Source organism: Phaeovulum sp., assembly GCF_030684035.1.
In the GTDB taxonomy this organism is placed as follows: domain Bacteria; phylum Pseudomonadota; class Alphaproteobacteria; order Rhodobacterales; family Rhodobacteraceae; genus UBA6213.
Genome location: NZ_JAUXPI010000037.1, coordinates 1 through 51,728 on the forward strand (window position 1 = coordinate 1; position 51,728 = coordinate 51,728).

The window sequence follows — 51,728 nt, forward strand, 5'->3', positions numbered from 1 at the left end:
GTGATGCCGGGCGACAACCTGAAGTTCGAGGTCGAGCTGATCCAGCCGATCGCGATGGAAGAAAAACTCCGCTTCGCCATCCGCGAAGGCGGCCGCACCGTCGGCGCCGGCGTGGTCTCGAAGATCATCAAGTAATGTGCGGTTCGACGCAGGCGGGGCATGAGGCCCTGTCTGCCTCTCAACCTTAAGCCCGCAAGAGGCATGACAATGACTGGTCAAAATATCAGAATCCGGCTCAAGGCCTTCGATTTCCGCGTGCTGGATGCCAGCACCGCCGAGATTGTGAACACGGCCAAGCGCACGGGTGCCACGGTGCGCGGCCCGATTCCGCTGCCCAACAAGATCGAGAAATTCTGCGTTCTGCGCGGACCCCATATCGACAAGAAGTCGCGCGACCAGTGGGAGATTCGCACCCACAAGCGGCTTCTGGACATCGTCGACCCCACCCCGCAGACCGTGGACGCGCTGATGAAGCTCGACCTCGCTGCCGGTGTGGATGTCGAGATCAAGGTTTGAGGGGGGCGTGGCAATGTTGCGTTCTGGTGTAATCGCCAAGAAGCTGGGCATGACCCGGCTGTTCCTTGAGGACGGCAGGCAGGTTCCTGTGACCGTCCTTCAACTCGACAACCTGCAAGTGGTCGCGCAGCGCACCACCGAGCGTGACGGCTATACCGCCGTTCAGCTGGGTGCGGGCGTCGCCAAGGCCAAGCGCACCACCGCGGCGATGCGCGGCCATTTCGCGAAAGCGAACGTGGCACCCAAGCGCAAGATCGCGGAGTTCCGGGTGAGCCCGGAGAACCTGATCGAAGTCGGGGCCGAGATTTCCGCCGAGCACTATGCCGCAGGGCAGTTCGTGGACATCGCCGGTACCTCGATCGGCAAAGGTTTTCAGGGTGCGATGAAGCGGCACAACTTTGGTGGCTTGCGCGCCTCGCACGGGGTTTCGGTTTCGCACCGCTCGCACGGCTCGATCGGCCAGTGCCAGGACCCCGGCAAGGTGTTCAAGGGCAAGAAGATGGCTGGCCACATGGGTGCGGTGCGTGTGACCACGCAAAACATCCAGGTGGTGCGCACCGATGCCGACCGTGGCCTGATCATGGTCAAGGGTTCGGTTCCGGGCAACAAGGGCGGCTGGGTCACGATCAAGGACGCGGTGAAGAAACCGCTGCCGAAGGACCTGCCGCTGCCCGCCGCTTTGAAGGTGGCGGCGTCGGTCGAAGCCCAATCGACCGAAGGGGGTGAAGCATGAAACTCGATGTGATCAAGCTTGACGGCGGCAAGGCCGGCACGATCGATCTGGATGAGGCCCTGTTCGGGCTGGAGCCGCGCGCCGACATTCTGCACCGTGTCGTGCGTTGGCAGCGCGCGCGCGCGCAGGCTGGCACCCATTCGGTGCTGACCCGCGCCGAAGTGTCCTATTCGACCAAGAAGATCTATCGCCAGAAAGGCACCGGCGGCGCACGCCACGGGTCCAAGAAAGCCCCGATCTTCCGCCACGGCGGTGTTGTGAAGGGCCCGATCCCGCGCAGCCACGCACATGATCTGAACAAGAAGTTCCGTGCGCTTGGCCTCAAGCATGCGCTTTCGGCGAAAGCCGGTTCGGGCAACCTGATGGTGATCGACTCGATCGAGATGGCCGAAGGCAAGACCGCGGTGCTGGCGAAAGCCGCGCGCGAGCTTGGCTGGAAGCGCGTGCTGATCATCGACGGTGCCGAAGTCAACGAAAACTTCGCCCGCGCGGCGCGCAACATCGAAGGTATCGATGTGCTGCCGTCGATGGGTGCCAATGTCTACGACATCCTGCTGCGCGATCAACTGGTGATCACCAAGGCCGGTGTCGAAGCCCTGGAGGCTCGTCTGAAATGACCGCGAAACCCGAACATTACGACGTGATCCGCAAGCCGGTCATCACCGAAAAGGCTACCGCCGCATCAGAGCATGGCGCGGTGGTGTTTCAGGTGGCGATCGACGCCACCAAGCCGGTCATCAAGGAGGCCGTCGAGGCGCTCTTTGGGGTGAAGGTGAAGGCGGTCAATACCGTTGTCACCAAAGGCAAGGTGAAGAAATTCCGTGGCCGCCCCGGCGTGCGGAACGACGTGAAAAAGGCCTATGTGACCCTTGAAGAGGGGAACACTATCGACGTCTCTACGGGGCTTTGATAGAAGGCGACGAATCTCGCGGCCCCGGGTTCCGGGGCCGCGGATCATTTTGACGACGGGCACCCCTGCCCATACGGAAACGGACCCTTTGGTCCAAAGCAACGGAAGACAGAAAGCATGGCACTCAAGTCGTATAATCCGACTACGCCAGGCCAGCGCGGGCTGGTTCTGATCGACCGTTCGGAGCTTTGGAAAGGTCGCCCGGTCAAGACACTCACGCAGGGTCTTACCAAGACGGGCGGCCGGAACAATACCGGGCGGATCACGATGTGGCACAAGGGTGGCGGCGCCAAGCGCCTCTACCGGATCGTCGATTTCAAGCGCACCAAGTTCGACATGGCCGCTGTTGTCGAGCGGATCGAGTATGACCCGAACCGTACCGCCTTCATCGCACTGGTGAAATACGAAGACGGCGAGCAGACCTATATCCTCGCGCCGCAGCGCCTGGCTGTGGGCGACAGCGTTATCGCCGGTGCCAAGACCGACGTGAAACCCGGCAACGCGATGCCGTTTTCGGGGATGCCGATCGGCACCATCGTGCACAACGTCGAGCTGAAGCCCGGCAAGGGTGGCCAGATGGCGCGGGCGGCGGGCACCTATGCCCAGTTCGTCGGCCGTGATGGCGGCTATGCACAGGTCCGGCTTTCATCCGGCGAATTGCGCATGGTTCGTCAGGAATGCATGGCCACGGTGGGCGCGGTGTCGAATGCCGACCACTCGAACCAGAACCTCGGCAAAGCCGGTCGCCGCCGCCACATGGGCATTCGCCCGACGGTGCGCGGCGTTGCAATGAACCCGATCGATCACCCGCATGGCGGCGGCGAAGGCCGCACCTCTGGTGGCCGTCACCCGGTCACCCCGTGGGGCAAGGGCACCAAGGGCACCAAGACCCGCAGCAACAAGGCAACCGACAAATACATCGTCCGTTCGCGCAACGCCAAGAAGGGTCGCTAATCCATGGCACGTTCTGTTTGGAAGGGCCCCTTCGTTGACGCCTACCTGCTGAAGAAAGCAGAAAAGGCGCGCGGCACGGGCAAAGCTGAAGTCATCAAGATCTGGTCGCGCCGCTCGACCATTCTGCCGCAGTTCGTTGGCCTGACTTTTGGCGTTTACAACGGCAGGAAGCACATCCCGGTGAACGTCACCGAGGAAATGATCGGCCAGAAGTTCGGTGAATATTCGCCGACGCGCACCTACTACGGCCATGCCGCCGACAAGAAAGCGAAGAGGAAATAACCGTCATGGGTAAGGAAAAAAATCCGCGCCGCGTGGCGGACAACGAAGCGCTGGCGAAAGCCAAGATGCTGAAGACCTCGCCGCAGAAGCTCAACCTCGTGGCCGAGCTGATCCGTGGCAAAAAAGTCGAGAAGGCTCTGGCCGACCTGACCTTTTCGAAAAAGCGGGTGTCGGACGACGTGAAGAAATGCCTTCAGTCGGCCATCGCCAATGCCGAAAACAACCACGGGCTGGATGTTGACAGCCTGATCGTCGCCGAGGCCTGGGTGGGCAAGAACATCACCCTCAAACGTGGTCGCCCGCGCGCCCGGGGCCGTTTCGGCAAGATCATGAAACCGTTTGCGGAAATTACCATCAAGGTCCGTCAGATCGAGGCCACCACTGCCGGGGAGCAAGCGTAATGGGTCAGAAGGTCAATCCGATCGGCATGCGCCTGCAGGTCAACCGCACCTGGGACAGCCGCTGGTTCGCCGAATCCAAGGACTACGGCAACCTGTTGCTGGAAGACCTGAAGATGCGCGACTTCATCCGTGAAGACGCGAAACTTGCCGGCATCAGCAAGGTCATCATCGAACGCCCGCACAAGAAGTGCCGCGTCACCATTCATGCGGCGCGCCCCGGTGTCATCATCGGCAAGAAAGGTGCAGACATCGAGACGCTGCGCAAGAAGCTGGCGAACCTCACCAAGTCGGAACTGCACCTCAACATCGTTGAAGTGCGCAAGCCCGAGCTTGATGCGCAGCTGGTGGCCGAATCGATCACCCAGCAGCTTGAACGCCGGGTTTCGTTCCGTCGCGCGATGAAGCGCGCGGTGCAGAACGCGATGCGCATGGGTGCGCTTGGTATTCGGGTGAACGTCGGTGGTCGCCTTGGCGGCGCTGAAATCGCGCGGGTGGAGTGGTATCGTGAAGGTCGGGTGCCGCTGCACACGCTGCGCGCCGACATCGACTATGCGCTCAGCGAGGCGGAAACCGCCTATGGCATCATCGGTGTCAAGGTCTGGATCTTCAAAGGCGAGATCATGGAACACGACCCGCAAGCGCATGACCGTCGTGCAAGCGAAGCCCAGGAAGGCCCTGCGCCCCGTGGCCCGCGCCGCGACGCCCGGTGAGGAGAAAATAGATGCTGCAACCTAAACGGACGAAGTTCCGCAAACAGCACAAGGGCCGCATTCACGGCGAAGCCAAAGGCGGCTTCCTCCTGAACTTCGGTTCCTTCGCCCTGAAAGCGACCGAACCCGAGCGCGTCACCGCGCGGCAGATCGAAGCGGCCCGCCGCGCGATCACCCGCCACATGAAACGTCAGGGCCGGGTCTGGATCCGGATATTCCCCGATGTTCCGGTCTCGTCGAAACCCGTCGAAGTGCGGATGGGCAAGGGCAAGGGCGCGACGGACTACTGGGCAGCCAAGGTCAAGCCCGGCCGGATCATGTTCGAGATTGACGGCGTGGTCGAAACCGTGGCAAGGGAGGCTCTCCGTCTTGGGGCCAACAAGCTGCCGGTGATGACCCGCATCGTGGCCCGCGAAGACTGGTAAGATTTTGGCTCGAACCCCCGGCAGCCGCCGGGGGTTTGGGTTTTTCGTTGAAACCCACCAGGCACAGGGTAACCCGCAATGGGGCCCTCTGGTGAAATGGAAAGGTTGCGGCGCATGAACGCCCAGGAACTGAAAGCAAAGACGCCTGACCAGCTCCGCGATGAGCTGCTGGCGCTGAAGAAGGAGGCGTTCAATTTGCGCTTCCGTCAGGCCACCGGCCAACTTGAAGACACCTCGCGCATGCGCCTCGTGCGCCGTGACGTGGCGCGTATCAAGACGGTGCTGAACCAGAAAGCCGCTGAAGCGGCAGCGAACTGAGGAGAGACCCATGCCCAAACGTATCCTGCAAGGCGTCGTCACCTCGGACAAGAACGAGCAGACCATCACGGTTCTGGTCGAACGCCGCTTCAAGCACCCGCTGCTGCTCAAGACCGTGCGCAAATCGAAGAAATACCGCGCGCATGACGCGCTGAACCAGTTCAAGGAAGGCGACACCGTCCGGATTCAGGAATGTGCGCCGATCTCGAAAACGAAACGTTGGACGGTGGTAACTGAAGCGCAAGCCTAAGTCCTCCTTCCAGCTTTGAACGAAACCCTGGGGCCCCCTTGAAACGGGAACGTCCCCACAGGTCGGGAGAAACCAAATGATCCAGATGCAGACCAATCTGGATGTAGCTGACAACTCCGGCGCTCGCCGGGTTCAGTGCATCAAGGTTCTGGGTGGCTCGCATCGCCGCTATGCTTCGGTGGGCGACATCATCGTGGTGTCGGTCAAGGAAGCGATTCCAAAAGGCCGTGTGAAAAAGGGCGACGTGCGCAAGGCCGTCGTCGTGCGCACCGCCAAGGAAGTTCGCCGTGAAGACGGCACCGCCATCCGTTTTGACCGCAATGCCGCCGTCATCCTGAACAACCAGGGCGAACCGGTCGGCACGCGCATCTTCGGGCCGGTGGTGCGCGAGCTGCGCGCCAAGAACTTCATGAAGATCATCTCGCTTGCGCCGGAGGTGCTGTGATGGCTGCCAAGCTGAAAAAAGGCGACAAGGTCGTCGTGCTTACCGGCAAGGACAAGGGTCGTCGGGGCGAAATCTCGTCGGTCAATCCGACCGAGAACAAGGCCGTGGTTGATGGCGTGAACATGGCGATTCGCCACACCCGCCAGACCCAGACCGAACAGGGCGGCCGCGTGCAGAAAGCCATGCCGATCGACCTGTCGAACCTTGCGATTCTGGACAAGAACGGCAAGGCGACCCGCGTCGGTTTCCGCATCGAAGGCGAGAAAAAGGTGCGTTACGCCAAAACCACCGGGGAGGCGATCTGATGCTCGACCAAGCCACCTATACCCCGCGTCTGAAAGCCTATTACAAGGCGACCATTCGCGCCGCGCTGAAAGAGCAGTTCGGCTTCACCAACGTCATGCAGATTCCGCGCCTCGACAAGATCGTGCTGAACATGGGCGTCGGCGAAGCGGTCAAGGACACCAAGAAGGTGAAGCAGGCCGCCGAAGAGCTGACCCTGATCGCTGGCCAGAAGGCGGTGATCACCAAGGCCAAGAAATCGGTTGCCGCCTTCCGCGTCCGCGAGGAAATGCCGCTGGGCTGCAAGGTCACGCTGCGTGGCGACCGGATGTATGAATTCCTCGATCGTCTGATCACGGTTGCCCTGCCCCGCGTCCGCGACTTTCGCGGCATCAAGGGCAGTTCGTTCGACGGCCGCGGCAACTTTGCCATGGGCCTGAAAGAACACATCGTGTTCCCCGAAATCGACTTCGACAAGGTCGATGAGGTTCTGGGGATGGACATCATCATCTGCACCACCGCGAGCAAAGACGCGGAAGCGAAGGCGCTGTTGAAAGCTTTCAACATGCCCTTCAACAGCTGATCGCGGAGGAACAGGAACAATGGCCAAGAAATCCATGATTGAACGCGAGCTGAAGCGCGCCAAACTTGTGAAGCAGCATGCTTCCAAGCGGGCCGCGCTCAAGGCTGTCGTCGAAGACCAGGCCCGCCCGATGGAAGACCGCTTCAAGGCGTCTCTGAAGTTGGCGGCTCTGCCCCGCAATTCATCCGCCACCCGGCTGCACAACCGCTGCCAGCTGACGGGCCGCCCGCATGCGTATTATCGCAAGCTCAAACTTTCGCGGATCATGCTGCGTGACCTGGCCCAGTTCGGCCAGATCCCCGGCATGGTCAAGTCGAGCTGGTAAGGAGATCGCGACATGTCGATGAACGATCCTCTCGGCGATATGCTGACCCGTATCCGCAACGCGCAAATGCGCGGCAAATCCACCGTGGCGACGCCGGCTTCCAAGCTGCGCGCCTGGGTGCTGGATGTGCTGGTGGGCGAAGGCTATATCCGTGGCTATGAAAAAACGACCGGAGCCGATGGCCACCCGGAAATCGTAATCTCGCTGAAGTACTTCGAAGGCACCCCCGTGATCCGCGAACTCAAGCGCGTGTCCAAACCGGGTCGCCGCGTGTATGCCTCCGTCAAGGATATTCCCTCGGTCCGCAATGGCCTTGGGCTGTCCATCGTCTCCACACCCAAGGGTGTGATGTCGGACGCGGCCGCACGCACCGCCAATGTTGGCGGCGAAGTTCTTTGCACCGTGTTCTGAGGAGGGCAAGATGTCTCGGATTGGGAAAAAACCGGTCGGGCTGCCCAACGGCGTCAGCGCCACGGTGAGCGGGCAGACGGTGGAAGTGAAGGGGCCGAAAGGCACCCGGAGCTTTACCGCAACCGACGATGTGACGATCACGCTCGAAGGCAGCGAAATCGTCGTGAAGCCGCGCGGCACCTCAAAGCGTGCGCGCCAGCAGTGGGGCATGGTCCGGTCGATGGTGGAAAACCTGACCATCGGCGTAACCACCGGCTTCAAGAAGGAAATGGAAATCCTGGGCGTGGGTTACCGCGCCGCGATGGCGGGCAACGTGCTCAAGCTGTCGCTGGGTTACAGCCATGAAGTCAACTTCGAGGTTCCGGCGGGCGTAACCGTCGTGACCCCGAAACAAACCGAAATCGTTGTGGAAGGCATTGATCAGCAGCTTGTTGGTCAAGTCGCCGCGAACATCCGCGAGTGGCGCCAGCCCGAGCCCTACAAGGGCAAGGGCATCCGCTACAAGGGCGAGTTCATCTTCCGCAAGGAAGGCAAGAAGAAGTAAAGGGGCGAGAGAAATGGCAAACACCAAACGAGAGCTGTTCCTCAAGCGCCGTCTGCGCGTGCGGAACAAATTGCGGGCGATGGCCAACGGGCGTGCGCGCTTGTCGGTGCATCGTTCGAACAAGAATATCAGCGTGCAGCTGATCGACGATGCGCGTGGCGTCACGCTTGCTGCCGCCTCGACCCTGGAAAAAGACCTGGGTCTGGTGGGCAAGAACACCGTCGAAGCCGCCGCGAAAATCGGCGCGGCAATTGCCGAACGTGCAAAAAAGGCTGGGGTCGAAGAATGCTACTTCGATCGCGGCGGTTTCCTCTTTCACGGCAAGATCAAGGCTTTGGCCGATGCTGCCCGTGAAGGCGGCCTGAAGTTCTGAGGAGTTGAAATATGGCAGAACGTGAAAACCGCCGGGACCGCGCCCCGCGTGAAGAGAACCCCGAATTTGCCGACCGTCTGGTCGCTATCAACCGGGTGTCGAAAACCGTGAAGGGCGGCAAGCGCTTCGGCTTTGCAGCCCTCGTGGTGGTCGGCGACCAGCGCGGTCGCGTCGGCTTCGGCAAGGGCAAGGCGAAAGAAGTGCCCGAGGCGATCCGCAAGGCGACCGAGCAGGCGAAACGCAGCCTTGTGCGCATTTCGCTGCGCGATGGCCGCACGCTGCACCACGATGTCGAGGGCCGTCATGGTGCCGGCAAGGTGGTGATGCGCACCGCCGTTGCAGGTACCGGTATCATCGCCGGTGGCCCGATGCGCGCGGTGTTCGAGATGCTCGGCGTGCAGGATGTGGTCGCCAAGTCGATCGGTTCGCAGAACCCCTACAACATGATCCGCGCCACGATGGACGGTCTTGCCAAGGAATCCAGCCCCCGCCAGATCGCGCAGCGTCGCGGCAAGAAGGTGGCCGAGATCCTGCGCAGGCCCGAAGCCGAAGTCGCGGAAGCATAAGGAGCAATGACAATGGCCAAGAAAACCATCGTCGTGGAGCAATATGCTTCGGCGGCCCGCCGCCCCGACGTGCAGCGCCGTACCCTGATCGGGCTCGGGCTCAACAAGATCCGCCGCACCCGCGAGCTGGAAGATACGCCCTCGGTGCGCGGCATGGTGAACGCCATTCCGCATCTTGTGCGGATCATCGAGACGCGCGGCTGAGGCTTGCATAGCTGAACAAAAGCGCCCCGGTCGCAAGGCCGGGGCGCTTTGCTTTTGTCGGGCAGTTCGGCAGGCATGCACTGCCTGCAAGGCGGGCCTTCCTGATCAGCTCTGGTCGCTGCACCGCAGCAGGACTATCTCGACAGCAACGAGATCGAGCGATCGGAGTAGAACATGCCCGCCGTCCAACGCCAGACCAGCCTGATGCACGAGGTTGCCCGCTTCCTCCAAGGGCTGGGCAACGCGATCAGGAACGTGCTGCCTGCCGAGCCGGTTCCCTACTGGACCGACTATCTGCACCAAGAGCGGAACAAGCACCAATAAGCCCTACGGCAAAGTGATCGAAGCGCCCTGGCCATGATGGCGGGGCGCTTTTTGCTTTTCTTGCCTCGGGTTTGTTGCTGCCCGCGCGGCCCACCCAGCAGCGTGCTTGCATAGCAGCGTGTCAGCGTTTATACGCCCGCGGGTGGCCCTGCACGGGTGCCACGAGAAGCAACAAGAAATGCCGTGTTTGCCCCATCCGTCGCAGGTAGGGCAGTTCCGGCCAAGGAGATGCGACATGAAACTGCATGAACTTTCCGATAACGCCGGCGCAGCGAAAAAGCAAAAGCGTGTGGCGCGTGGTCCCGGCTCGGGCAAGGGCAAAACCGCCGGCCGCGGCATCAAGGGCCAGAAATCGCGTTCTGGCGTGGCGATTGGCGGCTATGAAGGCGGCCAGATGCCGCTTTACCGCCGCCTGCCGAAGCGCGGCTTCAACAAGCCGAACCAGAAGCATTATGCTGTGGTCAACCTCGGGCTGATCCAGAAATTCATCGACGCGGGCAAGCTAGATGCCAAAGCCGAAATCACCGGCGAGGTCATGGTGGCATCCGGCATGGTGCGCCGCGTGCTTGATGGCGTGCGGGTGCTTGCCAAGGGCGAGATCACCTCGGCGGTCAATCTCAACGTCGCGGGCGCATCGAAAGCTGCAATCGAGGCGGTGGAGAAGCTTGGCGGCAAGCTGACCGTGGCGGCGACAGCGGCGGCGGCGGAATAGCAGTTGTAGGCAGCGCTTGCGCCGCTTACATAGCAACCAGTTTTCCAGGCACCGCCGACCGGAGGACGGTTCGGCGGTGCTTTCATGAAAGAGACCGGGCATGGCATCTGCTGCAGAGCAAATGGCGGCGAACCTTAGCTGGGGCGCCTTGGGTAAGGCGACCGAGCTTCGCCAACGTATCTTCTTCACCTTGGGGCTGCTGATCGTTTACCGGCTTGGAACCTATATTCCGGTGCCCGGCATCGATGCGGTGGCGCTGCGCCAGTTCATGGAAGAAGCTGCGTCGGGCATTGGCGGCATCCTGTCGATGTTCACCGGCGGCGCGCTGGGGCGGATGGGCGTATTCGCGCTCGGCATCATGCCCTATATTTCGGCCTCGATCATCGTGCAGCTGCTGACCTCGATGGTGCCCGCGCTTGAGCAACTGAAGAAAGAGGGTGAGGCGGGTCGCAAGAAGATCAACCAATACACCCGCTACGGAACCGTTCTGCTGGCGCTGTTTCAGGCATGGGCACTGGCAGTCAGCCTTGAGGCGGGCGAGCTGGCGCAAGACCCGGGGCTGTTCTTCAAGCTCGCCGTCGTCATCACGCTGGTTGGCGGCACCATGTTCCTGATGTGGCTGGGCGAGCAGATTACAGCGCGCGGCATCGGCAATGGTATCTCGCTGATCATCTTTGTCGGCATCGTGGCCGAAATTCCGCGCGCGCTGGCGCAGTTTTTCAGCCAGGGCCGCTCGGGTGCCGTTTCCACCCCGGTCATTCTGGGCGTGATGGTGATGGTCGTGGTGGTGATCGGCTTTGTGGTGTTCATGGAGCGGGCGCAGCGCAAGATTCACATCCAGTATCCGCGCCGTCAGGTCGGCATGAAGGTCTATGACGGTGGCTCGTCGCATCTGCCGGTCAAGGTCAACCCGGCCGGCGTGATTCCGGCGATTTTCGCCAGCTCTCTGCTGCTGCTGCCGACCACGATCTCGACCTTTTCGGGGGCACAGACAGGGCCGATCATGTCAACGATTCTGGCATATTTTGGCCCCGGCCAGCCGCTTTACCTTTTGTTCTTCACCGCGATGATCGTGTTCTTCACCTATTTCTATACCGCCAACGTTGCCTTCAAATCGGACGACGTGGCCGACAATCTGAAGAACCAGGGCGGTTTCATTCCCGGCATCCGGCCCGGCAAGAAGACCGAGGATTATCTTGACTATGTGGTGGCGCGGATTCTGGTGCTCGGCTCGGCCTATCTGGCTGCGGTCTGCCTGCTGCCCGAAATTCTGCGTTCACAGCTTTCGATACCGTTCTACTTTGGCGGAACCTCGCTGCTGATCGTGGTCAGCGTGACGATGGACACGATCAATCAGGTCCAGTCGCATCTGCTGGCGCATCAATACGAAGGGCTGATCGAGAAATCGCAACTTCGCGGCAAAAAGCGCACCGGCCCGAAAAAACCGCCGTCGCGTCGCTGAGTGCCGGGGGTCAAAATGGTCAACATAATTCTGCTCGGGCCACCCGGCGCGGGCAAGGGTACACAGGCGCGGCTGCTGGTTGAGCGTCGCAACATGGTGCAGCTTTCGACCGGTGACATGCTGCGCGACGCCAAGGCATCGGGCAGCCCGATGGGGCGGCGCGTCGCCGAGGTGATGGACCGGGGCGAACTCGTCTCTGACGAGATCGTGATCGGGCTGATCGGCGAAAAGCTGGCAGCGGGCGGCGGCGGCTACATTTTCGATGGCTTCCCGCGCACCTTGGCGCAGGCCGACGCGCTGGCGCGTCTGTTGGAGCGTGTCGGTCAACGGCTGAGCGCGGTGATCGAGATGCGGGTGGATGATGCGGCGCTGCTGGCGCGCATTACCGGCCGCTACACCTGCGGCAACTGCGGCGAAGTGTACCACGATGTTACGCGACCTACGGCCGTGCCGGGTGTCTGCGATGTCTGCGGTTCAACCGATCTGCGCCGCCGCGCCGACGATACCGAAGAAAGCCTGAAACAGCGGCTGCTGGAATATTACAAGAAAACCTCGCCGCTTGTCGGGTACTACTACGCGACGGGCGATCTGGTCACGGTTGATGGCCTGGGCGAGATCGAGGCGGTCGCTGCCAAGATTGCGGCGGTGCTTGAAGGCCAGGGAGACTGACTGAAGGCCTTGACGCCGCCTGGATAAGCCTTTACTGCACAGCGTCCGGCCGAGGAATCGTTCCAGCTTCGGCACCCGACGGACAAGCGGAGCATCAGCGGCCCGAAGGCGGTGCTTTCGGGCTTTCGGTTGTGAAAAAAGGTTCTGGCATGACGGAACCGCAACAAAAGGAAAACACGTTTGGCACGTATTGCTGGCGTCAACATTCCGACGGGGAAGCGCGTCCCCATCGCATTGACCTATATCACGGGCATTGGCCCCTACATCGCGGAACAGATCTGCGCCTCCGTGGGTATCGACCGCGCCCGCCGCGTCAACCAGCTTTCGGATACTGAAGTACTGGCGATCCGCGAGTACATCGATGCGAATCTGACCGTTGAAGGCGACCTGCGCCGCGAAGTCACCATGAACATCAAGCGGGCGATGGACCTCGGTTCCTACCGCGGCCTGCGCCACCGCCGCAACCTGCCCGTGCGCGGCCAGCGCACCCACACGAACGCTCGCACCCGCAAGGGCCCCGCGAAGGCGATCGCCGGTAAGAAGAAATAAGGGGAGGGTTCGCAGATGGCTCGTGACAAGACCCGCGTGAAGCGGAAAGAGCGCAAGAACATCGCCTCGGGCGTTGCGCATGTGAACTCGTCGTTCAACAACACCAAGATCCTGATCTCCGATGTGCAAGGCAACGCGATTGCCTGGTCGTCGTCGGGCACCATGGGCTTCAAGGGGTCGCGCAAATCGACCCCCTATGCCGCCCAGATGGCTGCCGAAGATGCTGGCAAGAAGGCGCAGGAACACGGCGTGAAAACGCTTGAGGTCGAAGTGCAGGGCCCCGGTTCGGGCCGCGAAAGCGCGCTGCGCGCACTGGCCGCGGTGGGGCTGAACATCACCTCTATTCGTGACGTGACGCCGATTGCGCACAACGGTTGCCGCCCGCCCAAACGTCGTCGGGTGTAACGATATTCTTCCGGCCCCCGCCGCGCGCTTCCCGCGCGGCCGGGGCCATTCGCATTTAACCTCGGGCGTGCCGGACTTAGGGACATGGGTCTGGGACAAGTATGGAGGCGGAACGCATGATCCACAAGAATTGGGCTGAGCTGATCAAGCCGCAGCAACTCATCGTCAAGATCGGCAACGACCCGGCGCGGCAAGCCACGGTGATCGCCGAGCCGCTGGAGCGTGGCTTCGGGCTGACGCTTGGCAACGCGCTGCGCCGGATCCTGATGTCGTCGCTGCAAGGCGCTGCGATCACCTCGATCCAGATCGACAACGTGCTGCACGAGTTTTCGAGCGTGGCGGGCGTGCGCGAGGATGTCACCGATATCGTTTTGAACCTCAAGGGTGTCAGCCTGAAGATGGATGTCGAAGGGCCGAAGCGGCTGTCGATTTCCGCCAAGGGACCCGGCATTGTTACCGCAGGTGACATTTCCGAATCGAGCGGCATCGAAGTGCTCAACAAGGAGCACGTCGTCTGCCACCTTGATGACGGTGCCGACCTGTTCATCGAACTTACGGTGAATACCGGCAAGGGCTATGTGGCGGCCGACAAGAACCGGCCGGAAGATGCGCCAATTGGCCTGATCCCGATCGACGCGATCTATTCGCCGGTGAAAAAGGTCAGCTATGAAGTGCAGCCCACCCGCGAGGGCCAGGTGCTCGACTATGACAAGCTGACCATGAAGGTTGAAACCGATGGCAGCCTGACCCCGGAAGATGCCGTCGCCTATGCCGCGCGCATTCTGCAAGACCAACTGTCGATCTTCGTCAACTTCGATGAACCCGAATCGGCCTCGAAAGCGGACGCCGAGGACGGGCTGGAGTTCAATCCTCTCCTGCTCAAGAAGGTTGACGAGCTGGAGCTGAGCGTGCGTTCGGCCAACTGCCTGAAGAACGACAATATCGTTTATATCGGCGATCTGATCCAGAAGACCGAAGCCGAAATGCTGCGCACCCCGAACTTTGGCCGCAAATCCTTGAACGAGATCAAGGAAGTGCTGTCGGGCATGGGGCTGCACCTCGGCATGGAAGTGGAAGACTGGCCGCCGGAAAACATCGAAGATCTGGCCAAGCGATTCGAAGACCAGTTCTGAGGTTCGCGGGGTCGGGTTACCGGCCCCGCAAAATGCCCGGATCTGCCGGGGAAGACTGGGCGTGAAGCCCCAAGGTGAGCGGCCCATGCGAGGGCTGCCGGACAATGCAAAATAGGTTAGGAGAACCAAAATGAACCACGGAGCCGGCTACCGCCGCCTGAACCGCACCCACGAGCACCGCAAGGCGCTTTTTGCCAACATGGCCGGGTCACTGATCGAGCACGAGCAGATCAAGACTACGCTTCCGAAAGCCAAGGAACTGCGCCCGATCATCGAAAAGCTGATCACGCTTGCCAAACGCGGTGATCTGCATGCCCGCCGCCAGGCGGGCTCGCAGCTCAAGCAAGATCAGTATGTCACCAAGCTGTTTGACATTCTCGGGCCGCGCTACAAGGACCGTGCCGGTGGCTATGTGCGCGTGCTCAAAGCGGGCTTTCGCTATGGCGACATGGCCCCCATGGCGATCATCGAATTTGTGGATCGCGATCCGGCGGCAAAAGGGGCCGCCGACATCGCGCGCAACGAGGCAGAAAACGCCTGAGTCGCGCCGCGCCGAAGTTTTTCTGAAACCCCGCCCTCCAGGCGGGGTTTTTTCTTTCAGGGGTCAGCTTGCGGCGGGGGGTGCAGCGACAGATCGTCGCCCACGCGCGCCAGAAATTCTTCGACAATCTGTGCAAACTCGCTGTCGTCCAGCTTTGTCGTTGCCGCTGCCTCCAGCAAATCCGCACGAAGACGCTCGGGCAGAAGCGCCAGTCGGGCATTGATAACAGCGTCTGGTTCGGTCATTTCGGCACCGCTGCGCGCACTACAACCCACTCACTTTAAGGTTGACGATATTCCTGGCAACTTGTCTAAAAAGACATGACTACTCATTCTGGAATCGATCTGGAACTGCGCAAACTGGGGCGACTTGCCCCACAAGGCTTCTATATCGGTCTGCATATTCGCTTTACCTCGCCGCTGATGTCTTTCCAGACCTACAATCCGACGTGGGTCAACCATTACACGGAAAACGGCTATGTGCTGCGCGACCCGATGACAGCCTGGGGGTTTTCTACCACCGGCACCATCCGCTGGAGCGACAAGCGGCTGATAGACCCGTTCGGACTTTTCAAGGAAGCCGCGACCTACGGCCTGAAATATGGGGTGACGGTCGCCTGTGGGCCGATCCGGTCGCGAACAGTGTGCAGCTTCGCCCGCGATGACCGGGAATTCACCGATGAGGAGATCGCGGTGATTTCGGCCATTGTGCACAAGCTGCACGACATGACCGAACCCCCGGAAAAGCTTACGAGTGCCCAAGTCGAGGCGCTCAAATGTATTGCGGGGGGCGACCGTCACGCTGCGGCGGCCGCAAAGCTGGGAATCTCGGAAAGCGCGCTCAAGGCACGGCTCACCTCTGCTCGGGACCGGCTGATGGCGCGTACGACGGCCGAGGCAATTCAGCGGGCCAAAGATTACCGACTGCTCTGATTACCCGCCTTCCGCAAGGTTACGACTCTACCACAAACCCTTGTAGGAGGCTGCCATGCGAACGACTACACTTTCCTTTGAGAACCTGCACAACCACGGCGAGCTTTTCGCCAATATGCTTCGCGCTCGGCGTGAGCTTTTCATCGTCCACAACAAGTGGAACCTGCCCGAGGCGCTGGGCATGGAATATGACCAGTACGACACACCTGCCAGCCGCTGGGTGGTGGTGCATGACGAACTGGGCAGGGTGTTGGCTGGCAATCGCCTGACCCCCACCACCGCCAAATGCGGCATCTATACCTACATGATCCGCGATGCGCAGCGCGGGCTTCTGGATACGATTCCGGCAGAGCTGCTTTATGACGAAGCACCGGTGTCCGAGACTGTATGGGAAAGCTCGCGCCTGTTCGTGTCGCACCATGTGCCGCTTGCCGAAAGGCGCAAGGTGCATGCCAAGCTGGTGGCCGATCTCGGCTCGGCGGCGCGGCAGGTGGGTGCGAAAACCTGCCTCACCCTGCTGAATGCGAACTGGCCGCTCTGGGCTGGTCGCGTCGGGGTGAACATGTCGCCGATGGGTCCGGTCATGGTCATCGACGGTGTGCGCAATCAGGTGGTGGCGATGGACTTCTCGTCGAACCTGCACTGAATGCGGTGCCGAGCCGCCCCGCGCCGGGGCGGCTCGTCAAAGCGTGCTTTTGTCTGCCCCGTGGCAGGGGTAGGGTGGGTGCATGGCCGATCTGTTCGACACGCCCGACGCTACCGCGCAGCCGCAGGCCTCGCGCCCGCTGGCCGACCGTATTCGCCCGGCCACCCTGGCCGAGGTGATCGGTCAGGCGCATGTGCTCGGCCCCGAGGCACCCTTGGGCGCGATGCTGGTTGCGGGCTCGCTGTCGTCGCTTATTCTCTGGGGGCCGCCCGGGGTGGGTAAAACCACCATCGCGCGGCTTCTGGCTGATGCGACAAGTCTCAGCTTCGTGCAGATCAGCGCGATCTTTTCCGGCGTGCCCGAACTGCGCAAGGTGTTCGAGGCGGCGCGCTTGCGCCGCCAACAGGGGCGCGGAACCCTGTTGTTCGTTGACGAGATTCACCGCTTCAACAAGGCGCAGCAAGATGGCTTTCTGCCCTATATGGAAGATGGCACCATTGTGCTCGTGGGGGCCACCACCGAAAACCCTTCCTTCGAGCTGAACGCGGCGCTGCTTAGCCGCGCGCAGGTGGTGGTGCTGGAACGTCTGAGCCTTGCTGATCTGGAGCGGCTTGCGCAGCGGGCCGAGCAGGCGCTGGGGCAGGCGCTGCCGCTAACGGCGCAAGCCCGCGAGGCGCTGCTGGAGATGGCCGATGGCGACGGGCGCGCGCTGCTCAACCTGATCGAACAGCTTGCCGCGTGGAAGTTGCAAGCCGCGCTGGATACAGCGGCTCTTTCCAGCCGCCTAATGCGCCGCGCCGCGAAATACGACAAATCCGGCGACGAGCACTACAATCTCATTTCCGCGCTGCACAAATCCATCCGCGGGTCAGACCCGGATGCGGCGCTCTACTGGTTCGCGCGAATGCTGGAGGGGGGCGAAGACCCCCGTTTCCTTGCCCGCCGCCTGACCCGCATGGCGATCGAGGATATTGGCTTGGCCGAGCCCGCCGCGCAGGCGCAATGCCTGCACGCCTGGCAGGTCTATGAACGCCTCGGCAGCCCCGAGGGAGAGCTGGCGCTGGCGCAGGCGGTTATCTACCTTGCGCTCGCGCCGAAATCGAATGCGGGCTATGCCGCCTATGGTGCGGCGCGGGCGGAAGCACGGCGCACCGGGTCGGAGCCGCCGCCAAAGCACATCCTCAACGCGCCGACCAAGCTGATGAAGGACCAGGGCTTTGGCGCGGGCTACGCCTACGACCATGACGCAGAGGACGGCTTTTCCGGGCAGAACTACTTTCCCGAGGGGATGCGCCGCCCGCTGCTGTATCAACCCGTCGAGCGCGGCTTTGAACGCGAGCTGAAAAAGCGGCTTGAGTGGTTTGCCAAGCAGCGCGAAAAGCGCGGCGGTTGACTTTCGTCCAACGCGCGGCCAAGAGAGGCCGATGATCCAGGCCTTTCTCTCGGTGGCCCTCGGCGGGGCCTTGGGTGCTTCAGCGCGCTACCTTGTCAACATCTCGTTGCCGAGGTTCTTGGGGCATGGTTTTCCCTATGCGACGCTGACCGTAAACGTTGTCGGCAGCCTGCTCATGGGGGTGCTCGTGGTGGTGCTGGCCGAGAAATCCGGCAACCGCTATGCGCCGTTTCTGATGACCGGGGTGCTTGGCAGTTTCACCACCTTCTCGGCCTTCTCGCTTGATGCGCTGACCATCTGGGAACGCGGGCAGGGCGCGCTTGCGGCGGCCTATGTGACGGGCTCGGTCGTGCTGTCGCTGGCGGGCATCGTGGCAGGCATGGCGCTGGCGCGGGGTTGGTTTGCATGATCGGCGTGCAAATGATCCGGGTGGCCGAGGGCGAGGGCGAGCAGCGGCTTGACCGCTGGCTGAAGCGGCGCTTTGCACAGCTCAATCAGGGCACTGTCGAAAAGCTTTGCCGCACCGGGCAGATCCGTGTCGATGGCGGCCGTGTCAAGGCCGCCACGCATGTCTTGCCGGGGCAGGAGGTGCGGGTGCCACCCTTGCCCGAGGCCGCGCCCGAGGCACCTGCGGCCCCGGCCCGCAATTCACGCATCACCGAGGCCGACGAGCGGATGATCGAGGCAGCGGTGCTGTGGCGCGATGAGCACATCATAGCGCTGAACAAGCCACCGGGCCTGCCAAGCCAGGGCGGATCGGGCCAGGGCGAACGCCATGTGGACGGGCTGACCGAGGCGCTCAAGTTCGGTTACAAGGATCGCCCCAAACTGGTGCACAGGCTCGACAAGGATACTTCGGGCGTGCTTCTGCTTGCCCGCACCGACCGCGTCGCCCGCGCGCTTTCCGAGGCGTTCCGCGAGCGCGACACCCGCAAGATCTACTGGGCGATCGTGGCGGGTGTGCCAAGCCCACGCAAGGGCACGGTGCGCTTTGGTCTGGTGAAGGCGGCGGGGCGAGGTGGCGAAGAAAAGATGCTCTGCATCCACCCGGGCAAGGTGGCCGAAACCGAAGGCGCAAAACGCGCCACCACCGATTTCGCCGTGCTTGAAGCGCTGGGCAGCCGCGCCGCCTGGGTGGCGCTGGTTCCGGTCACCGGGCGCACGCACCAGTTGCGCGCGCATATGGCCGAGATCGGGCACCCGATCATTGGCGATGGCAAATATGGCGGGTCCGGGCAGGAAAACCTTGGCGATGGCTGGGGTGCGCAACTGGGTGGAGACATCAGCCGCAAGCTGCATCTGCACGCACGCTCGATCAGCTTTACCCATCCGATCACCAAAAAGGTGATGACACTGGTGGCCCCGCTGCCCGAGCATATGGCGCGCAGCTGGAAAACGCTCGGCTGGAGCGAGGGCGATGTGCCCGCCGACCCGTTCGAGGACGAGGCATGAGGCCGCGCCTAGCGGTGTTCGACATTGACGGCACCTTGTCGGACAGCCAGCACCACATTCACGCAGCCATGCAGCAGGCTTTCGAGGCGCAGGGTCTTGGCGCGCCCGATCTGGCCGCGGTGCGCCAGATAGTCGGGTTGTCGCTGCCCATCGCGGTCGCGCGGCTGGCACCCGGGGCCGATGTGGGCCTCGTTGCGGATATCGTGCAGGGCTACAAGCAAAGCTACTTTTGGGCGCGCTCGGCCGAACCGGCACCGCTTTTCGCCGGTGCCGCAGACATGTTGCAGCGACTTGCGGCGCGGGGTGACATTCGGCTTGGCATCGCCACCGGCAAATCGCGGCGGGGTCTTGACGCGCTGCTGGCGCATTTCGACCTTGGGTCGATCTTCGTCACCAGACAGGTTTCAGACAACCATCCATCGAAGCCGCACCCGGCGATGCTGCTTGCCGCGCTTGCCGAGACCGGTGTTGCCGCCGATGACGCGGTGATGATCGGCGATACCACATTCGATATCGAAATGGCCCGCGCCGCAGGGGTGCGGGGTATTGGCGTGCGCTGGGGCTACCACGAGGCCGAACAACTTGCAGCGGCGGGCGCGGCGCGACTGGTGGCAGATTTCGCCGCACTTGAAGCGGTGCTGGACGAGCTTCTGGGGCAGGCATGAGCGGCTGGAAGGCAAAGCGGTTCTGGAAAGCGGCAACGGTGACCGAGGCCGCAGGCGGCTATGGCGTTGCGCTTGATGGCCGACCGGTCAGAACCCCCGCGAAAGCGCTGCTCGCGGTGCCGACCGAAGCGCTTGCTGCGGCAATCGCCGCCGAATGGGACGCGCAGTCGGGCCTGATCGACCCACGCACAATGCCGATGACCCGAAGCGCCAATGCCGCCATCGACAAGATCATGCCGCAACGGGCCGAAGTTGCCGCGCTGCTGGCCGACTACGGCGGCACCGATCTGCTCTGCTATCGTGCCGCCACGCCTGCCAACCTGCGCGCGCGGCAGAATGCGGCATGGCAGCCGCTGCTCGACTGGGCCGAAACCCGCTTTGGCGCGCGCCTCGTTGTGACCGAGGGCGTACAGCCGGTGCCGCAAGACCCGGCGGCGCTGGCGCGTCTTGCGGCGCAGGTGGTGGCGATGGACCCGTTCGAGCTGGCCGCGCTTCACGATCTGGTGGCGATTACCGGCAGCCTTGTTCTGGGTCTCGCGGTGACCGACGCGCAGATCAGCGCCGATGCAGCATGGCAGCTTTCGCGGGTTGATGAGGATTGGCAGATATCCCAATGGGGCGCAGATGATGAGGCTACGGCGCAAGCGGCGCTGAAGCGCGCCGCCCTGCTTGGTGCCGAAAGCTTCTGGCACTTGGCTCATTTGCGCGCCTGAACCGGGGGTGGATTGCCGATCCTTGAGGCAGCGACAGATTTGCTCATCGCGCGCTAACATTTGCAGAGAATGTGCCCTTGACGCGCTCTTTCAAATTCGACCACACTCTCTGCACTTGGGTGCAAACCCAAACTCGAAGTCATGGCCGCAGGGCCGACACAACCGCCCTTCGCAATGGGCGGCAACACAGGAAGAGGTAAGGAATGAAGAAATCGGTTTTTTTTGGCACGCTGACCGCCGCCGGCCTGGTGGCTGGTTTTGCGGCCGCCGGCACGCTTGACGATGTCAAGGCGCGCGGCGAACTGAACTGTGGCGTGAACACCGGCCTCGTGGGTTTTGCCGCCCCCGATGCTAACGGCAATTGGTCCGGCTTTGACGTGGCGATCTGCAAAGCCGTCGCAGCAGCTGTGTTGGGCGACCCCAACAAGGTGAAATATGTGCCCACCTCGGGCCAGACCCGGTTTACCGCGCTCGCTTCGGGCGAGGTTGACGTGCTGGCGCGCAACTCGACCTGGACTTTCCTGCGCGACAACGACCTGAAGCTCGATTTCGTCGGTGTCAACTACTACGACGGTCAGGGTTTCATGGTTCCGAAGGCGCTGGGCGTTTCCTCGGCGAAAGAACTTGATGGCGCCACCATCTGCATTCAAACCGGCACCACGACCGAGCTGAACCTGGCCGACTTCTTCAAGGCCAACAACATGACCTACCAGCCGATCGCGATCGATTCGAACGCCGAAGGCGAGCAGCAGTATCTGGCTGGTGCCTGCGACGCCTACACCACCGACGCATCGGGCCTTGCGGCCACCCGCGCCGCCTTTGCCAGCCCTGGTGACCATATCATCCTGCCGGAAATCATCTCGAAAGAGCCGCTGGGGCCAGCAGTGCGCCACGGCGACAACCAGTGGGGCGATATCGTCCGCTGGACGCTGAACGCGCTGATCGCCGCCGAAGAATACGGCGTCACCTCGGCGAACCTGGAAGAACTTTCGAAGGGCAGCGCCAACCCGGAAATCGACCGTCTGCTTGGTACCGCGGGCGATCTCGGGCCGATGCTCGGGCTTGACAACCTCTGGGCCAAACGCGCGATCGCCGCGGGCGGCAACTACGGCGAAATCTTCGCCGCGACCATCGGAGAATCGACCCCGATCGCGCTTGCGCGCGGGTTGAACGCACAATGGACCCAGGGCGGGTTGCTCTACACCCCGCCGTTCCGTTGATCTGACCCGACCAGACGGGCGCGCGGAGCCAGCTTCGCGCGCCCTTTCTTCGACTGCAAAATCGAAAACCTGACAGCGTGGGGCAAAGACCCCGAAAACCGCGGCGAATGCCGTTAGCGCGTGTCAGACCAGGGGAACGTAGAATGGCCTTTGTTTCTGAACCGCCGAGGCAGGGCTTTCGGCTCAGCCAGCTTTTGTATGACACCCGCTATCGGTCGATGACCATTCAGGTCGTGGTGCTCATGATGTTCATGGCGGTGGCGGCATGGCTTGTTGACAATACGATCAACAACCTTGCCGACCGCGGCAAGGATTTCAACTTCAGCTTCCTCGGCGTCCGGTCAGGCTATGACATCGGCCAGCGATTGATCGCCTATGATTCCGACAGCACCCATGCCCGCGCCATGCTGGTGGGGCTGCTCAATACCCTGCTGGTTTCGTTCCTCGGTTGCATCGTCGCCACGTTGATCGGCGTGTTTGTTGGTGTGCTTCGGCTTTCCAAGAACTGGCTCGTGTCGCGGCTGATGACCCTTTACGTCGAAATCTTCCGCAACATTCCGCTGCTGCTGTGGATCCTCATCATCTTTGCGGCTTTCACCGAAATTGCACCGCTGCCCAATGCCTTCAAGGAGGGCGGCGGGGCTTCGCTGCTGCTGTTCGATTCGGTTGCAATCACCAACCGTTACACGGCGGTGCCGGACCCGCTTTTCTCGCGGAGCCTCGGGAATATCGACATTGGCATTTTCCTGATTTCCGCCGACCTTCTGGCCATCGTCGCGGCAGTGGCGGCAGGATGGTATGTCAACCGGCTGGTGCTGCGCCGCGCGACCGTGGTGCAAAACGCCACTGGTGTGCGACCGGTAACCTGGTGGAAGACGCTCGCGCTTTGGACCCTGCCCGGCATTCTCACGCTCGCCGCGCTTGGCTTCCATCTGGGTCTTCCGACGCTCAAGGGTTTCAACTTCACCGGCGGCATCAACGTGACCAACTCCTTGATGGCGCTGTGGCTGGCGCTGTCGCTTTACACCGGTGCCTTCATCGCCGAGATCGTGCGCGCCGGGGTCATGGCGGTGTCGCATGGCCAGACCGAGGCGGCCTATGCGCTGGGGCTGCGACCGGGGCGCACCATGAGCCTTGTCATTCTGCCCCAGGCGCTCAGGGTCATCATTCCGCCGCTGATCTCGCAGTTTCTCAACCTGACCAAGAACTCGTCGCTGGCGATTGCCACCGGCTATCTTGATCTGCGCGGTACGCTCGGGGGGATCACGCTCAACCAGACCGGACGCGAGTTGGAGACGGTGCTCCTGATGATGCTCATCTACCTTGTGCTGAGCCTGATGATCTCGGGCGCGATGAACGTTTACAACGCTTCCGTCAAACTGAAGGAGCGCTGAGATGAGCGAGCACCATTCCGCCGCCTATGTCCGTTCTGCCATGCTGCCCGAGCAAGCACCGCCGGTCAGCGAAATCGGCGTCATCCGTTGGTTGCGCGAAAACCTGTTTTCGGGGCCGCTCAATACCTTTCTGACGCTGGCGGGAAGCTTCATCCTCTATTTCCTGGTCAAGGAATATTACCCCTGGCTTCGCCATTCGGTCTGGCATGCGGGCTCGGTGGGCGAATGCCGCGACATCGTGACCGCGACCTGGGGCGAGGGGGCGACAGGTGCCTGCTGGGCCATCATTCGCGATCGCTGGAACATGTTCATGTTCGGCTTCTACCCGCGAGAGCATTATTGGCGGCCGACGTTGGCACTTGGACTGCTGATCTTCGCGGCGGCACCGGTGCTGTTTGCCGAAAGCCGCAGTATCCGCATGGTGGTGCTTGGCATCGTGGCGGCTTTCCTGTTGGTCGCCTTTCCGGGCCTTGGCGTCGGCGCGGCGGCGAACCTGATGCTGGCGGCGGCACTGGCGGCAATGCTGGTTGTCGCCTGGTCGCGCCCCTGGGGGCTGTTGTGGCTGACCGGCATCTACCCCGGGCTGGCGGTGTGGATGCTCTGGGGTGGGTCGGTCTGGGGGCCGGTTCTGGCGATGTCGGGGTTTGTGCTTGGCTGGGCCGCATGGCTCGCAACCCGCCGTTTCGGCACGATCCTTTCGGTGGGCGCGGCGGTGCTGGTTCCCGTGGCCTGGTGGCTGTTCGGGGTCGAGCAGGTGCTGCCACTGTTTGATGCGGTTCTGCCCTACAGCATCGACGCGGTCCGCTCCGAGAAATTCGGCGGCTTCGTGCTGGCACTGACCATAGGCGTGGCCGGGATCGTGCTCAGCCTGCCGATTGGCGTGGTGCTGGCGCTGGCGCGGCGGTCGGACATGCTGCTGGTCAAGGCGCTGGCGGTGGGATTCATCGAATTCATTCGTGGCGTGCCGCTGATCTCGCTTTTGTTTGTCGCCTCGCTGCTGCTCAACTATTTCCTGCCGCCGGGCACCAACTTCGACATCATCCTGCGCGTCATCATCATGGTCACGCTGTTCGCCGCTGCCTATATTGCCGAGGTGGTGCGCGGCGGGCTTGCGGCGCTGCCGCGCGGGCAGTTCGAGGCGGCCGACAGTCTTGGCCTTGATTACTGGAAGGCGCAGCGGTTGATCGTGCTGCCGCAGGCCTTGAAAATATCGATCCCCGGCATCGTCTCGACCTTCATCGGCATGTTCAAGGATACCACGCTGGTGGTTTTCGTGGGTCTTCTTGACCCATTGAAAGGCATCACCGATTCGGTTCGCGCCAGCTTTGAATGGAAGGGGGCCTATTGGGAGCCCTATATCTTCGTTGGCTGCATCTTCTTCATCTTCAACTTCAGCATGTCGCGGTACTCGATGTATCTCGAACGTCGGCTGAAGCGTGACCACCGTTAAGGAGCCTCTCATGGCAGAAACCCAAATAGAGCGCCAGATCGACCGATCGCACATGACGGTCAGCGATGAGGTGGCGATACAGATCACCGCGATGAACAAGTGGTTCGGCACTTTCCATGTGCTGCGCGACATCAACCTGACGGTGAACCGAGGCGAGCGAATCGTCATCGCCGGGCCATCTGGCTCGGGCAAATCGACGCTGATCCGCTGCATCAACCGGCTGGAAGAGCATCAGTCGGGGCAGATTATCGTCGATGGCACCGAGCTGACATCGGATCTCAAGAACATCGACAAGGTGCGGTCGGAAGTGGGGATGGTGTTTCAGCACTTCAACCTGTTCCCGCATCTCACGATCATGGAAAACCTGACATTGGCACCGATCTGGGTGCGCAAGGTACCGAAGAAAGAGGCCGACGAGGTGGCGATGTACTACCTCGAAAAGGTCAAGATCCCCGAGCAGGCGCTGAAATACCCCGGCCAGCTTTCCGGCGGACAGCAGCAGCGGGTGGCAATTGCCCGCTCGCTCTGCATGAAGCCGCGGATCATGCTTTTTGACGAGCCGACCTCGGCGCTTGATCCCGAGATGATCAAGGAAGTGCTCGATACGATGATCGAACTTGCCGAGGAAGGCATGACGATGATCTGCGTGACCCACGAGATGGGCTTTGCGCAGGCGGTGGCAAACCGGGTGATCTTCATGGATCAGGGCCAGATCGTCGAACAGAACGAGCCCTATGAATTCTTCAACAACCCGCAGTCGGAACGCACAAAGCTGTTTCTCAGCCAGATCCTCGGGCATTGAGGGCGGGGGGCCAGCCCCCCGCACCCCCCGGGGTATTTGGTCATTGAAGAAGCGGGCGGGGTTGCGCGGCCCTCAGCCGCGGCCGGCGGGCAGGAAGAAATCGAGCACCGAGCCCTCGCCCAGTTTCAGATCGGCCCAGTCGCTGATCTGGAAATCGACCACGAGCGTCGCCGAGGTCGGGTAGCGGGCAAAATCTGGAGAAAGTGGCGGGCGGGCGCAAAGCTGGCGGGCAAAATCGGCGATGCCGGGGTTGTGCGCAAGCACCATGACCGACGCCGCCGAGGCGGTCTTGAGCAGTGCCAGCAAGGTTTCCGGCGCGGCCTGATAGAGGTCTGGTTCGTAGCGCACCTGCGGGCGCACTTCGAGCACCGCAGCGGCGACATGCTCCCAGGTTTCGCGGGTGCGCAGTGCGGTGGAGCAGAGCACTTCGTCGGGCTCGTAGCCGCGCGAAGCGAGCCAGTCGCCGAGTTCGCGCGCCGCGCGCTGGCCGCGGGCATTGAGTGGGCGGTCATGGTCCGACAGGTTCGGGTTGTCCCAGGCGGATTTTGCGTGGCGCGAGAGGATCAGGCGGCGGTGTCCCTGCGGTGTCATTGGTGAAATTGCCTCATGTGCCAAGCAGATTGCCCGGCCAGCCTGCCATAGGCGGCACTCAGGGGGCAAGCGCGGCGAGTGCCGCAGCCGAAAGAAAGGCAGTCTGCGCCTGCAGGGGTGTCGAGATATGTGTGGCAAGCTTCGAGCGCGTATCCGCCGGGGCCGAGGGCAGCGACCGGGCAGGCGGTGCGGCAGGGTGCCGGGCAGCCTTCGCAGGGGCTTTGCCGAGGTGAAGGAAGCGCCAGCGCCTCGCGCAGCGCCAGCGCGCCGCGATACGAGGCCCAAAGCCCCATGCGGTGATGCACCAGCAGCGAAACCGGAGAGCGGAAGGCTTCGCCGGAGCGAAGCGCCCAAGAGAAGAAGGGCTGCCATGGCGGGCCGCCAAAAGGGAACAGGGCGCGCGCGCCAAACGCCTCTGCCAGCTCCCCGATGACGCGGCTCGACCAGCGGTCGAGCGGGTCGGGGGCGGCATCGGCAAACTCTGGCGCGGCGCTTACATGCGGCCAGAATCCCGGCTCGGCGGGGGAAAGCAGCACCAGCGTGCCGGTGCCTTCGGGCGTGGCGTCGGCGGGCGCAGGGTGAAAAGCGCCGGAGACGAATAGCCGGTGCGGCATTGCCGCGGCTTCGATGGTTGCAAGGTTCACCTTGTGCGCGGTTTCAGGCGCGGTTCCGTCGAGCGGATCAGGCTGCCGGCACCGTGGTCGGTGAACAGCTCCAGCAGGCAGGCGTTGGGAACGCGGCCGTCAAGAATGACGACGGCGCGCACGCCCTCCTCCAGCGCCTTCAGCGCGGTTTCGGCCTTCGGGATCATGCCACCGGCGATGGTGCCATCGGCGATCATGCCGCGCACTTCATCGGGGCTCATCTGGGTGACAACCTCGCCCGCCGGGTTCTTCACGCCTGCAACATCGGTCAGGAGCAAAAGCCTGTCGGCCTTCAGCGCTCCGGCAATGGCACCGGCGGCGGTATCGCCGTTGACGTTGAAGGTTTCGTTGTCGTTGATGCCGGTGGCGACCGGGGCGACAACGGGAATGATGCCGGCATTGTAGAGATCGCGCAGAACCTGCACGTTCATCTCGACCGGCTTGCCGACAAACCCGAGTTCGGGGTCGTCCGGCTCGCAGACCATCATGTCATCATCCTTGCCGGAAATGCCCACGGCGCGGCCGCCCTGATCGTTGATCGCCTGCACGATGCGTTTGTTGACGAGCCCCGAAAGCACCATTTCGACCACCTCGACGGTGGCCTGATCGGTTACCCGCTTGCCGCGGACCCAATCGGATTTGATGCCGAGCCTGGCCAGAAGCTCGTTGATCATCGGGCCGCCGCCATGCACCACCACCGGGTTCATTCCGACCTGACGCATCAGCACGATATCGCGGGCGAAATCGGCCATCGCCTTTTCGTCGCCCATCGCGTTGCCGCCGAATTTCACCACCACGACGGCACCGGTATAGCGCTGCAGGTAGGGCAGGGCTTCGGAAAGCGTGCGGGCGGTGGCGATCCAGTCTCGGTTCATGCTCTGCGGTCTCATCCTGGGGTTCCTCGGGGCGGCGCGAGGCCAGTGTTACGGCCATTCGCCCCCACTGCCAAGGGGGCGGCGGCGGCGACCGGGCTGCCCTCCGGGGGGGATATTTCTGTCTGAAGCAGATGCGGGGGGTCAGGCGAGGGTGGCGATGACGGCGCGCAGGGTTTCGATGCCGTCGCCGTTTTCGGACGAAGTGACGATCAACTCGGGGTAGGCGGCAGGGTGTTTGGCTACCGCGCCGCGGACCTGCGCGAGGATCATTTCCCGATCCGCCTGGCTCACCTTGTCGGCCTTGGTCAGCACCACCTGGAAGGTGACCGCGGAGCGATCAAGCAGCGTCAGGATTTCGTCATCCACCGGCTTGATGCCGTGCCGGGTGTCGATCAGCACGAAGGCGCGGCGCAAGGTTGCGCGGCCTGCGAGATAGGATTTGAGCAGGCGTTGCCATTTTTCGACCACGGCCTTGGGGGCCTCGGCATAGCCATAGCCGGGCAGGTCAACCAGATACGGGCCCGCGGTGGTGAAATAGTTGATTTCCTGGGTGCGGCCCGGGGTGTTGGAAGCCCGTGCCAAGGCCTTGCGCCCGGTAAGCGCGTTGATCAGGCTCGATTTGCCGACATTGGAGCGGCCTGCGAAGCACACCTCCAGCCGGTCGGGCGGCGGCAGGCCATCCATTGCCACAACGCCTTTGAGAAATTCCACCGGCCCGGCAAACAGCAGCCGACCTTTTTCGCGGGATAAGGTGTCGGGCTCGGGCGCGAGGGGAAAGTGCATCTGCATCAGATAATCTCCACGGAGTCGCCCTGGGCAATCTCGCCGCCGGTCAGCACCCGGGCATAGACGCCGAAATCCTTGTGGCCCCAGAGCGTGTCGAGTGCTGCGAGGGTATCGCAGTCGTCCGCGCCGGTTTCGGGGTTCACGCAGGTGGCGCGGCAGCGGGTGACGGGCTGCACGATTTCGAGCATCGCGGTGCCGATGCGGAGCCGCCGCCCGATCAGCGCCCGTTCCGCGAGTGGTTCCCAGCCCGCAATCCAGAGGTTGCCGCGCCAGCGGTTGGGGTGGAGCGGCCAACCTGCGTGGTGCGAAAGCGCATCGAGCGAAGCGAGCGACAGGAGCGACAAGAACGGGTCGGGCCAATCGGTCAGCGCCTGCCCCGGCACCTCGACCACATGGCTGGGGGCGGGGCGGCCTTCGGGCCAGAGCGGCGTGAGCCATGCGATCAGGCGGAGATGGTCGGCCTCGGACGCCATGTCGAGCGCGATTGTCCCGGCCCTGGGGTGGTGGAGCGAGACCTTTGCGCCATCGCTGCGGGCGGTGATCGCCATCAGTTCCGGCCCCGCAACGCCGCGCAGGAAGTTCAGCTTCGACTGCCAGGCACCGGGTTGCCCCTCGAATTTCGCCGACCGATGCGCAACCGCCCAGCGGCGGTCGGAAGCGAGCGCGCGCCCCGCGTGCAGAGAGGCGCGCGCAATTTCCTCAACCCCCACCGCCTTGATCGGGTGGCGCAGGATATGGGCCAGACGGGCGGTCATGTCTTTGGTGGCGTGCCCGGCTTCTTGCGAAAGCCGTCCAGGATATTGCCGAAAAGGTCGGGGCGTTTGTGGTGCATCGACATGATCGTGTATTGCTGGATGAAGGTGATGGTGTTGTTGGCGATCCAGTAGACCACGAGGCCCGAGGCAAAGCTGCCGAGCATGAACATGAACACCCAGGGCATCCAGGCGAAGATCATCTTCTGCGTCGGATCGGCGGGGGCTGGGTTCAGCTTTTGCTGGAACCACATCGAGATACCCAGAAGGATCGGCAACACGCCAAGCGACAGGATGAAGAAGATCGAGCCCTGTTCTGGCGTGTTGAACGGCAAGAGCCCGAACAGGTTTAGGATCGACGACGGGTCGGGTGCCGAGAGGTCGCGGATCCAGCCGAACCATGGCGCGTGGCGCAGTTCGATGGTGACGTAGATCACCTTGTAGAGCGAAAAGAAGATCGGGATCTGCAGCACGATGGGCAGGCAGCCCGACGCCGGGTTGACCTTTTCGCGCTTGTAGAGCGCCATCATCTCTTGCTGCATCTTGGCCTTGTCGTCGCCGGTGCGTTCCTTCAGCTTTTCCATCTCGGGCTGAAGTTCCTTCATCTTCGCCATCGAGATGTAGGATTTGCGGGCAAGCGGAAACACCAGAAGCTTGATGACAATGGTCAGCGCGATGATCGCCCATCCCATGTTGCCGATTGCGCCATGCAGCCAGTGCAGAAGCCAGAACATCGGCTTGGTAAGAAAGTAGAACCAGCCCCAGTCGATCGAATCGATGAAGCGGTCGATCTTGGCCTCGGTTTCGTAGGCGCGAATGGTCTCCCATTCCTTCGCCCCGGCAAAGAGCATCGAAGTGGCACTGGCGCTAGCGCCGGGGGCAACTTCAAGCACCGGCATCCGCGCCTCGGTCTGGTAGATGTCGGCACCCGGAACATATTTGACCACCGAGGTGAAGGCCTGCCCTGGCATTGGGGCAAGCGTTGTCATCCAGTACTTGTCGGTAAAGCCGGTCCAGCCGTTTTCAGCGACCACGACGACATCTGCGGGGCCTTCGGCCTGCACCGCATCAAGCTTGGTGATGTCCTTGTAATCAAGCTCTTGCAACTTGCCATCCGACATCCGCACTGCGCCCTCGTGCAGCACATAGACAGGCCGGGTGTCGGGAATGCCGTGGCGTGCGACGATGCCGTAGGGGGCAAGCCGCACGGCGGCCGCGGTGGCATTTGTTACCGACTGGGTGATGGTGAAGAGGTAGTTTTCATCGACCGAAATCTGCCGGGTGAAGGTCAGACCCGCGCCATTGTCCCAGGCCAGCGTTACCGGTGTGCCGGGGGCGAGGGTGGCATTGGCCGGGGCGGTCCAGAGCGTGCGGGCGTTCGGCACCGCGGTGGCATCAAGGCCGCCTGCCGGGCTCCAGCCATAGACCGCGTAATAGGGTTTGGCCGCGTTCAACTCGATGCCGCCGACTTGCGCCAGCAGTCGCACGTCTGGCGAGCCTTTTTCGATCGTCTCGTGATAGCCCACCAGCGAGAGGTCGTCGATGCGCCCGCCAAGAAGCGAGATCGACCCCTTGAGGCGCGGCGTGTCGATGGTGATGCGCGCGGCGGCTGCAAGCTCGGTTGCCGCAGCGGCGGTGGCGGCGACCCCGGCGGCGGGGGCGGTGGTGGCAAGCACGGGGGCCGCAGGGGCCGCGGTATCGGTCACGCCCGCGGTCTCGGTGGCGGCGGGGACGACAGGCACCGGCGGCGGCGGCGCGAATACCGTGTACCACAGCAGGATGACCACGAAGGAAAGCACCGTCGCGAGAATGAGATTCTTGTTCTGATCGTCCATCGGGGGGAGCACCACCAGCCAGTTCAGGGTTGGGCTGGTTCAACAGAAGGGGGGCGCAAAGGTCAAGCGGTTTTACCCGTTGCAAAGGCCGGACACGGCGGAATGACGGCTGCGCAGGCAACGCCCGGCGGTTCGGCGCTGCGCGGCGCGGCCTGGCACCGCTCTTTTACCGGGCGGCGTGGCCCCGCGCGCGCTGACGCGGCGATACCCGCGGTTGGCGGGTCATGCGCCAAGACCGGTCTGCCGGGGCCTGGAACAGGCCAGAGCTGTGCCGAAAGCTGTGGCTTGCGCGCGCCCCGGCAGCCATCGCGACAGCGGCTCGTGCAAGCCGCCCCCGCCCGCTCAACGTTTGCGGAGGCCGAGCCTTGGCGTCGCTTGCAGCTTGGCGCGGTGCCGCCCGATCCATTCGAGCGTGTCTTCATATGCCATTGCGCGTGCGACGGCGGGGCCTTGCACATAACCGCAGCCAAGCTGCGCCAGCATCGCGTGCTCGCCAAGGCTGGCGACCCCGTCGGCCAGTGTTTCGACGCCGAGCTGCTCGGCAAGTGAGAGGATAGCAGCGACAAGGCTTTGCTGTTCGGGGTCGCTGTCCACATGCACGACGAAGCTGCGGTCGATTCGCAGGCGACGAACCGAGCATTTCCGGATTGCGGAAATCGGTGCCGGTCCGTTGCCAAATCCCGCCAGTTCGATGCTGCACCCGATCTGCGCGAGTTTTGCGAGGGTATGGCTGGCAATATCCTGTGCGCTGTCCGAAGCTGAGGTCTCTGGCACTTGCACACGCAGCCGCGCCGGGGCGGTATCGAAGCGGTCGAGGTCCCATTTCAGCCGCTCTGGCAGGCTGGGGTTGCGCAACTCGTCAAGCGTGACCGGCAGTGTCAGGGTGGCCGCACCGAGACCCTCGCCCGCCCAACCGCGAAGCGCCGAGAAGCCGTGGTAGAGCATCACCTCGCTCAACCGGGCTTGCAGGCCCTCGGCACGGATGGCCGGAGCGAAATCGGCGGAGGTCAAAAAGCCGCGCTCGGGGTGCAGCCAGACAGGAACCAGCTCAAAGCCCGAAACCTCGCCGGTGTCAGAGCAAAGCTGCGGCAGGAAATGCGCGATGATCTGCCCTTCTTCCAACGCGGCACCAACCTGCCCGGTCAGTTCGGAATGCTCGTGCACCGACCGTTCGATCTCGGTGGAATAGGCACGGATTGCGCCGGGCCCGAAGCGGCGCGCCTCGTCGGCGGCGGTTTCGGCGGCGGCGAGCATGGCGGTGCCGTTGCGCGCCGGGGCGCGGCTGACAAGGCAAAAGCCGACATGCGCCGAAACGTAGACCGTGCCCTGATCGCGCGACAATGGCACTTCGACCGCCGATTGAAGCCGCGCGGCGATTTGCAGCACGCTTTCAAGGTCGGCGCGGCGGACCGGGGCAAGAACAACGGCAAACCGCCCGCCGCCGAGCTGGGCTACCAGATCATGCTCGCGCAGCGCGCCATGTAGGCGCTCGGCCGTGCGGCGCATGACCTCGGCAAAGCCTGCCTCGCCGCTTGCGGTCGCCAGCGCCTCGGCATCATCCAGCCCGATGACGAAGGCGGCGGTGCCGCGACCGCTGGCGGCGGCATCTTCAAGTGCCGCTTCAAGCACCGCCTCGGCTTCGGCGCGCAGTGGCAGCCGGGTTGCGGGGTCGCGTTCGGGCTGCGCGGCCGCCGGAGCGGTGTTCGGCATCCGCGCGAGCCAGGCCACCGCCACAGCTGCGCTGACCACCAGAAGCGCGCCTGCCAGACCAAACCAGTAGCCCGCCAGGCCTGCCGCAGGCACAAAGGCCAGCATGTCGCGCCGGGTCATTTCGCCCAGCCAGGCAAGGCCGCGGATATGTTTGAACGACATCGCTTCTCACCCGTCCATGCTGCGGGCGCGCAAGCCCCCGGTGCGGCGAGGTTAGGCAGTTTTGGTGAGCCAGCGGTTAATCGGCGTGCCGCAGATTTGGCGGCATTCGCGTAAAACCCGCAGCACTTTCGGCCCCGGACGCATCAAGCGCCAACCCGGCAAAATCGAACAGCGCCGGATCGAGCAGATGCGAGGGGCGCGCATTCTTCAGGGCGCGGAACATCACCTGCCGACGGCCGGGGCTGCGGGCCTCCCAGCCATCGAGGATCGATTTCACCTGCTGGCGCTGCAAACCATCCTGACTGCCGCAGAGGTCGCAAGGAATGATCGGGTAGTTCATCGCCCGCGCGAACCTGTCGCAATCGGCCTCGGCCACGAAGGCCAAGGGGCGGAGCACGAAAAGATCGCCCTCTTCGTTCACCAGCTTCGGCGGCATCGTCGCCAGCCGCCCGCCGTGAAAGAGGTTCATGAAGAAGGTTTCCAGAATGTCGTCGCGGTGGTGGCCGAGCACCACGGCCGAGCACCCCTCTTCGCGCGCGATGCGGTAAAGGTTGCCGCGCCGGAGCCGCGAGCACAGGCTGCACATGGTGCCACCCGGCGCGATCTTGTCCATCACCACCGAATAGGTATCCTGATACTCGATCCGGTGTTTCACCCCCATGCGCGTCAGAAATGCGGGCAGCACGGTGGCGGGAAAGCCGGGCTGGCCCTGATCGAGGTTGCAGGCGATCAGTTCGACCGGCAAGAGGCCGCGCCATTGCAGCTCGTGCAGCACGGCAAGCAGGGTGTAGCTGTCCTTGCCGCCGGAAAGGCAGACAAGCCAGCGCGCACCACGTTCCACCATGGCGTAGGCATGAATGGCGTCGCGCACCTCGCGCACCAGCCGCTTGCGCAGTTTGCGAAACTCGGTCGAGGTAGGCGCGCCCTGAAACAGCGGATGGATTTCGCCCGCGTCGTCATTCGGCATCGTGGTCCCCCTTGCAGGGCGGCACCGGGTCATAGCCATGCCCGCCCCAGGGGTGACACCGCAACACCCGCGCCGCAGCAAGCCAGGTGCCCTTGAATGCGCCGTGTTTTTCCAACGCCTCAAGCGCATAGGCCGAGCAGGTGGGCTGATAGCGGCAGCCATGCCCGACCCATGGGCTGAACAAAAGCCGATAGGCGCGCACCGGAAGCGCGACAACATGGGCAAGCGGGGTCATTTCGCGTCTCCGTGAAGCTGCGCCAGAACCCGCGTCAGATCGGCCACCATCGCGGCAAAATCGCGCTCTGCCGTGGCGCCGGCGCGGCCTACCAGAACATAGTCCCAGCCGGGGCGGGCACCAAGGGGCAGCACCTCGCGCGCCAATGCGCGCAGCCGCCGCTTGGCCCGGTTGCGCGCCACCGCATTGCCGACCTTTTTCGAGCAGGTAAATCCGACCCGCACCGCCTGCGCCTGTGCCGCCTCGGTCTCGGCCCGTTTGCGCGCCTGCAACAGGAATCCCGGGGTGCTTTGGCGGCGGGCGCTTGCGGCGCGCAGAAAATCGGGGCGCTTGCGCAGGGTTTCAAACGCCAGCCTTCCCGTCGCACAAACGGAAACCGCCGGTGCGCTTCCCGGTTCCCGACCAATTGGGCGGTTTGCGGGAGCCTCCGGCGGTGCCATGCCGTGTGACCTGTGGCTTAGGCCGAAAGCTTCGCGCGGCCCTTGGCGCGGCGGGCGTTCAGCACACGACGGCCACCTTTGGTGGCCATGCGCGCACGAAAACCGTGGCGGCGGGCGCGAACGAGGTTCGACGGCTGGAACGTGCGCTTCATCGTGTCTTCTCCGGTTCAGGCAGCCCGACAGGATCGGAATCGAGCGCCGCAGTCATTCGAAGCCCGGTCTTTAGTCGGGCTGGCCGCTCAAGTCAATTCGTTCGGCACGGGTATTTGTTGCAATCCACCGCGCATCCGCCGCTGCCGCTCTTCGGCACCCTGTTTTTCCGGCGAAAGCTTTGATAACGCTGTTGGGGCGTGGCGCTGCACCCCTTGGCCAGCGCCGCCGCGCGAGGAAGGCATGGTTGTCAACACGCTCTCGGGCCGGTTTGCGCTGCTCACCACGCTGTTCGTGGTGCTGGCAGAGGTGCTGATCCTGTTGCCTTCGCTGGCGAGTTTCCGGCAGGATTACCTCTCGTCACGGCTTGAGCGGGCGCAGATTGCCTCGCTCGCGCTGCTGACCACTGATGCGATGATCGAGCCCGAGCTTGAGGCCGAGCTGTTGCTTAATGCCGGAGTGCTGAACGTGGTTCTGCGCCGCGACGACGTGCGCGAACTTGTGCTTTCCTCGCCGGTGCCGACGCCGGTCTATGCCACCTACGATCTGCGCGATGCTACGCTTCCCGGGCTGATCGGCGATGCGCTGATGCTGCTTGGCGAGACCGAGGAAAGGGTGATTCGGGTGATTGGCGCGCCGGTGCAGAGCGGCGGGCAGCTGATCGAAATCACCCTGAAGACCCAAAGCTTGCGCAGTGAAATGATCGAATACGGGCTGCGCGTGCTGGCACTTTCCGCAGTGTTTTCGGTAGCGACCGCGATTTTGCTTTTCGTTGCCGCGCGAAGCCTCATCGTGGTGCCGATCCAGCGGGTTGTGCGCCACATGACCGCCTGGGCCGAGGCACCGGAAGATGCGCGCCGCATCATCACCCCTTCGGCGCGGGTCAACGAGTTGCGCGAGGCCGAGGGGGCGCTTGCCTCGATGCAGCACCAGCTTGTGGCCTCGCTCCGGCAAAAGGAACGGCTGGCACAGCTTGGGCAGGCGGTGGCCAAGATCAGCCACGATCTGCGCAATATCCTGACCACGGCGCAGCTTTTTGCCGACCGCATGGAGGAAAGCCAGGACCCCGCGGTCAAGCGGGCGGCCCCCAAACTGGTAAACTCGATTTCGCGCGCGGTGAACCTGTGCGAAAGCACCCTTGCCTTTGGCAGGGCGCAGGAGCCGCCGCCTTCGCTTACCCGCTTCATGCTGGCGGAACTGTTCGCAGAGGTGATCGAGGGCGAGGCAATGGCGGCCGAAGCCATGGGCGTCGAATTCGTCACCGACGTTGTTCCCAATCTGGTGATCCGGGCAGACCGCGACCAGTTGCACCGGGTTCTTTCAAATCTGGCGCGCAACGCGCGCCAGGCGATTGCCGCAACCGGCAAGCCCGGCACCATCGAGCTGGGCGGCGGCGAGGAAGAAGCGGGTTGGTGGCTGCGGGTGGGCGACACTGGCCCCGGTCTGCCCGAACGGGCGCGCGAGCACCTTTTCCAGCCGTTCCAGGGTGGCAGCCGCCAGGGCGGCAGCGGCCTTGGCCTTGCCATTGCCGCTGAACTGGTGCGCGGTCACGGGGGCAGGCTGGACCTGTTGCGCACCGATGCCGACGGCACCGAATTTCTGCTCCACCTGCCGCGCGAGCTGGACGAGGCCGACACCTAGATCGCCCGTTGTGGCCCGAGCGGGTCAGCCCTGCGCGCCGTACCGCTCTGGCCAGCGCATGCGCGCGGTGGAATGACCCGGTCATGGTCCGGGCGCGGAACGGCACGCATTTAGCCCTTGCAAAGCCCCGTCGCCGCGTCTAAATGCCCCTCCACAGTGCACCCGTAGCTCAGCTGGATAGAGCATCAGACTACGAATCTGAGGGCCGGGCGTTCGAATCGCTCCGGGTGCACCAATGAATACAAGGGCTTGGGCGTCGCCGCCCGAGCCCTTTGCGTTTCGTGCCTGCACCGGCTCGCGGCGTTTCCCGGCCGGCTGCCGCAAGGCGACAACCGATCACGCGAAGGACACGATCCCCGCCCGCTTGCGGGCATGTTGCGCGGGGCCGATGGCGGCGGTTGACGGCCGGATCAATCCTTGGCGCGTTCCTGATAGGCATAGTCGTCGGTGGAAATCACCACCCGGGTGCCCGCGCCGATATGTGGCGGCACCATGATGCGCAGCCCGTTCGAGCAGATGGCGGGTTTGTAGGACGACGAGGCGGTCTGCCCCTTCACCACCGGCTCGGTTTCGGTAATTTCGACCGTCACCTTTTGCGGCAGTTCGATGGCAATCGCCACGCCTTCAAAGGTTTTCAGAAATACCTTGATGCCTTCGTTCAGGAATACCTTGCTGTTACCCACCACATCGGCGCTGACCGTGACCTGTTCGTAATTGTCAGGGTTCATGAAGTGGTAGCCTTCACCATCTTCATAGAGAAAATCGTATTCGCGCTCGTCCACGGTCGCCTTCTCCACCATTTCGGTGGTGCGCCAGCGTTCGCTTACCTTCACCCCGTCGGCGATGCGGCGCATGTCGATGCTGGTGGTGGGGGTGCCCTTGCCGGGGTGGAAGTTTTCGGCGGTGAGCACGACATAGAGTTTGCCTTCCAGCTCGACGACGTTGCCCTTGCGAAGCGATGAGGCGATGACTTTCACGGGTGCGGTTCCTTGCGATTACGTTACCCGCAGCGTATCACGCGCGGGCTTTGGCCCTGCACCTAGCCCATGTTCCAAAAAATCTCCAGCCGAAAGCCGCGCTCCCAATGGCCTCAAAGGCAGAAAACCCCGCCCCTTCGCCCTGGTGGTCGCCGGGCCGCCATGCCGACCGTCGCCCGGTTCTGTTGGCGCGCAACCGGGTGCAGGCGGCGCTGCGCGGCTGGCTGGCCGCCGAAGGCTTCACCGAGGTTGACCCGGTGGGGCTGCAAATCAGCCCCGGCAACGAGGCGCATCTGCACGGCTTTGCCACCGAAGCGATCGGCAATGACGGCGCGGCGCGGCGGATGTATCTGCACACCAGCCCCGAGTTTGCGATGAAGAAACTGCTGGCGGCGGGCGAGGCGCGGATTGCCGCCTTTGCCCATGTCTGGCGCAACCGCGAGCGTGGGCCGCTGCACAGCCCCGAATTCACGATGCTTGAATGGTATCGAGCGGGCGAGCCTTACGAGGCGCTGATGGCGGATTGCGCGGCGGTGCTTCGGCTTGCGGCCGAGGCGTCGCAAACACCCGTGCTGCGCTACCGGGATCGCAGCTGCGACCCCTTGTTGCAGCCCGAGCGGATAAGCGTTGCGGAGGCCTTTACCCGATACGCGGGGATCGACCTCTTGGCGACGCTTGCCCCCGATGGCACGCCCGACAGGGCGGCGATGGCGGCTGCGATGCAGGCTGCCGGGCTGCGGGTGGCCGAGGACGATACCTGGTCCGACATGCTCAGCCGGGCGCTGGTGCAAAAGGTCGAGCCGAACCTCGGCCTCGGCCGCGCCACGATCCTTGACCGTTACCCCGCCGCCGAGGCCGCTCTGGCGCGGCGCACGACAGACGATCCGCGCGTGGCCGAAAGGTTTGAGCTTTATGCCTGCGGGGTGGAACTGGCCAACGGCTTTGGCGAGTTGACCGACGCCGCCGAGCAGCGCCGCCGGTTCATGCTGGAAATGGACGAGAAGGCCCGGGTCTACGGCGAACGCTACCCATTGGACGAAGATTTCCTTGCAGCGCTGGCGATCATGCCCGCCGCCAGCGGGATCGCGCTCGGCTTCGATCGGCTGGTGATGCTGGCCACCGGTGCGCCGCGCATTGATGATGTGCTCTGGGCACCGGTTGCCTGAGCATTTCAGCGCGGCGCTGCGGCGCGGCGCAGGCGGTCATTTATCGCACGGCCAAGGCCCTTTTCGGGAATCGGCGAAACCGCAATGCGCCCCTTCGGGCCGGCCAGCGCATCCGCCTCGCGCAGCGCTTGAAACAGGTTCGCCGCCGCCTCGACCAGATCGCCCGAAGCCGAAAGCGTGAGCGCCCCGCCTGAGACAGGCGCGCCAAAACCGATCCAGACCTCGCCCGCCACGGGCGCTTGCGCGTCAAGCCGCAGCGCGGCAGCAGGGGCGTAGTGAGAAGCGAGCTGACCGGGGGCAAGCGGCCTGGCAGGGTCGGGGTCGCTGGCAAGCGGCCCCCCGAGGCAAGCCTCGATCGCCTCCAGCGGCAACCCGCCGGGGCGCAGCAGGCGCGGCGGGTCAAGCGCCACGATGCTGCTTTCCAGCCCCACCGCGCAGGGGCCGCCATCGACAACGGCAGCAACGCGCCCCGCAAGCCCCGCCAGCACATGCGCCGCCCGCGTCGGGCTGACCTTGCCTGACGGATTGGCCGATGGTGCCGCCAGCGGGCCACCGAAGGCGCGGAGCAGGGCTTGCGCCACCGGGTGCGCGGGCACCCGGATTGCCACGCTTTCGTTGCCCGCCGTGACCAGCGGCGAAAGACCCGCGCCTTCGCGCAGCGGCAACACCAGCGTCAGCGGTCCCGGCCAGAAGGCGGCGGCCAGCCGCTCGGCCTCGGGCGAGACATGCGCAACCGCGGCTGCTGCGGCAAGGTCCGGCACATGCACGATCAGCGGGTTGAACCGCGGCCGCCCCTTGGCCGCGAATATCCGCGCCACCGCGAGGTCGCTTCTGGCGTCGCCGCCCAGCCCGTAGACGGTTTCTGTCGGAAACGCGACCAAGGCACCGCTGCGCAGCAGTGCCGCCGCCTCGGCAATGCCGGGGCCGGTGGGGGCGATCAGGCGGGTGGCGACGGCTTCGGGCATTCGTGACGCTGCGTTGATGCTGTGCAACTGGCCGCCATGGGCTAACCATTGACAAAAGCCATACGCGCCCCGGCCCGTGATGCCAAGGCGCGCGCGAGGGAGGAAAACCATGCCGTATCATTCACCCGTGGGCGAATTCCGCTTCATCCTCGGGCAGGTGGTGCCCCTGGCTCCGCTTGCTGCGACCGAGCGCTTTGCCGAGGCAACGCCCGATATGGTCGAAGCGATTCTCGAAGGTGCCGGGCGGATGTGCGACGAGGTGCTGGCCCCGCTGGCGCGGGCGGGCGACCGGACCCCGGCGCGTCTGGAGAATGGCGTGGTGCGGTCATCACCCGGCTTCAAGGAAGGCTTCGCGGCGATTGCCGAGGGCGGCTGGGTGGCGGTGGCGGCATCGGCCGATTTCGGCGGCATGGGGCTGCCGCAAACGCTGAACATGGTGGTGAACGACATGATGTCGGGGGCCTGCCTGCCATTGCAGCTGAACGCGCTCTTGACCCAGGGCCAGATCGAGGCGCTGGAGCACCATGCCAGCGACGAGATCAAGGCGCTCTACCTGCCCAAGCTGATTTCCGGTGAATGGTCGGGCACGATGAACCTGACCGAGCCGCAAGCGGGCAGCGACGTGGGCGCGCTGCGCAGCAAGGCCGAGCCCCTGGGCGACGGCACCTATGCGATTTCCGGGCAGAAGATATTCATCACCTGGGGCGACAGCGACCTGACCGCGAACGTCTGCCATCTTGTGCTCGCCCGCCTGCCAGACGGAGCGCCGGGAACCCGCGGCATCAGCCTGTTCATGGTGCCGAAGTTCCTGCCCGATGCCAGCGGCGACCCCGGCGTGGCAAACAGCCTGAAGGTGGTGAGCCTTGAGCACAAGCTGGGCCTGCATGGCTCACCGACCTGCGTCATGGCGTACGAAGCGGCCAAGGGCTGGCTGGTGGGAGAACCGCACAAGGGCATGGCGGCGATGTTCACCATGATGAACAATGCGCGGCTGGCGGTGGGTGTGCAAGGCGTGGGGGTGGCCGAGGCGGCGTATCAGAAGGCGCTGGAATACGCGGGCGAGCGCAACCAGATGGGCCCGATCATCAACCACGCCGATGTGCGCCGGATGCTGGCGACGATGAAGGCCGAGGTCTTTGCTGCTCGGGCCATCGCGCTGGCCTGCGCGGTGGCGCTCGATCTGGGCCGCGCGACCGGCGAGGCGGACTGGGCGGCGCGGGCAGCCCTGCTGACCCCTATTGCCAAGGCCTATGGCACCGACGTGGGCATGAACGTGTCGGAGACCTGCGTGCAGGTGCACGGCGGCATGGGTTACATCGAGGAAACCGGAGCCGCGCAGTTCTACCGCGATGTGCGGGTGACGGCGATTTATGAAGGCACCAACGGCATTCAGGCGATGGACCTTGTCGGGCGCAAGATGATGGACAGCGGCGAGGCCGCCTTCCGCTTGCTGCAGGAAGTCGAAGACAATGCCGAAGCGGCGCGTGCCCTCGTGCCGCAGCTTGCGGGCGATGTCTGGGCCGCCGCCGAGACCCTCCGCGAGGCCACCGAACTGCTTCTGGCGCAGGGCATGGAAGATCGCTTTGCCGGTGCCGTGCCCTATCTGCGTGCCTTCGCCCGGGTGCTTGGCGCGCATTACCACCTTCGCGCGGCGGTGGCAGAGGGCGGCACCGGGCCGCGAACGGCACTTGCTGCCGTCTATATCCGCCGCCTGCTGCCGCAATATGCCGCCGCGCTGGCCGAAGCGCGCGAGGGGGGCGAGGGGCTTTTCGCGCTTTCGCCCGAGGATCTGGCGCTGTGAACCGCGTGCCGGGCATTGCCCCGGTCCGCCACCCCTGGGCCGAGCCGCCCGCGCCCGGCAAGGCGCATGAGGTAGCGCCGGGCGTGCTCTGGCTGCGGCTGCCGCTGCCGATGGTGCTCGATCATGTCAACGCCTTCGCGCTTGATGATGGCGAAGGCTGGACCGTGATCGACCCGGGCATGGATACGCCAGCCGCGCGGACGGTCTGGGCGGCGCTTCTGTCCGGGCCGCTTGCGGGCAAGCCGGTGGTGCGGGTGCTGGTCACGCATTACCACCCCGATCATATCGGCCTTGCGGGCTGGTTTCAGGCGCGGGGTGCCGCGCTTTGGACCACCCGCACGAGCTGGCTTTTCGCGCGCATGCTGGCGCTCGACGAACAGCCGGTGCCGGCGGCCGAAACGCTCGCATTCTGGCACGCAGCGGGGATGGAGCCCGCGCTGCTCGCCCGCCGCGCCAGGGAGCGGCCCTTCAACTTCTGCGACACGGTGCACCCGCTGCCACTTGGCTATCGGCGCATTGCCGAGGCCGAGGCAATCACCGCGGGCGGGCGCAGCTGGCGCGTGCGGATCGGCCATGGCCACGCACCGGAACATGCGACGTTTTGGAGCGAAAGCGACGATCTGGTGATTGGCGGCGACCAGCTCTTGCCCTCGATCAGCGCCAACCTTGGCGTTTACGCGACCGAGCCCGAGGCTGACCCGGTGGGCGAATGGCTCGAGTCCTGTGCGCATCTGGCGCGCTTTGCCGAGGATCAGCACCTCGTGCTGCCCGGCCACAAGCTGCCTTTCACCGGCCTGCCGCAGCGGCTGGCGCAGATGGCCGAGGCGCATCACAAGGGGCTGGCGCGGTTGCAGGCGCTACTGGCAGAACCGCGCACCGCCTGCGCCTGCTTCCCGGCGCTTTTCCGACGCAGCATCGGCGAAGCGGAATACGGCCTTGCACTGGTCGAGACCGTGGCGCACCTGAACCACCTTTTGCAGACCGGTCGCGCCACGCGCCGGTTGAGCGGTGAGGGCGTCTGGCTTTGGCAGGCAGCAAGGTCGCACGGCGGGGCGTGACAGATTGCCGCAGATTTGCTAGATCGGCTGCAACCCAACCGGATTGAACAGGGAGAGAGCCATGGCTGACCACGCATCGGGGAACATGAATATTGCGGCGCAACAGCACACGTTTGCCAGCTTCGTGACCTTTGTGAAGCGCGCATCCGTTGCCATTGCGGTGATTTTGGTGTTTCTAGCAATCGTCAACGGCTGACCCCCGAACCCTGGAGCCTGCAAGATGCGCCGCCTGCTCATTTGCCTCTTCCTGCCGCTGCTTCTGGCTGCCTGCGGTGCCGAGCCTGTCTGGGCCCCCGATGACGCTGTCGCCCGTGCGGTCTATTCGAGCAAGGCCCCACCTTCGATCACGCTCTTTACCGTGATCAGCACCGACACCGGCTCGGGTGCGCATTCGGCACTGATCATTGATGGTGTCCAGCGCGTGCTTTTTGACCCGGCGGGCACCTGGTACCACCCCTTTGTGCCCGAGCGGAACGATGTGCATTACGGCATCACCGACCAGATGCGGGTCTTCTACATCGATTACCACGCGCGCGAGACCTATTGGGTGCTTGAACAGACAGTGCCGGTTTCGCTTGAGGTGGCCGAGGTGCTGCGGGCACGGGTTGAGGCTTATGGTGCGGTGCCGAAGGCATTTTGCAGCAACTCGGTCTCGACCATTCTCGGCGGAGTGCCGGGCTTCGAGAATGTCAACACGACCATGTTCCCCAAGGCACTTTCGCGCGCCTTTGGCGAATTGCCGGGGGTTACCAGGGCCGAACACTACGATGGCGACCCGGATGACAATTCGGGCGTGCTGATGGTGACCCCGGCCGAGTTGCGCGCGGGCGTGACCCCTACCCTAGGCTGAACAAGGCGAGATAGAGCACCGCCAGCCCGCCGATGATACCGGCGAGGTTGTTGCGTGTCACGATGCCAATACCCACCGTCGCCACCGCCGCCAGAAACCGCGGCAGATCGAAAGCACCATCGGTGGCGGCGGGCCAGAGCACCAGCGGAGCCACAAGCCCAGGCAGCACCGCCACTGGCGTATAGCGCAGATACCGCAGCGCCCATTCCGGCAGCGAGCGGTTGCCGATCATGCCAAGGAATGAAAAGCGCAACAGAAACGTGCCGATGCCCAGCCCGATGATGACGACCCAGATTGCGCCGGTCGAATAGCTCACATCCGCCTCCGTTGTTGCCATAGCTCGACCTGCGCTCCGCTGAACATTGCCGCCGCGGCAGCGATGAGCAGACCGACCCCGCCCGGCAGGAACGCAAGCAACAGTGCCACCGTTACCGAAACCGTTGCCGCCACCACATGCGCGAGGCTGCGCAGCATCGGCGCAAGCATGGCAAGAAAGGTGATCGGCACCGCAAAATCGAGCGCGAATTCGGCCGGAATCGCCTGGCCCACGGTGGCTCCGACCAATGTCGAGACATACCACTGCGGGCAGACCGGGGTGCAGGCCCCGGCGTAATAGGCGATCTTTTCCGCCACGCTGCGGCTCGGGCGGCGTTCATATTCCTGTATCGCCAGCGCATAGGTCTGATCGACCATGAAATACGCAGCAAGCGCCTTCTGCCATGTCGGCGCGGCCCCGAGATGCGGCGTCAACGAGGCGGAATACATCGCCATCCGCAAATTCACCGCGAGCGAGGTGACGAGCACCATCACCACCGGCGCATTGTCGGCCATCAGTTGCACTGCGGCAAACTGCGACGCGCCGGCGATCACCAGCACCGAAAACCCCATGACTTCGGTCAGGTTGAACCCCGCCTCGCTGCCGGCAACGCCAAACAGCAGGCCAAAGGGAATGATTACCAGCACGAACGGAAGGCTGTGGCGAAAGCCGAGCCAGTAGGCGGCGGAAACGGAAGATCGGGGCATGGAGCTTGGCTTTCGGGCGCGAATGCGCCAGTCATATTGCAATAGGTGGGGGATGCAAGCGGGGCCGTGGTGCGGATTGCGGGGATGATACTTGCGGGCGGCGCGGGGCGGCGCCTCGGTGGCACCGACAAGGCGTTGCTGCCGCTCGCCGGGCGGCCGCTTCTGGCGCATGTCGTGGCGTGTCTTGCACCGCAAGTGGCAGCGCTGGCGCTTTCGGCCAACGGCGATGCCGCGCGGTTTGCGGAATATGGGCTGCCGGTGCTGGCCGATGCCTCGGGCCGCGTGGGCGAAGGGCCTTTGGCTGGCGTTCTCGCGGGGCTTGACTGGGCAGCGGGGCTTGGTGCCGAAAGGCTGCTGGTCTCGGCGGTCGATACCCCGTTTCTGCCCGCCGACCTTTCGGCGCGGCTCGCGGCGGAACCCGGCGCGGCCTACGCTGCCTGTGCCGGGCGCGACCACCCGAGCATTGCGCTCTGGCCGGTGGCTGGCCGTGCGCGGCTTGCGGCGCTATTTGCTACGGGCGAACGGCGTTTACGGGCGGCGCTGGCAGGGGCTGAACGGGTGGAGTTTGACGGCCCCGAGCATTTCTTCAACATCAACACGCCCGATGATCTTGCCGCCGCCGAGGCGTTTTTGGCGGGGCGGGCATCGTGAGGGTTGGCTATGCCCGCAGTCTCTCGCCCGCTGACCGACAGGCGGCAGCCGCGCTCTACTGGCTCGCCTTCGGCTCCAAGCTGGCGAAAGTCATGGGCCCGGAGAAAAAGGCGCTCGCTTTCATCGAAAGGGTGCTTGACCCCGCGCATGTGCTGCTCGCGCGCGACAGGAACGACGCGGTGCTGGGCCTTGTCGGGTTTCGCACGGCGCGGGGGGCATTTGTCGGCGGCGGGCTGGCTGATCTCTGCGCTGTCTACGGCCGATTTGGCGGGCTTTGGCGCGCTGCCTGCCTGCGCCTGCTCGCACAGGATATTGCCGCCGAGGGGATTGTGGTCGATGGCCTATCGGTGCTTTCCAAGGCGCGCGGGCAGGGTATAGGCGCGGCCTTGCTGGAGGCGCTCTGCGCCGAGGCGGCGGCGCGCGGGCACCGCTCCGTCCGGCTTGAAGTGGTTGAGGAAAATCTGCGCGCGCGCGCGCTTTACGAGCGGCGCGGTTTTGTTGTGCACGCCCGGCGCAGCAGCAGGCTGACGCGCTGGCTGTTCGAATTCGGCGGCTTCTGGGTGATGGTGCGCGACCTTTGACGCGGTGCCTCAGTCGAAGGTGCCGGTGACGCGACCGAGCAGCATGAAAGCGCGCGCGGTGCGGGTTTCGGCAAGCTCGGCCACTTCTGCATCCGAGGCGTTCTTTTCAAACTCGGTAAAGGTCTTGTCGAACTGCCGCAGAAAATGGTGCGCGGCATCGCGGAAGATCGTGTCGCCGCGCATCCGCCCGGCGGTGAGAGTGAGGCTTGAGCGATCGCGCACCCCGCCGAGCCCGGCCACCTCGCGCCCACGTTCGCCATTGGCAAACCGCCGCCAGACCTCGGGCCGGGCGCGGTCCGGTTTCAGATCGTCCATGTAGATGCCGTCTTGCGACAAGAGCGTCAGCACATCCTGCGCGGCGCGGATCAGTTTTGCCGTGCCGCGTTCCTCGAGCGCCCGGCGCAGCGCGCGAAAGCCCTCGGCGTCTTCGCCGCTGTCGGGAAAGTTCAGCGCCCGGATGAAATCGGCCACCGAAACCGGTGCCGCGAGCTGTTCTGCCGGGGTGCCGAGCGCGAGCGACGGTTCATCTTCGCCCGGCGTAGCGCGGGGCACCACCAGCGCCGCCTTGCGGTCGGCGGAAGGCTGGCTTGCCTGCCCGTCGCGGCGCGAGGTGAAGGTTGCCACTGCGGTTTCGGTCTGCCGCGCCGAGGCGGCGATTTCTTCCAGCCTGCGCTCGAATGGCCGCGCCAGTGCGGCCTGATTTGCCTGCCAGCCCAGCCGCATGGTGTCGATGGTCTGTTGCAGACGCTGCGCTTCGGCGCGCATTTCGCGCGCGGTGCGGGCGGTGATCGCTGCCACCCAGATCATCGCAACCGGCAGAAATATGCCCACCAGTGTCATCATCACCGGCAGCACCCCGGTGCCGCCTTCGCCGCCACTATCGACAAGCACGAAAAACAGCGCCACCAAACCCAGCCAGACCAGTGTCAGCACCAGCGCCACGATCTCGGCCCCGCTGTAGCGGCACGAGGTTGGCGGCGCTGCGAAGCCGCGCAAACCTATGCCTTGGCTTTCGGACTTGGGGTCGGGGCGGGCGTCGGACATGTGCACCCCGCTCAGACGAAGCGGACAGTAAGAACTTCGTAGTTTTTCTCGCCGCCGGGGGTGCGCACTTCGACGCTGTCGCCCTCGTCCTTGCCGATCAGTGCGCGCGCAAGCGGCGAGCGGATATTGAGCAGGCCGTTCTCGATATTGGCCTCGACCTCGCCGACAATCTGGTAGGTGTGCGTTTCGCTCGAATGTTCATCGACCAGCGTCACCGTGGCACCAAACTTGATCGCGCCGGTGAAGCGGCTCGGGTCGATCACCTCGGCACGGCTGATGACCGCCTCAAGCTCCTTGATTCGGCCCTCGATGAAGCTCTGGCGTTCGCGTGCCGCGTGATACTCGGCGTTCTCCGACAAATCGCCATGCGCGCGCGCCTCCGCGATGTCGCGGATGACGGCGGGGCGATCCACCGTTTTCAGGGTCTTGAGTTCGTCATCGAGGGCGTCAAAGCCCCCCCGTGTCATCGGGATTTTTTCCATGAGGCCATCGCTCGCGAAAGCTGACAAAACTGCAGCTCACCTCCTCTAAATCCGCGTTGCGGCCCGAAAGTCAAGGCCGGGGCACGAATTTGCGCTGTTCGGCAAAATTTTGCCGCGATCCTGGGTATGGTGGCAAGGCGAATGGCAAGGGGTGCGGCATGCGAAACTACTTTCTGGTGACACTGGCATATCTGGCCTTTGCCCTGATCGTGGCTGCCTTGGTCGCAGAGGCTCCGCTGGCTGCGCTTGGTGCCGCGGGCGGGGCTATGCAGGAACTGGCGGAGCTGTTGCTCATTCCGGTGTCGGTGCTGTTTTGCATTGCAACACTGCGGGCACTGCTCTGGCCGGTGCCACAAGCGCGCCAGCGCCTGCTGGATTTCTGGCTGGCGGCCGCTTCCTTGCTGCCGCTGCATGTCGGGTTCGCTACCCTCAAGACCTTGCTGCCGGGGATGGTTCCCTTTTACGCCGACCCGGCATTGGCGCAGGTCGATGCCTGGCTGCACGGCGGCACCGACGCCTGGGTGCTGGTGCACGCATGGGGGCGCGGGCTGCCGGTGGCGCTGGTTGAGCAGATCTATCTTCTCGGCTGGTCCTTCGTGGCGGTGCTTTTTCCGCTGATGCTGGCCGCGAGCGATGATGACAAAGACCGCCGCCGTCGGTTTTTGACACTCTACCTTGCAAGCTGGATCGTGCTTGGAAATCTACTGGCGCTGGCGGGCTCTTCCGCAGGCCCGGTCTTTTACGATCAGCTTCTGGGCGCTGCCCGGTTTATGGCGCTCGGCCCGACGTTGCTGGAAAGCGGCATTGCCGATTCGCAGATTGGCGCAATTCAGGATTACATGTGGTGGAATTACCTTAACGGTGCCCAGCAACCCAGCGCCGCGATTTCGGCATTTCCCAGCTTGCATGTCGCCATCGCCACGTTGTTCGCGCTCTATCTGGCCGAGCGGAGCCGTTGGCTTGCGCCCATAGGTGCGGCTTTTCTGCTGGCGATCCTGTTCATGTCGGCATTCACCGGCTACCACTACGCGATTGATGGCTACGTCTCGATCGCCTTCGTGGGACTTGTCTGGCTGGCGCAAAGGCAAGGCGCGGCAAGTGCTGTGCTGCTCGCCGCCAAGGCGCTGACACGGTTGCCTGCGCTGCTTTCACGCGGCAACTTCGCAGCGTTACGATTGCGCCGTTCGGTCAGGTAAGCTACGCAGTTTCCGGCAGAAGCGAGACGCAGTGGCAGCCGGAGGAACCGAGCATGACCGGGATCGAACGCGAGTCGATGGAATATGATGTGGTGATCGTGGGTGCCGGGCCAGCGGGCCTTTCCGCTGCGATCCGGCTGAAGCAGATCAACACCGCGCTTTCGGTGGTGGTGCTGGAAAAGGGCTCTGAGGTCGGCGCGCATATCCTTTCGGGCGCGGTGCTCGACACGTCGGGGCTGGATGCGCTGATCCCCGACTGGGCCGAGCGCGGTGCGCCGGTGAAAACCCGGGTCGCGCGCGACGATATCTATCTGCTCGGTCCGGCGGGCCAGATGCGCATTCCCAATTTCACCATGCCGCCGCTGATGTCGAACCACGGCAAATACATCGTATCCATGGGCAACGTCTGCCGTTGGCTGGCCGAGCAGGCCGAGGCGCTGGGCGTGGAAATCTTTCCCGGCATGGCGGCAAGCCAACTGGTGCTGGAAGGCGAGCGTGTGGTTGGCGTGGTGGCGGGCGAGTTTGGCAAGAATGCCGACGGCAGCCTTGGCGCAAGCTATGAACCGGGCATGGAGCTGCGCGGCAAATACGTGTTCCTGTCCGAGGGCGTGCGCGGCAGCCTCGCCAAGGCGGTGATCGAGAAATACGACCTTTCCGCCGGGCACGAGCCGCAGAAGTTCGGGCTGGGGATGAAGGAGATCTGGCAGATCGACCCGGCCAAGCACCAGCTTGGCAATGTCACGCATACCATGGGCTGGCCGCTTGGCGGCAATGCCGGTGGCGGCGGTTTCATCTACCACGCGGAAAACAATCAGGTTTACATCGGCTTCGTGGTGCATCTGAACTACGAGAACCCCTGGGTGTACCCCTACATGGAATTCCAGCGGATGAAACACCATCCGATGGTGGCCGAGCTATTGGAGGGCGGCAAGCGCGTGGCTTACGGCGCGCGGGCAATTTCCGAGGGCGGCTGGCAGTCGATCCCCAAGGTTTCCTTCCCCGGCGGCGCGCTGCTTGGGTGTTCGGCAGGCCTGGTGAATGTGCCGCGGATCAAGGGCAACCACAACGCCATGCACTCCGGCATTGCCGCAGCCGAGGCGGCGGCAGATGCAATTGCCGCCGGGCGCGGTGGCGACGATCTGGTGGAATACGAAACCGCGTTGCGTTCCGGCCCGGTCGCCCGCGACCTTCGGCGGGTGCGCAACATGAAGCCGCTTTGGGCCAAGTTCGGCATGCTGGCGAGCCTCGGGCTTGGCGGTTTTGACATGTGGGTGGCCAGCCTGACCGGCTGGAACCCGTTCGGGACCGTGCATCACGGAAAATCCGATGCTGCCGCAACCGGGCTGGCGGGCAACTATGCGCCGATCGATTACCCCAAACCCGATGGCAAGCTGAGCTTTGACCGGCTGACCAACGTCGCCTTTTCGGCCACCAACCATGAGGAAAACCAGCCCTGCCACCTGCATCTGGCCGATGCCGAGGTGCCGATTGCGGTGAACCTGCCGAAATACGGCGAACCGGCGCAGCGCTATTGCCCGGCGGGGGTTTATGAGGTGCTCGACGGGCCAGAAGGGCCGCGGTTCCAGATCAATTTCCAGAACTGCGTGCATTGCAAGACCTGCGATATCAAGGACCCGAGCCAGAACATCACCTGGACCACGCCGCAGGGTGGCGACGGGCCGAACTACCCCAACATGTAACGCTTGCGCGATACCGGGTTCAGGGTCGCGCGCCCGCATTGCGCGGGCGCTGCGGCCTCGCTAGGCTTGCCGCCATGCCAATGAGGAGCCGCATCTTGCCTTGTCAATCTGCCCGCGCCCTGCTCGTGCTCTGCCTTGCCGCCGCGCTGCCGCTTGCTGCCCGCGCCCAGGACAGCGAAGATTTCGCCGGGCCTTACCTAGCCGCGCGCGAGGCAGCGGTTGCAAATGATTTCGCCGCAGCGGCGCGCTATTCGGTGCAGGTGCTGGCGGCCGACCCCGGGAACCTGTTCCTGCAAGAAGCGGCGCTTATTGCGCAGGTCGCGGTAGGCGATATCACCGCCGCCGCCGCGCTGGCCGAAACCATGGCGACCGGGCCGAATGGCAGCCAGATGGCTTCGCTGGTGCGGCTTGCGGGTGCCGCCCGAAGTGGCGATTTGGCGCAGGTGCAGGCGCTGGTCGCGGCGGGAACCAACACCGGGCCGCTGCTTGACGGACTTCTGCTTGCCTGGGCCCGGCTTGGCGGCGGCCAGACGCAAGAGGCGCTGGCAGGCTTCAACGCGCTTGCCGCAGATGAAAGCTACGCGGCCTTCGGCCTCTACCACAAGGCGCTCGCGCTGGCGAGTGTGGGTGATTTCGAAGGGGCCGACGCGATTCTGTCGGGTGCCGAAGCGGGGCCGTTACGGGCTACGCGGCGCTCGGTGATTGCGCATGCACAGGTGCTCAGCCAGCTTGACCGAGGTGCCGATGCGCTGGAAATGCTCACCGCCCTGTTCGGCCCTGATCCGGACCCTGCCATTGCCGCGCTTCGCGACCGGCTGGAGGCGGGCGAGGCGCTGCCCTTTAGCCTGATCGGTTCAGCGCGCGACGGACTGGCCGAGGTGTTCTTTACCGTTGCTGGTGCACTGAACAGCGAAACACCCGACAGCTATGCACTGGCCTACGCGCGCTTTGCCGAATTCGTGCGGCCCGAGCATGTCGATGCGGTGCTGCTGGTGGCGAGCATTCTGGAGCGGATGAAGCAATATGACCTCGCAACCGGCGTCTATGCCGGTATTGCGCGCAGCAGCGAGGCATTTCACGCAGCCGAGCTGGGCCGCGCAGGGGCGCTTTTCGAAGCCGGGCGCAGGGAAGCGGCGCTTGAAGTGCTGACAGCCCTTGCGCGCGATTTTCCCGATACACCCGGCATCTGGAGCGCGCTAGGCGATATGCAGCGGCGCACCCAGATCTATGCCGAAGCGGCGCTTTCCTATGACCGGGCGATCGCGATTTACGGCGAACCCGCGCCGGATCAGTGGTTCCTCTACTATGCGCGCGGCATGGCAAACGAGCGCGCCGGTGCATGGGCGGCCTCAGAGGCCGACTTTCGCACCGCGCTGCGGCTGAACCCCGACCAGCCGCAGGTGCTCAACTACCTCGGTTATTCCTTCGTTGACCGCAACGAGAACCTCGACGAGGCTTTGGGCATGATCGAGCGCGCGGTGGCTGCGGTGCCCAATGACGGTGCCATCGTCGACAGCCTCGGCTGGGTGCTCTACCGGCTTGGCCGCTATCAGGAAGCCGTGGGCCATATGGAAAAGGCGGCGTCGCTGATGCCGGTCGATGCGCTGGTCAACGATCATCTGGGCGATGTCTTCTGGGCCGTGGGGCGGCTGCGCGAGGCCGAATTCCAGTGGCGCCGCGCTCTTTCCTTCGGCCCCGAGACCGAGGAGGAGGCGGCGCGAATCCGGCGCAAGCTTGAGGTCGGGCTTGATG

Annotated in this window: 68 protein-coding genes, 1 tRNA gene and 1 pseudogene (1 of these 70 running past the window's edge); 52 read left to right on the forward strand and 18 right to left on the reverse strand. The window is 63.9% G+C overall.

The features are described from left to right. The 29 genes and pseudogenes from tuf to rplQ form a co-directional block, all read left to right on the forward strand. Positions 1-135: pseudogene (gene tuf / locus Q8J98_RS08135) on the forward strand (elongation factor Tu); the annotation flags it as partial. A gap of 72 nt (positions 136-207) precedes the next feature. Next, positions 208-516: a 30S ribosomal protein S10 gene (rpsJ, locus tag Q8J98_RS08140; RefSeq protein ID WP_305184236.1), complete on the forward strand. Its 309-nt coding sequence runs from the start codon at positions 208-210 to the stop codon at positions 514-516. A 16-nt stretch (positions 517-532) separates the two neighbouring features. After that, a complete protein-coding gene (gene rplC, locus Q8J98_RS08145; RefSeq protein ID WP_305184331.1) occupies positions 533-1,249 on the forward strand; it encodes a 50S ribosomal protein L3 in 717 nt (238 codons plus the stop codon). Continuing rightward, positions 1,246-1,866 carry a 50S ribosomal protein L4 gene (gene rplD / locus Q8J98_RS08150; RefSeq protein ID WP_305184237.1) on the forward strand — a complete coding sequence of 207 codons (621 nt, stop codon included), beginning with the start codon at positions 1,246-1,248 and terminating at the stop codon, positions 1,864-1,866. The genes rplC and rplD overlap by 4 nt, the downstream gene beginning before the upstream one ends. Next, positions 1,863-2,159, forward strand: coding sequence for a 50S ribosomal protein L23 (locus Q8J98_RS08155; protein ID WP_305184238.1), 297 nt, complete (start codon positions 1,863-1,865; stop codon positions 2,157-2,159). Before rplD ends, Q8J98_RS08155 begins: the two co-directional genes overlap by 4 nt. A gap of 117 nt (positions 2,160-2,276) precedes the next feature. After that, entirely contained in the window at positions 2,277-3,113 is an 837-nt protein-coding gene (rplB, locus tag Q8J98_RS08160; protein WP_305184239.1) for a 50S ribosomal protein L2, read from the forward strand. Positions 3,114-3,116: 3 nt separating this feature from the next. Further along, the gene (gene rpsS, locus Q8J98_RS08165) at positions 3,117-3,395 is read left to right on the forward strand and encodes a 30S ribosomal protein S19 (RefSeq protein WP_305184240.1); all 279 of its coding nucleotides are present in this window, start codon (positions 3,117-3,119) and stop codon (positions 3,393-3,395) included. Positions 3,396-3,400: 5 nt separating this feature from the next. Beyond that, positions 3,401-3,796, forward strand: coding sequence for a 50S ribosomal protein L22 (gene rplV / locus Q8J98_RS08170; RefSeq protein WP_305184241.1), 396 nt, complete (start codon positions 3,401-3,403; stop codon positions 3,794-3,796). Then, on the forward strand, positions 3,796-4,506 hold the full coding sequence (gene rpsC / locus Q8J98_RS08175; protein WP_305184242.1) for a 30S ribosomal protein S3: 711 nt from the start codon (positions 3,796-3,798) through the stop codon (positions 4,504-4,506). The genes rplV and rpsC overlap by 1 nt, the downstream gene beginning before the upstream one ends. 11 nt (positions 4,507-4,517) lie before the next feature. Next, positions 4,518-4,931 carry a 50S ribosomal protein L16 gene (rplP, locus tag Q8J98_RS08180; protein ID WP_305184243.1) on the forward strand — a complete coding sequence of 138 codons (414 nt, stop codon included), beginning with the start codon at positions 4,518-4,520 and terminating at the stop codon, positions 4,929-4,931. A 114-nt stretch (positions 4,932-5,045) separates the two neighbouring features. Then, positions 5,046-5,249, forward strand: coding sequence for a 50S ribosomal protein L29 (gene rpmC, locus Q8J98_RS08185; RefSeq protein ID WP_305184244.1), 204 nt, complete (start codon positions 5,046-5,048; stop codon positions 5,247-5,249). Between the two features lie 10 nt (positions 5,250-5,259). Further along, positions 5,260-5,499 carry a 30S ribosomal protein S17 gene (rpsQ, locus tag Q8J98_RS08190; RefSeq protein ID WP_305184245.1) on the forward strand — a complete coding sequence of 80 codons (240 nt, stop codon included), beginning with the start codon at positions 5,260-5,262 and terminating at the stop codon, positions 5,497-5,499. 76 nt (positions 5,500-5,575) lie between these two features. After that, complete coding sequence (rplN, locus tag Q8J98_RS08195) at positions 5,576-5,944, forward strand: 50S ribosomal protein L14 (protein WP_013066055.1); 369 nt, start codon at positions 5,576-5,578, stop codon at positions 5,942-5,944. Then, positions 5,944-6,249 (forward strand): 50S ribosomal protein L24, encoded by a 306-nt coding sequence (gene rplX, locus Q8J98_RS08200; RefSeq protein ID WP_305293926.1) that lies wholly within the window; start codon positions 5,944-5,946, stop codon positions 6,247-6,249. Before rplN ends, rplX begins: the two co-directional genes overlap by 1 nt. Then, complete coding sequence (gene rplE / locus Q8J98_RS08205; RefSeq protein ID WP_305184247.1) at positions 6,249-6,809, forward strand: 50S ribosomal protein L5; 561 nt, start codon at positions 6,249-6,251, stop codon at positions 6,807-6,809. The genes rplX and rplE overlap by 1 nt, the downstream gene beginning before the upstream one ends. A gap of 19 nt (positions 6,810-6,828) precedes the next feature. Further along, entirely contained in the window at positions 6,829-7,134 is a 306-nt protein-coding gene (gene rpsN, locus Q8J98_RS08210; RefSeq protein WP_305184248.1) for a 30S ribosomal protein S14, read from the forward strand. Positions 7,135-7,146: 12 nt separating this feature from the next. After that, positions 7,147-7,545, forward strand: coding sequence for a 30S ribosomal protein S8 (rpsH, locus tag Q8J98_RS08215; RefSeq protein WP_305184249.1), 399 nt, complete (start codon positions 7,147-7,149; stop codon positions 7,543-7,545). A gap of 10 nt (positions 7,546-7,555) precedes the next feature. Further along, on the forward strand, positions 7,556-8,089 hold the full coding sequence (rplF, locus tag Q8J98_RS08220; protein ID WP_305184250.1) for a 50S ribosomal protein L6: 534 nt from the start codon (positions 7,556-7,558) through the stop codon (positions 8,087-8,089). A gap of 13 nt (positions 8,090-8,102) precedes the next feature. Beyond that, positions 8,103-8,462, forward strand: a complete 360-nt coding sequence (gene rplR, locus Q8J98_RS08225; protein ID WP_305184251.1) for a 50S ribosomal protein L18 — start codon at positions 8,103-8,105, stop codon at positions 8,460-8,462. Positions 8,463-8,473: 11 nt separating this feature from the next. Next, positions 8,474-9,028, forward strand: a complete 555-nt coding sequence (gene rpsE, locus Q8J98_RS08230) for a 30S ribosomal protein S5 (RefSeq protein WP_305184252.1) — start codon at positions 8,474-8,476, stop codon at positions 9,026-9,028. A 12-nt stretch (positions 9,029-9,040) separates the two neighbouring features. Beyond that, a complete protein-coding gene (gene rpmD, locus Q8J98_RS08235; protein WP_305293927.1) occupies positions 9,041-9,232 on the forward strand; it encodes a 50S ribosomal protein L30 in 192 nt (63 codons plus the stop codon). Positions 9,233-9,406: 174 nt separating this feature from the next. Then, positions 9,407-9,556, forward strand: a complete 150-nt coding sequence (locus Q8J98_RS08240) for a hypothetical protein (RefSeq protein ID WP_305293928.1) — start codon at positions 9,407-9,409, stop codon at positions 9,554-9,556. 235 nt (positions 9,557-9,791) lie between these two features. Further along, positions 9,792-10,268, forward strand: coding sequence for a 50S ribosomal protein L15 (rplO, locus tag Q8J98_RS08245; protein ID WP_305293929.1), 477 nt, complete (start codon positions 9,792-9,794; stop codon positions 10,266-10,268). A gap of 100 nt (positions 10,269-10,368) precedes the next feature. Further along, a complete protein-coding gene (gene secY, locus Q8J98_RS08250; RefSeq protein ID WP_305184256.1) occupies positions 10,369-11,730 on the forward strand; it encodes a preprotein translocase subunit SecY in 1,362 nt (453 codons plus the stop codon). 15 nt (positions 11,731-11,745) lie between these two features. After that, positions 11,746-12,399 (forward strand): adenylate kinase, encoded by a 654-nt coding sequence (locus tag Q8J98_RS08255; RefSeq protein ID WP_305293930.1) that lies wholly within the window; start codon positions 11,746-11,748, stop codon positions 12,397-12,399. Positions 12,400-12,579: 180 nt separating this feature from the next. Beyond that, positions 12,580-12,948, forward strand: coding sequence for a 30S ribosomal protein S13 (gene rpsM / locus Q8J98_RS08260; RefSeq protein ID WP_305184258.1), 369 nt, complete (start codon positions 12,580-12,582; stop codon positions 12,946-12,948). A 15-nt stretch (positions 12,949-12,963) separates the two neighbouring features. Next, positions 12,964-13,353, forward strand: a complete 390-nt coding sequence (rpsK, locus tag Q8J98_RS08265) for a 30S ribosomal protein S11 (protein WP_305184259.1) — start codon at positions 12,964-12,966, stop codon at positions 13,351-13,353. A gap of 116 nt (positions 13,354-13,469) precedes the next feature. Then, entirely contained in the window at positions 13,470-14,486 is a 1,017-nt protein-coding gene (locus tag Q8J98_RS08270; protein WP_305293931.1) for a DNA-directed RNA polymerase subunit alpha, read from the forward strand. A gap of 130 nt (positions 14,487-14,616) precedes the next feature. Next, positions 14,617-15,027, forward strand: a complete 411-nt coding sequence (rplQ, locus tag Q8J98_RS08275) for a 50S ribosomal protein L17 (protein WP_305184261.1) — start codon at positions 14,617-14,619, stop codon at positions 15,025-15,027. Between the two features lie 56 nt (positions 15,028-15,083). On the opposite strand, the gene Q8J98_RS08280 is transcribed toward rplQ, so the two are convergent. Then, positions 15,084-15,272 carry a hypothetical protein gene (locus Q8J98_RS08280; RefSeq protein ID WP_305293932.1) on the reverse strand — a complete coding sequence of 63 codons (189 nt, stop codon included), beginning with the start codon at positions 15,270-15,272 and terminating at the stop codon, positions 15,084-15,086. A 75-nt stretch (positions 15,273-15,347) separates the two neighbouring features. Here Q8J98_RS08280 and Q8J98_RS08285 point away from each other — a divergent pair, with 75 nt between their 5' ends. From Q8J98_RS08285 to Q8J98_RS08335, 11 genes are all read left to right on the forward strand, one after another. Continuing rightward, positions 15,348-15,959, forward strand: coding sequence for an autoinducer binding domain-containing protein (locus tag Q8J98_RS08285; protein WP_305184263.1), 612 nt, complete (start codon positions 15,348-15,350; stop codon positions 15,957-15,959). A gap of 55 nt (positions 15,960-16,014) precedes the next feature. Next, entirely contained in the window at positions 16,015-16,605 is a 591-nt protein-coding gene (locus Q8J98_RS08290) for an acyl-homoserine-lactone synthase (protein ID WP_305184264.1), read from the forward strand. 82 nt (positions 16,606-16,687) lie between these two features. Further along, on the forward strand, positions 16,688-17,998 hold the full coding sequence (locus tag Q8J98_RS08295) for a replication-associated recombination protein A (protein WP_305293933.1): 1,311 nt from the start codon (positions 16,688-16,690) through the stop codon (positions 17,996-17,998). A 31-nt stretch (positions 17,999-18,029) separates the two neighbouring features. Beyond that, positions 18,030-18,407 carry a fluoride efflux transporter CrcB gene (crcB, locus tag Q8J98_RS08300; RefSeq protein WP_305293934.1) on the forward strand — a complete coding sequence of 126 codons (378 nt, stop codon included), beginning with the start codon at positions 18,030-18,032 and terminating at the stop codon, positions 18,405-18,407. Then, positions 18,404-19,450, forward strand: a complete 1,047-nt coding sequence (locus Q8J98_RS08305; protein WP_305293935.1) for an RluA family pseudouridine synthase — start codon at positions 18,404-18,406, stop codon at positions 19,448-19,450. Before crcB ends, Q8J98_RS08305 begins: the two co-directional genes overlap by 4 nt. Next, the gene (locus Q8J98_RS08310) at positions 19,447-20,115 is read left to right on the forward strand and encodes an HAD-IA family hydrolase (RefSeq protein WP_305293936.1); all 669 of its coding nucleotides are present in this window, start codon (positions 19,447-19,449) and stop codon (positions 20,113-20,115) included. The genes Q8J98_RS08305 and Q8J98_RS08310 overlap by 4 nt, the downstream gene beginning before the upstream one ends. After that, positions 20,112-20,828, forward strand: coding sequence for an ATP12 family chaperone protein (locus Q8J98_RS08315; protein ID WP_305293937.1), 717 nt, complete (start codon positions 20,112-20,114; stop codon positions 20,826-20,828). Before Q8J98_RS08310 ends, Q8J98_RS08315 begins: the two co-directional genes overlap by 4 nt. Positions 20,829-21,031: 203 nt before the next feature. After that, complete coding sequence (locus Q8J98_RS08320; RefSeq protein ID WP_305293938.1) at positions 21,032-22,048, forward strand: amino acid ABC transporter substrate-binding protein; 1,017 nt, start codon at positions 21,032-21,034, stop codon at positions 22,046-22,048. Positions 22,049-22,191: 143 nt separating this feature from the next. Continuing rightward, the gene (locus Q8J98_RS08325) at positions 22,192-23,442 is read left to right on the forward strand and encodes an amino acid ABC transporter permease (RefSeq protein WP_305293939.1); all 1,251 of its coding nucleotides are present in this window, start codon (positions 22,192-22,194) and stop codon (positions 23,440-23,442) included. Between the two features lies 1 nt (position 23,443). Continuing rightward, positions 23,444-24,892: an amino acid ABC transporter permease gene (locus Q8J98_RS08330; RefSeq protein ID WP_305293940.1), complete on the forward strand. Its 1,449-nt coding sequence runs from the start codon at positions 23,444-23,446 to the stop codon at positions 24,890-24,892. 10 nt (positions 24,893-24,902) lie between these two features. Further along, the gene (locus Q8J98_RS08335; protein WP_305184273.1) at positions 24,903-25,694 is read left to right on the forward strand and encodes an amino acid ABC transporter ATP-binding protein; all 792 of its coding nucleotides are present in this window, start codon (positions 24,903-24,905) and stop codon (positions 25,692-25,694) included. A gap of 72 nt (positions 25,695-25,766) precedes the next feature. On the opposite strand, the gene Q8J98_RS08340 is transcribed toward Q8J98_RS08335, so the two are convergent. From Q8J98_RS08340 to rpmH, 11 genes are all read right to left on the reverse strand, one after another. Further along, positions 25,767-26,285: a histidine phosphatase family protein gene (locus tag Q8J98_RS08340; protein ID WP_305293941.1), complete on the reverse strand. Its 519-nt coding sequence runs from the start codon at positions 26,283-26,285 to the stop codon at positions 25,767-25,769. Continuing rightward, positions 26,282-26,929: a ferredoxin gene (locus tag Q8J98_RS08345; RefSeq protein WP_305293942.1), complete on the reverse strand. Its 648-nt coding sequence runs from the start codon at positions 26,927-26,929 to the stop codon at positions 26,282-26,284. The genes Q8J98_RS08340 and Q8J98_RS08345 overlap by 4 nt, the downstream gene beginning before the upstream one ends. Further along, complete coding sequence (gene argB / locus Q8J98_RS08350) at positions 26,926-27,804, reverse strand: acetylglutamate kinase (protein ID WP_305293943.1); 879 nt, start codon at positions 27,802-27,804, stop codon at positions 26,926-26,928. The genes Q8J98_RS08345 and argB overlap by 4 nt, the downstream gene beginning before the upstream one ends. Before the next feature lie 141 nt (positions 27,805-27,945). Next, the gene (yihA, locus tag Q8J98_RS08355; RefSeq protein ID WP_305293944.1) at positions 27,946-28,593 is read right to left on the reverse strand and encodes a ribosome biogenesis GTP-binding protein YihA/YsxC; all 648 of its coding nucleotides are present in this window, start codon (positions 28,591-28,593) and stop codon (positions 27,946-27,948) included. Further along, a complete protein-coding gene (locus tag Q8J98_RS08360) occupies positions 28,593-29,345 on the reverse strand; it encodes an MOSC domain-containing protein (RefSeq protein ID WP_305293945.1) in 753 nt (250 codons plus the stop codon). Before Q8J98_RS08360 ends, yihA begins: the two co-directional genes overlap by 1 nt. Then, complete coding sequence (gene yidC / locus Q8J98_RS08365; protein ID WP_305293947.1) at positions 29,342-31,177, reverse strand: membrane protein insertase YidC; 1,836 nt, start codon at positions 31,175-31,177, stop codon at positions 29,342-29,344. The genes Q8J98_RS08360 and yidC overlap by 4 nt, the downstream gene beginning before the upstream one ends. Positions 31,178-31,519: 342 nt before the next feature. Next, the gene (locus tag Q8J98_RS08370; protein WP_305293948.1) at positions 31,520-33,049 is read right to left on the reverse strand and encodes a GGDEF domain-containing protein; all 1,530 of its coding nucleotides are present in this window, start codon (positions 33,047-33,049) and stop codon (positions 31,520-31,522) included. 76 nt (positions 33,050-33,125) lie between these two features. After that, entirely contained in the window at positions 33,126-34,016 is an 891-nt protein-coding gene (gene ttcA / locus Q8J98_RS08375; RefSeq protein ID WP_305184280.1) for a tRNA 2-thiocytidine(32) synthetase TtcA, read from the reverse strand. After that, positions 34,006-34,251, reverse strand: coding sequence for a membrane protein insertion efficiency factor YidD (yidD, locus tag Q8J98_RS08380; protein WP_305184281.1), 246 nt, complete (start codon positions 34,249-34,251; stop codon positions 34,006-34,008). Before yidD ends, ttcA begins: the two co-directional genes overlap by 11 nt. Further along, a complete protein-coding gene (gene rnpA, locus Q8J98_RS08385) occupies positions 34,248-34,691 on the reverse strand; it encodes a ribonuclease P protein component (protein ID WP_305293949.1) in 444 nt (147 codons plus the stop codon). The genes yidD and rnpA overlap by 4 nt, the downstream gene beginning before the upstream one ends. Before the next feature lie 17 nt (positions 34,692-34,708). Further along, complete coding sequence (gene rpmH / locus Q8J98_RS08390; protein WP_305184283.1) at positions 34,709-34,843, reverse strand: 50S ribosomal protein L34; 135 nt, start codon at positions 34,841-34,843, stop codon at positions 34,709-34,711. Positions 34,844-35,084: 241 nt separating this feature from the next. Here rpmH and Q8J98_RS08395 point away from each other — a divergent pair, with 241 nt between their 5' ends. Continuing rightward, positions 35,085-36,482: a HAMP domain-containing sensor histidine kinase gene (locus Q8J98_RS08395; protein WP_305184284.1), complete on the forward strand. Its 1,398-nt coding sequence runs from the start codon at positions 35,085-35,087 to the stop codon at positions 36,480-36,482. A 158-nt stretch (positions 36,483-36,640) separates the two neighbouring features. Continuing rightward, positions 36,641-36,717: transfer RNA gene (locus Q8J98_RS08400), tRNA-Arg, on the forward strand. Between the two features lie 175 nt (positions 36,718-36,892). Here the strand turns inward: Q8J98_RS08400 and efp are convergent. After that, positions 36,893-37,459, reverse strand: a complete 567-nt coding sequence (gene efp / locus Q8J98_RS08405) for an elongation factor P (RefSeq protein ID WP_305293950.1) — start codon at positions 37,457-37,459, stop codon at positions 36,893-36,895. Between the two features lie 107 nt (positions 37,460-37,566). On the opposite strand from efp, the gene epmA reads away from it, so the two are divergent. Next, positions 37,567-38,625, forward strand: coding sequence for an EF-P lysine aminoacylase EpmA (gene epmA, locus Q8J98_RS08410; protein ID WP_305293951.1), 1,059 nt, complete (start codon positions 37,567-37,569; stop codon positions 38,623-38,625). Between the two features lie 5 nt (positions 38,626-38,630). On the opposite strand, the gene Q8J98_RS08415 is transcribed toward epmA, so the two are convergent. Further along, positions 38,631-39,590 carry an L-threonylcarbamoyladenylate synthase gene (locus Q8J98_RS08415; protein WP_305293952.1) on the reverse strand — a complete coding sequence of 320 codons (960 nt, stop codon included), beginning with the start codon at positions 39,588-39,590 and terminating at the stop codon, positions 38,631-38,633. 109 nt (positions 39,591-39,699) lie between these two features. On the opposite strand from Q8J98_RS08415, the gene Q8J98_RS08420 reads away from it, so the two are divergent. The 4 genes from Q8J98_RS08420 to Q8J98_RS08435 all read left to right on the forward strand — a co-directional run bounded on the left by Q8J98_RS08420 (position 39,700) and on the right by Q8J98_RS08435 (position 43,299). Next, positions 39,700-41,391, forward strand: coding sequence for an acyl-CoA dehydrogenase (locus Q8J98_RS08420; protein WP_305293953.1), 1,692 nt, complete (start codon positions 39,700-39,702; stop codon positions 41,389-41,391). Continuing rightward, the gene (locus Q8J98_RS08425; RefSeq protein ID WP_370868072.1) at positions 41,388-42,449 is read left to right on the forward strand and encodes an MBL fold metallo-hydrolase; all 1,062 of its coding nucleotides are present in this window, start codon (positions 41,388-41,390) and stop codon (positions 42,447-42,449) included. Before Q8J98_RS08420 ends, Q8J98_RS08425 begins: the two co-directional genes overlap by 4 nt. A gap of 61 nt (positions 42,450-42,510) precedes the next feature. Next, on the forward strand, positions 42,511-42,645 hold the full coding sequence (locus Q8J98_RS08430) for an aa3-type cytochrome c oxidase subunit IV (RefSeq protein WP_305184289.1): 135 nt from the start codon (positions 42,511-42,513) through the stop codon (positions 42,643-42,645). Positions 42,646-42,669: 24 nt separating this feature from the next. Beyond that, the gene (locus tag Q8J98_RS08435; RefSeq protein WP_305293954.1) at positions 42,670-43,299 is read left to right on the forward strand and encodes a hypothetical protein; all 630 of its coding nucleotides are present in this window, start codon (positions 42,670-42,672) and stop codon (positions 43,297-43,299) included. Here Q8J98_RS08435 and Q8J98_RS08440 read toward each other — a convergent pair. Then, on the reverse strand, positions 43,286-43,636 hold the full coding sequence (locus tag Q8J98_RS08440; protein ID WP_305293955.1) for an AzlD domain-containing protein: 351 nt from the start codon (positions 43,634-43,636) through the stop codon (positions 43,286-43,288). The two genes, Q8J98_RS08435 and Q8J98_RS08440, sit on opposite strands and share 14 nt — an antisense overlap. Then, a complete protein-coding gene (locus Q8J98_RS08445) occupies positions 43,612-44,322 on the reverse strand; it encodes an AzlC family ABC transporter permease (protein WP_305293956.1) in 711 nt (236 codons plus the stop codon). The genes Q8J98_RS08440 and Q8J98_RS08445 overlap by 25 nt, the downstream gene beginning before the upstream one ends. A gap of 69 nt (positions 44,323-44,391) precedes the next feature. Here Q8J98_RS08445 and mobA point away from each other — a divergent pair, with 69 nt between their 5' ends. Together mobA and Q8J98_RS08455 are read left to right on the forward strand one after the other, a co-directional pair. Then, positions 44,392-44,973, forward strand: coding sequence for a molybdenum cofactor guanylyltransferase MobA (gene mobA / locus Q8J98_RS08450; protein ID WP_305293957.1), 582 nt, complete (start codon positions 44,392-44,394; stop codon positions 44,971-44,973). Beyond that, positions 44,970-45,554 (forward strand): GNAT family N-acetyltransferase, encoded by a 585-nt coding sequence (locus Q8J98_RS08455; RefSeq protein ID WP_305293958.1) that lies wholly within the window; start codon positions 44,970-44,972, stop codon positions 45,552-45,554. The genes mobA and Q8J98_RS08455 overlap by 4 nt, the downstream gene beginning before the upstream one ends. Positions 45,555-45,563: 9 nt before the next feature. On the opposite strand, the gene Q8J98_RS08460 is transcribed toward Q8J98_RS08455, so the two are convergent. Next, the gene (locus Q8J98_RS08460; RefSeq protein WP_305293959.1) at positions 45,564-46,598 is read right to left on the reverse strand and encodes a hypothetical protein; all 1,035 of its coding nucleotides are present in this window, start codon (positions 46,596-46,598) and stop codon (positions 45,564-45,566) included. Positions 46,599-46,609: 11 nt separating this feature from the next. Beyond that, positions 46,610-47,080, reverse strand: coding sequence for a transcription elongation factor GreA (gene greA, locus Q8J98_RS08465; protein WP_305184295.1), 471 nt, complete (start codon positions 47,078-47,080; stop codon positions 46,610-46,612). A 158-nt stretch (positions 47,081-47,238) separates the two neighbouring features. Between greA and Q8J98_RS08470 the strand changes: the two genes are divergently transcribed. The 3 genes from Q8J98_RS08470 to Q8J98_RS08480 all read left to right on the forward strand — a co-directional run. After that, the gene (locus Q8J98_RS08470; RefSeq protein WP_305293960.1) at positions 47,239-48,276 is read left to right on the forward strand and encodes a phosphatase PAP2 family protein; all 1,038 of its coding nucleotides are present in this window, start codon (positions 47,239-47,241) and stop codon (positions 48,274-48,276) included. Positions 48,277-48,329: 53 nt separating this feature from the next. Then, positions 48,330-49,976: an electron transfer flavoprotein-ubiquinone oxidoreductase gene (locus Q8J98_RS08475; protein ID WP_305293961.1), complete on the forward strand. Its 1,647-nt coding sequence runs from the start codon at positions 48,330-48,332 to the stop codon at positions 49,974-49,976. Positions 49,977-50,071: 95 nt separating this feature from the next. Then, positions 50,072-51,728, forward strand: partial view of a tetratricopeptide repeat protein gene (locus tag Q8J98_RS08480; RefSeq protein ID WP_305293962.1) — the 5' portion only. 59 nt of this gene lie beyond the right edge of the window; only the first 1,657 of its 1,716 coding nucleotides appear in the window; its start codon is at positions 50,072-50,074; the stop codon falls past the right edge of the window.

What these genes read in the sequence shown, in the direction of transcription:
- rpsJ (WP_305184236.1), top strand. Translation starts at nt 208, where the DNA reads ATGACTGGTCAAAATATCAGAATCCGGCTCAAGGCCTTCGATTTCCGC.
- rplD (WP_305184237.1), top strand. Translation starts at nt 1,246, where the DNA reads ATGAAACTCGATGTGATCAAGCTTGACGGCGGCAAGGCCGGCACGATC.
- Q8J98_RS08155 (WP_305184238.1), top strand. Translation starts at nt 1,863, where the DNA reads ATGACCGCGAAACCCGAACATTACGACGTGATCCGCAAGCCGGTCATC.
- rplB (WP_305184239.1), top strand. Translation starts at nt 2,277, where the DNA reads ATGGCACTCAAGTCGTATAATCCGACTACGCCAGGCCAGCGCGGGCTG.
- rpsS (WP_305184240.1), top strand. Translation starts at nt 3,117, where the DNA reads ATGGCACGTTCTGTTTGGAAGGGCCCCTTCGTTGACGCCTACCTGCTG.
- rplV (WP_305184241.1), top strand. Translation starts at nt 3,401, where the DNA reads ATGGGTAAGGAAAAAAATCCGCGCCGCGTGGCGGACAACGAAGCGCTG.
- rpsC (WP_305184242.1), top strand. Translation starts at nt 3,796, where the DNA reads ATGGGTCAGAAGGTCAATCCGATCGGCATGCGCCTGCAGGTCAACCGC.
- rplP (WP_305184243.1), top strand. Translation starts at nt 4,518, where the DNA reads ATGCTGCAACCTAAACGGACGAAGTTCCGCAAACAGCACAAGGGCCGC.
- rpmC (WP_305184244.1), top strand. Translation starts at nt 5,046, where the DNA reads ATGAACGCCCAGGAACTGAAAGCAAAGACGCCTGACCAGCTCCGCGAT.
- rpsQ (WP_305184245.1), top strand. Translation starts at nt 5,260, where the DNA reads ATGCCCAAACGTATCCTGCAAGGCGTCGTCACCTCGGACAAGAACGAG.
- rplN (WP_013066055.1), top strand. Translation starts at nt 5,576, where the DNA reads ATGATCCAGATGCAGACCAATCTGGATGTAGCTGACAACTCCGGCGCT.
- rplX (WP_305293926.1), top strand. Translation starts at nt 5,944, where the DNA reads ATGGCTGCCAAGCTGAAAAAAGGCGACAAGGTCGTCGTGCTTACCGGC.
- rplE (WP_305184247.1), top strand. Translation starts at nt 6,249, where the DNA reads ATGCTCGACCAAGCCACCTATACCCCGCGTCTGAAAGCCTATTACAAG.
- rpsN (WP_305184248.1), top strand. Translation starts at nt 6,829, where the DNA reads ATGGCCAAGAAATCCATGATTGAACGCGAGCTGAAGCGCGCCAAACTT.
- rpsH (WP_305184249.1), top strand. Translation starts at nt 7,147, where the DNA reads ATGTCGATGAACGATCCTCTCGGCGATATGCTGACCCGTATCCGCAAC.
- rplF (WP_305184250.1), top strand. Translation starts at nt 7,556, where the DNA reads ATGTCTCGGATTGGGAAAAAACCGGTCGGGCTGCCCAACGGCGTCAGC.
- rplR (WP_305184251.1), top strand. Translation starts at nt 8,103, where the DNA reads ATGGCAAACACCAAACGAGAGCTGTTCCTCAAGCGCCGTCTGCGCGTG.
- rpsE (WP_305184252.1), top strand. Translation starts at nt 8,474, where the DNA reads ATGGCAGAACGTGAAAACCGCCGGGACCGCGCCCCGCGTGAAGAGAAC.
- rpmD (WP_305293927.1), top strand. Translation starts at nt 9,041, where the DNA reads ATGGCCAAGAAAACCATCGTCGTGGAGCAATATGCTTCGGCGGCCCGC.
- Q8J98_RS08240 (WP_305293928.1), top strand. Translation starts at nt 9,407, where the DNA reads ATGCCCGCCGTCCAACGCCAGACCAGCCTGATGCACGAGGTTGCCCGC.
- rplO (WP_305293929.1), top strand. Translation starts at nt 9,792, where the DNA reads ATGAAACTGCATGAACTTTCCGATAACGCCGGCGCAGCGAAAAAGCAA.
- secY (WP_305184256.1), top strand. Translation starts at nt 10,369, where the DNA reads ATGGCATCTGCTGCAGAGCAAATGGCGGCGAACCTTAGCTGGGGCGCC.
- Q8J98_RS08255 (WP_305293930.1), top strand. Translation starts at nt 11,746, where the DNA reads ATGGTCAACATAATTCTGCTCGGGCCACCCGGCGCGGGCAAGGGTACA.
- rpsK (WP_305184259.1), top strand. Translation starts at nt 12,964, where the DNA reads ATGGCTCGTGACAAGACCCGCGTGAAGCGGAAAGAGCGCAAGAACATC.
- Q8J98_RS08270 (WP_305293931.1), top strand. Translation starts at nt 13,470, where the DNA reads ATGATCCACAAGAATTGGGCTGAGCTGATCAAGCCGCAGCAACTCATC.
- rplQ (WP_305184261.1), top strand. Translation starts at nt 14,617, where the DNA reads ATGAACCACGGAGCCGGCTACCGCCGCCTGAACCGCACCCACGAGCAC.
- Q8J98_RS08280 (WP_305293932.1), bottom strand. Translation starts at nt 15,272, where the DNA reads ATGACCGAACCAGACGCTGTTATCAATGCCCGACTGGCGCTTCTGCCC.
- Q8J98_RS08285 (WP_305184263.1), top strand. Translation starts at nt 15,348, where the DNA reads ATGACTACTCATTCTGGAATCGATCTGGAACTGCGCAAACTGGGGCGA.
- Q8J98_RS08290 (WP_305184264.1), top strand. Translation starts at nt 16,015, where the DNA reads ATGCGAACGACTACACTTTCCTTTGAGAACCTGCACAACCACGGCGAG.
- Q8J98_RS08295 (WP_305293933.1), top strand. Translation starts at nt 16,688, where the DNA reads ATGGCCGATCTGTTCGACACGCCCGACGCTACCGCGCAGCCGCAGGCC.
- crcB (WP_305293934.1), top strand. Translation starts at nt 18,030, where the DNA reads ATGATCCAGGCCTTTCTCTCGGTGGCCCTCGGCGGGGCCTTGGGTGCT.
- Q8J98_RS08305 (WP_305293935.1), top strand. Translation starts at nt 18,404, where the DNA reads ATGATCGGCGTGCAAATGATCCGGGTGGCCGAGGGCGAGGGCGAGCAG.
- Q8J98_RS08310 (WP_305293936.1), top strand. Translation starts at nt 19,447, where the DNA reads ATGAGGCCGCGCCTAGCGGTGTTCGACATTGACGGCACCTTGTCGGAC.
- Q8J98_RS08315 (WP_305293937.1), top strand. Translation starts at nt 20,112, where the DNA reads ATGAGCGGCTGGAAGGCAAAGCGGTTCTGGAAAGCGGCAACGGTGACC.
- Q8J98_RS08320 (WP_305293938.1), top strand. Translation starts at nt 21,032, where the DNA reads ATGAAGAAATCGGTTTTTTTTGGCACGCTGACCGCCGCCGGCCTGGTG.
- Q8J98_RS08325 (WP_305293939.1), top strand. Translation starts at nt 22,192, where the DNA reads ATGGCCTTTGTTTCTGAACCGCCGAGGCAGGGCTTTCGGCTCAGCCAG.
- Q8J98_RS08330 (WP_305293940.1), top strand. Translation starts at nt 23,444, where the DNA reads ATGAGCGAGCACCATTCCGCCGCCTATGTCCGTTCTGCCATGCTGCCC.
- Q8J98_RS08335 (WP_305184273.1), top strand. Translation starts at nt 24,903, where the DNA reads ATGGCAGAAACCCAAATAGAGCGCCAGATCGACCGATCGCACATGACG.
- Q8J98_RS08340 (WP_305293941.1), bottom strand. Translation starts at nt 26,285, where the DNA reads ATGACACCGCAGGGACACCGCCGCCTGATCCTCTCGCGCCACGCAAAA.
- argB (WP_305293943.1), bottom strand. Translation starts at nt 27,804, where the DNA reads ATGAACCGAGACTGGATCGCCACCGCCCGCACGCTTTCCGAAGCCCTG.
- yihA (WP_305293944.1), bottom strand. Translation starts at nt 28,593, where the DNA reads ATGCAGATGCACTTTCCCCTCGCGCCCGAGCCCGACACCTTATCCCGC.
- Q8J98_RS08360 (WP_305293945.1), bottom strand. Translation starts at nt 29,345, where the DNA reads ATGACCGCCCGTCTGGCCCATATCCTGCGCCACCCGATCAAGGCGGTG.
- yidC (WP_305293947.1), bottom strand. Translation starts at nt 31,177, where the DNA reads ATGGACGATCAGAACAAGAATCTCATTCTCGCGACGGTGCTTTCCTTC.
- Q8J98_RS08370 (WP_305293948.1), bottom strand. Translation starts at nt 33,049, where the DNA reads ATGTCGTTCAAACATATCCGCGGCCTTGCCTGGCTGGGCGAAATGACC.
- ttcA (WP_305184280.1), bottom strand. Translation starts at nt 34,016, where the DNA reads ATGCCGAATGACGACGCGGGCGAAATCCATCCGCTGTTTCAGGGCGCG.
- yidD (WP_305184281.1), bottom strand. Translation starts at nt 34,251, where the DNA reads ATGACCCCGCTTGCCCATGTTGTCGCGCTTCCGGTGCGCGCCTATCGG.
- rnpA (WP_305293949.1), bottom strand. Translation starts at nt 34,691, where the DNA reads ATGGCACCGCCGGAGGCTCCCGCAAACCGCCCAATTGGTCGGGAACCG.
- rpmH (WP_305184283.1), bottom strand. Translation starts at nt 34,843, where the DNA reads ATGAAGCGCACGTTCCAGCCGTCGAACCTCGTTCGCGCCCGCCGCCAC.
- Q8J98_RS08395 (WP_305184284.1), top strand. Translation starts at nt 35,085, where the DNA reads ATGGTTGTCAACACGCTCTCGGGCCGGTTTGCGCTGCTCACCACGCTG.
- epmA (WP_305293951.1), top strand. Translation starts at nt 37,567, where the DNA reads ATGGCCTCAAAGGCAGAAAACCCCGCCCCTTCGCCCTGGTGGTCGCCG.
- Q8J98_RS08415 (WP_305293952.1), bottom strand. Translation starts at nt 39,590, where the DNA reads ATGCCCGAAGCCGTCGCCACCCGCCTGATCGCCCCCACCGGCCCCGGC.
- Q8J98_RS08420 (WP_305293953.1), top strand. Translation starts at nt 39,700, where the DNA reads ATGCCGTATCATTCACCCGTGGGCGAATTCCGCTTCATCCTCGGGCAG.
- Q8J98_RS08430 (WP_305184289.1), top strand. Translation starts at nt 42,511, where the DNA reads ATGGCTGACCACGCATCGGGGAACATGAATATTGCGGCGCAACAGCAC.
- Q8J98_RS08435 (WP_305293954.1), top strand. Translation starts at nt 42,670, where the DNA reads ATGCGCCGCCTGCTCATTTGCCTCTTCCTGCCGCTGCTTCTGGCTGCC.
- Q8J98_RS08440 (WP_305293955.1), bottom strand. Translation starts at nt 43,636, where the DNA reads ATGGCAACAACGGAGGCGGATGTGAGCTATTCGACCGGCGCAATCTGG.
- Q8J98_RS08445 (WP_305293956.1), bottom strand. Translation starts at nt 44,322, where the DNA reads ATGCCCCGATCTTCCGTTTCCGCCGCCTACTGGCTCGGCTTTCGCCAC.
- Q8J98_RS08460 (WP_305293959.1), bottom strand. Translation starts at nt 46,598, where the DNA reads ATGTCCGACGCCCGCCCCGACCCCAAGTCCGAAAGCCAAGGCATAGGT.
- greA (WP_305184295.1), bottom strand. Translation starts at nt 47,080, where the DNA reads ATGGAAAAAATCCCGATGACACGGGGGGGCTTTGACGCCCTCGATGAC.
- Q8J98_RS08470 (WP_305293960.1), top strand. Translation starts at nt 47,239, where the DNA reads ATGCGAAACTACTTTCTGGTGACACTGGCATATCTGGCCTTTGCCCTG.
- Q8J98_RS08475 (WP_305293961.1), top strand. Translation starts at nt 48,330, where the DNA reads ATGACCGGGATCGAACGCGAGTCGATGGAATATGATGTGGTGATCGTG.